This is a genomic window from Chryseobacterium sp. SORGH_AS_0447, assembly GCF_030818695.1.
Lineage (GTDB): Bacteria > Bacteroidota > Bacteroidia > Flavobacteriales > Weeksellaceae > Chryseobacterium.
In genome coordinates, this window is sequence record NZ_JAUTAR010000001.1 from 230,686 (window position 1) to 288,356 (window position 57,671).

The 57,671-nt window shown below is 40.1% G+C and carries 59 protein-coding genes and 2 tRNA genes (1 of these 61 running past the window's edge); 27 read left to right on the forward strand and 34 right to left on the reverse strand.

Annotated features, from left to right (window positions below):
* Window positions 1-5 precede the first annotated feature (5 nt).
* The 7 genes from QE422_RS01035 to QE422_RS01065 form a co-directional block, all read right to left on the reverse strand.
* Window positions 6-914 (reverse strand): DUF4835 family protein, encoded by a 909-nt coding sequence (locus QE422_RS01035; protein WP_307454457.1) that lies wholly within the window; start codon window positions 912-914, stop codon window positions 6-8.
* 36 nt (window positions 915-950) lie between these two features.
* Complete coding sequence (coaBC, locus tag QE422_RS01040) at window positions 951-2,153, reverse strand: bifunctional phosphopantothenoylcysteine decarboxylase/phosphopantothenate--cysteine ligase CoaBC (RefSeq protein WP_307454458.1); 1,203 nt, start codon at window positions 2,151-2,153, stop codon at window positions 951-953.
* 104 nt (window positions 2,154-2,257) lie between these two features.
* Window positions 2,258-3,217: a hypothetical protein gene (locus QE422_RS01045; protein ID WP_307454459.1), complete on the reverse strand. Its 960-nt coding sequence runs from the start codon at window positions 3,215-3,217 to the stop codon at window positions 2,258-2,260.
* 1 nt (window position 3,218) lies between these two features.
* Window positions 3,219-4,652, reverse strand: a complete 1,434-nt coding sequence (locus QE422_RS01050) for an MBOAT family protein (protein WP_307454461.1) — start codon at window positions 4,650-4,652, stop codon at window positions 3,219-3,221.
* 155 nt (window positions 4,653-4,807) lie between these two features.
* A complete protein-coding gene (locus tag QE422_RS01055) occupies window positions 4,808-5,131 on the reverse strand; it encodes a DNA-directed RNA polymerase subunit omega (protein WP_029298198.1) in 324 nt (107 codons plus the stop codon).
* A gap of 43 nt (window positions 5,132-5,174) precedes the next feature.
* Window positions 5,175-6,170 carry an outer membrane protein assembly factor BamD gene (locus tag QE422_RS01060; RefSeq protein WP_307454464.1) on the reverse strand — a complete coding sequence of 332 codons (996 nt, stop codon included), beginning with the start codon at window positions 6,168-6,170 and terminating at the stop codon, window positions 5,175-5,177.
* A gap of 103 nt (window positions 6,171-6,273) precedes the next feature.
* Window positions 6,274-6,903, reverse strand: coding sequence for a TetR family transcriptional regulator (locus tag QE422_RS01065; RefSeq protein ID WP_307454466.1), 630 nt, complete (start codon window positions 6,901-6,903; stop codon window positions 6,274-6,276).
* Between the two features lie 96 nt (window positions 6,904-6,999).
* Between QE422_RS01065 and QE422_RS01070 the strand changes: the two genes are divergently transcribed.
* The 4 genes from QE422_RS01070 to QE422_RS01085 all read left to right on the forward strand — a co-directional run bounded on the left by QE422_RS01070 (window position 7,000) and on the right by QE422_RS01085 (window position 9,588).
* On the forward strand, window positions 7,000-7,626 hold the full coding sequence (locus tag QE422_RS01070; protein ID WP_307454468.1) for a TatD family hydrolase: 627 nt from the start codon (window positions 7,000-7,002) through the stop codon (window positions 7,624-7,626).
* Window positions 7,619-8,344, forward strand: coding sequence for a tRNA threonylcarbamoyladenosine dehydratase (locus QE422_RS01075; protein ID WP_307454470.1), 726 nt, complete (start codon window positions 7,619-7,621; stop codon window positions 8,342-8,344). The genes QE422_RS01070 and QE422_RS01075 overlap by 8 nt, the downstream gene beginning before the upstream one ends.
* A gap of 138 nt (window positions 8,345-8,482) precedes the next feature.
* Complete coding sequence (gene rnpA / locus QE422_RS01080; protein WP_307454471.1) at window positions 8,483-8,857, forward strand: ribonuclease P protein component; 375 nt, start codon at window positions 8,483-8,485, stop codon at window positions 8,855-8,857.
* Window positions 8,858-8,979: 122 nt separating this feature from the next.
* A complete protein-coding gene (locus QE422_RS01085; RefSeq protein WP_307454473.1) occupies window positions 8,980-9,588 on the forward strand; it encodes a DUF4126 domain-containing protein in 609 nt (202 codons plus the stop codon).
* A 31-nt stretch (window positions 9,589-9,619) separates the two neighbouring features.
* Here QE422_RS01085 and QE422_RS01090 read toward each other — a convergent pair whose 3' ends face one another.
* The 15 genes from QE422_RS01090 to QE422_RS01160 all read right to left on the reverse strand — a co-directional run bounded on the left by QE422_RS01090 (window position 9,620) and on the right by QE422_RS01160 (window position 25,956).
* Entirely contained in the window at window positions 9,620-9,808 is a 189-nt protein-coding gene (locus QE422_RS01090) for a hypothetical protein (protein ID WP_307454474.1), read from the reverse strand.
* A 5-nt stretch (window positions 9,809-9,813) separates the two neighbouring features.
* A complete protein-coding gene (locus tag QE422_RS01095) occupies window positions 9,814-12,138 on the reverse strand; it encodes a hypothetical protein (RefSeq protein WP_307454476.1) in 2,325 nt (774 codons plus the stop codon).
* 1 nt (window position 12,139) lies between these two features.
* The gene (locus QE422_RS01100) at window positions 12,140-12,691 is read right to left on the reverse strand and encodes an LptE family protein (protein WP_307454478.1); all 552 of its coding nucleotides are present in this window, start codon (window positions 12,689-12,691) and stop codon (window positions 12,140-12,142) included.
* Window positions 12,681-13,370, reverse strand: a complete 690-nt coding sequence (locus QE422_RS01105; RefSeq protein WP_307454480.1) for a hypothetical protein — start codon at window positions 13,368-13,370, stop codon at window positions 12,681-12,683. Before QE422_RS01105 ends, QE422_RS01100 begins: the two co-directional genes overlap by 11 nt.
* A gap of 13 nt (window positions 13,371-13,383) precedes the next feature.
* Entirely contained in the window at window positions 13,384-14,679 is a 1,296-nt protein-coding gene (locus QE422_RS01110) for a sigma-54-dependent Fis family transcriptional regulator (RefSeq protein WP_307454481.1), read from the reverse strand.
* A 74-nt stretch (window positions 14,680-14,753) separates the two neighbouring features.
* Complete coding sequence (locus QE422_RS01115) at window positions 14,754-15,185, reverse strand: hypothetical protein (protein ID WP_307454482.1); 432 nt, start codon at window positions 15,183-15,185, stop codon at window positions 14,754-14,756.
* Complete coding sequence (locus tag QE422_RS01120; protein WP_373463430.1) at window positions 15,169-16,263, reverse strand: YhcG family protein; 1,095 nt, start codon at window positions 16,261-16,263, stop codon at window positions 15,169-15,171. The genes QE422_RS01115 and QE422_RS01120 overlap by 17 nt, the downstream gene beginning before the upstream one ends.
* Before the next feature lie 2 nt (window positions 16,264-16,265).
* Complete coding sequence (miaB, locus tag QE422_RS01125) at window positions 16,266-17,705, reverse strand: tRNA (N6-isopentenyl adenosine(37)-C2)-methylthiotransferase MiaB (protein ID WP_307462261.1); 1,440 nt, start codon at window positions 17,703-17,705, stop codon at window positions 16,266-16,268.
* Between the two features lie 117 nt (window positions 17,706-17,822).
* On the reverse strand, window positions 17,823-18,563 hold the full coding sequence (locus QE422_RS01130) for an energy transducer TonB (protein ID WP_307454485.1): 741 nt from the start codon (window positions 18,561-18,563) through the stop codon (window positions 17,823-17,825).
* Entirely contained in the window at window positions 18,556-18,972 is a 417-nt protein-coding gene (locus QE422_RS01135; RefSeq protein ID WP_307454487.1) for an energy transducer TonB, read from the reverse strand. Before QE422_RS01135 ends, QE422_RS01130 begins: the two co-directional genes overlap by 8 nt.
* 27 nt (window positions 18,973-18,999) lie before the next feature.
* A complete protein-coding gene (locus QE422_RS01140) occupies window positions 19,000-19,500 on the reverse strand; it encodes a hypothetical protein (protein WP_307454488.1) in 501 nt (166 codons plus the stop codon).
* A 69-nt stretch (window positions 19,501-19,569) separates the two neighbouring features.
* Window positions 19,570-21,303, reverse strand: coding sequence for a thiamine pyrophosphate-dependent enzyme (locus QE422_RS01145; RefSeq protein WP_307454489.1), 1,734 nt, complete (start codon window positions 21,301-21,303; stop codon window positions 19,570-19,572).
* A gap of 203 nt (window positions 21,304-21,506) precedes the next feature.
* The gene (lysA, locus tag QE422_RS01150) at window positions 21,507-22,706 is read right to left on the reverse strand and encodes a diaminopimelate decarboxylase (RefSeq protein WP_307454491.1); all 1,200 of its coding nucleotides are present in this window, start codon (window positions 22,704-22,706) and stop codon (window positions 21,507-21,509) included.
* A gap of 362 nt (window positions 22,707-23,068) precedes the next feature.
* Window positions 23,069-24,292: a PolC-type DNA polymerase III gene (locus QE422_RS01155; RefSeq protein ID WP_307454492.1), complete on the reverse strand. Its 1,224-nt coding sequence runs from the start codon at window positions 24,290-24,292 to the stop codon at window positions 23,069-23,071.
* A 131-nt stretch (window positions 24,293-24,423) separates the two neighbouring features.
* The gene (locus QE422_RS01160) at window positions 24,424-25,956 is read right to left on the reverse strand and encodes a helicase HerA-like domain-containing protein (RefSeq protein WP_307454494.1); all 1,533 of its coding nucleotides are present in this window, start codon (window positions 25,954-25,956) and stop codon (window positions 24,424-24,426) included.
* Between the two features lie 420 nt (window positions 25,957-26,376).
* Between QE422_RS01160 and QE422_RS01165 the strand changes: the two genes are divergently transcribed.
* The 6 genes from QE422_RS01165 to QE422_RS01190 all read left to right on the forward strand — a co-directional run bounded on the left by QE422_RS01165 (window position 26,377) and on the right by QE422_RS01190 (window position 31,533).
* A complete protein-coding gene (locus tag QE422_RS01165) occupies window positions 26,377-26,985 on the forward strand; it encodes a hypothetical protein (RefSeq protein WP_307454496.1) in 609 nt (202 codons plus the stop codon).
* An 11-nt stretch (window positions 26,986-26,996) separates the two neighbouring features.
* Window positions 26,997-27,638, forward strand: coding sequence for a hypothetical protein (locus tag QE422_RS01170; RefSeq protein WP_307454498.1), 642 nt, complete (start codon window positions 26,997-26,999; stop codon window positions 27,636-27,638).
* Window positions 27,639-27,650: 12 nt separating this feature from the next.
* Window positions 27,651-28,298, forward strand: a complete 648-nt coding sequence (locus QE422_RS01175) for a hypothetical protein (RefSeq protein ID WP_307454499.1) — start codon at window positions 27,651-27,653, stop codon at window positions 28,296-28,298.
* A gap of 203 nt (window positions 28,299-28,501) precedes the next feature.
* Window positions 28,502-29,554, forward strand: a complete 1,053-nt coding sequence (locus QE422_RS01180; RefSeq protein WP_307454501.1) for a hypothetical protein — start codon at window positions 28,502-28,504, stop codon at window positions 29,552-29,554.
* A 115-nt stretch (window positions 29,555-29,669) separates the two neighbouring features.
* A complete protein-coding gene (locus QE422_RS01185) occupies window positions 29,670-31,079 on the forward strand; it encodes a rhodanese-like domain-containing protein (RefSeq protein WP_307454502.1) in 1,410 nt (469 codons plus the stop codon).
* A 154-nt stretch (window positions 31,080-31,233) separates the two neighbouring features.
* On the forward strand, window positions 31,234-31,533 hold the full coding sequence (locus tag QE422_RS01190; protein ID WP_307454503.1) for a co-chaperone YbbN: 300 nt from the start codon (window positions 31,234-31,236) through the stop codon (window positions 31,531-31,533).
* Window positions 31,534-31,584: 51 nt separating this feature from the next.
* On the opposite strand, the gene QE422_RS01195 is transcribed toward QE422_RS01190, so the two are convergent.
* Complete coding sequence (locus QE422_RS01195) at window positions 31,585-32,337, reverse strand: amidohydrolase (protein ID WP_307454505.1); 753 nt, start codon at window positions 32,335-32,337, stop codon at window positions 31,585-31,587.
* A gap of 129 nt (window positions 32,338-32,466) precedes the next feature.
* Here QE422_RS01195 and QE422_RS01200 point away from each other — a divergent pair, with 129 nt between their 5' ends.
* The 5 genes from QE422_RS01200 (at window position 32,467) to QE422_RS01220 (ending at window position 35,517) form a co-directional block, all read left to right on the forward strand.
* Window positions 32,467-32,907: a DUF6646 family protein gene (locus QE422_RS01200; RefSeq protein ID WP_307454506.1), complete on the forward strand. Its 441-nt coding sequence runs from the start codon at window positions 32,467-32,469 to the stop codon at window positions 32,905-32,907.
* A 104-nt stretch (window positions 32,908-33,011) separates the two neighbouring features.
* Window positions 33,012-34,361: an RIP metalloprotease RseP gene (gene rseP, locus QE422_RS01205; protein ID WP_307454507.1), complete on the forward strand. Its 1,350-nt coding sequence runs from the start codon at window positions 33,012-33,014 to the stop codon at window positions 34,359-34,361.
* A gap of 78 nt (window positions 34,362-34,439) precedes the next feature.
* Window positions 34,440-34,516: transfer RNA gene (locus QE422_RS01210), tRNA-Asn, on the forward strand.
* Between the two features lie 193 nt (window positions 34,517-34,709).
* Window positions 34,710-34,786: transfer RNA gene (locus QE422_RS01215), tRNA-Asn, on the forward strand.
* 101 nt (window positions 34,787-34,887) lie between these two features.
* Window positions 34,888-35,517: an SOS response-associated peptidase family protein gene (locus QE422_RS01220; protein WP_307454509.1), complete on the forward strand. Its 630-nt coding sequence runs from the start codon at window positions 34,888-34,890 to the stop codon at window positions 35,515-35,517.
* 32 nt (window positions 35,518-35,549) lie between these two features.
* On the opposite strand, the gene QE422_RS01225 is transcribed toward QE422_RS01220, so the two are convergent.
* Window positions 35,550-35,789 carry a hypothetical protein gene (locus QE422_RS01225; RefSeq protein ID WP_307454511.1) on the reverse strand — a complete coding sequence of 80 codons (240 nt, stop codon included), beginning with the start codon at window positions 35,787-35,789 and terminating at the stop codon, window positions 35,550-35,552.
* Window positions 35,790-36,038: 249 nt separating this feature from the next.
* Between QE422_RS01225 and QE422_RS01230 the strand changes: the two genes are divergently transcribed.
* Entirely contained in the window at window positions 36,039-38,564 is a 2,526-nt protein-coding gene (locus tag QE422_RS01230; RefSeq protein WP_307454513.1) for a DUF5686 family protein, read from the forward strand.
* Window positions 38,565-38,672: 108 nt separating this feature from the next.
* Here QE422_RS01230 and QE422_RS01235 read toward each other — a convergent pair whose 3' ends face one another.
* From QE422_RS01235 to rplU, 3 genes are all read right to left on the reverse strand, one after another.
* A complete protein-coding gene (locus tag QE422_RS01235; RefSeq protein WP_307454515.1) occupies window positions 38,673-38,840 on the reverse strand; it encodes a bacteriocin in 168 nt (55 codons plus the stop codon).
* A 192-nt stretch (window positions 38,841-39,032) separates the two neighbouring features.
* Window positions 39,033-39,290, reverse strand: a complete 258-nt coding sequence (gene rpmA / locus QE422_RS01240; protein ID WP_100076262.1) for a 50S ribosomal protein L27 — start codon at window positions 39,288-39,290, stop codon at window positions 39,033-39,035.
* Between the two features lie 28 nt (window positions 39,291-39,318).
* Window positions 39,319-39,708, reverse strand: a complete 390-nt coding sequence (gene rplU, locus QE422_RS01245; RefSeq protein ID WP_307454517.1) for a 50S ribosomal protein L21 — start codon at window positions 39,706-39,708, stop codon at window positions 39,319-39,321.
* Window positions 39,709-39,887: 179 nt separating this feature from the next.
* Here rplU and QE422_RS01250 point away from each other — a divergent pair, with 179 nt between their 5' ends.
* On the forward strand, window positions 39,888-40,775 hold the full coding sequence (locus QE422_RS01250; RefSeq protein WP_307454520.1) for a metalloprotease: 888 nt from the start codon (window positions 39,888-39,890) through the stop codon (window positions 40,773-40,775).
* Window positions 40,776-40,888: 113 nt separating this feature from the next.
* Window positions 40,889-41,980 carry an acyltransferase family protein gene (locus tag QE422_RS01255; RefSeq protein ID WP_307454522.1) on the forward strand — a complete coding sequence of 364 codons (1,092 nt, stop codon included), beginning with the start codon at window positions 40,889-40,891 and terminating at the stop codon, window positions 41,978-41,980.
* Here the strand turns inward: QE422_RS01255 and QE422_RS01260 are convergent.
* The gene (locus QE422_RS01260; RefSeq protein WP_307454523.1) at window positions 41,977-42,219 is read right to left on the reverse strand and encodes a hypothetical protein; all 243 of its coding nucleotides are present in this window, start codon (window positions 42,217-42,219) and stop codon (window positions 41,977-41,979) included. The genes QE422_RS01255 and QE422_RS01260 overlap by 4 nt on opposite strands.
* A gap of 157 nt (window positions 42,220-42,376) precedes the next feature.
* Here QE422_RS01260 and QE422_RS01265 point away from each other — a divergent pair, with 157 nt between their 5' ends.
* From QE422_RS01265 to QE422_RS01280, 4 genes are all read left to right on the forward strand, one after another.
* Window positions 42,377-42,958, forward strand: coding sequence for a tRNA-(ms[2]io[6]A)-hydroxylase (locus tag QE422_RS01265; RefSeq protein WP_307454525.1), 582 nt, complete (start codon window positions 42,377-42,379; stop codon window positions 42,956-42,958).
* A 10-nt stretch (window positions 42,959-42,968) separates the two neighbouring features.
* Window positions 42,969-43,586: a DUF502 domain-containing protein gene (locus tag QE422_RS01270; protein WP_307454526.1), complete on the forward strand. Its 618-nt coding sequence runs from the start codon at window positions 42,969-42,971 to the stop codon at window positions 43,584-43,586.
* Between the two features lie 173 nt (window positions 43,587-43,759).
* Window positions 43,760-44,845: an NAD(P)/FAD-dependent oxidoreductase gene (locus QE422_RS01275; protein ID WP_307454528.1), complete on the forward strand. Its 1,086-nt coding sequence runs from the start codon at window positions 43,760-43,762 to the stop codon at window positions 44,843-44,845.
* A 1-nt stretch (window position 44,846) separates the two neighbouring features.
* On the forward strand, window positions 44,847-46,004 hold the full coding sequence (locus QE422_RS01280) for a pyridoxal phosphate-dependent aminotransferase (RefSeq protein WP_307454529.1): 1,158 nt from the start codon (window positions 44,847-44,849) through the stop codon (window positions 46,002-46,004).
* 175 nt (window positions 46,005-46,179) lie between these two features.
* On the opposite strand, the gene QE422_RS01285 is transcribed toward QE422_RS01280, so the two are convergent.
* Window positions 46,180-47,400 carry a PQQ-dependent sugar dehydrogenase gene (locus QE422_RS01285; RefSeq protein WP_307454531.1) on the reverse strand — a complete coding sequence of 407 codons (1,221 nt, stop codon included), beginning with the start codon at window positions 47,398-47,400 and terminating at the stop codon, window positions 46,180-46,182.
* A gap of 109 nt (window positions 47,401-47,509) precedes the next feature.
* Between QE422_RS01285 and QE422_RS01290 the strand changes: the two genes are divergently transcribed.
* The 3 genes from QE422_RS01290 to uvrB all read left to right on the forward strand — a co-directional run bounded on the left by QE422_RS01290 (window position 47,510) and on the right by uvrB (window position 51,418).
* Window positions 47,510-47,884, forward strand: a complete 375-nt coding sequence (locus tag QE422_RS01290; protein WP_307454534.1) for a BlaI/MecI/CopY family transcriptional regulator — start codon at window positions 47,510-47,512, stop codon at window positions 47,882-47,884.
* Entirely contained in the window at window positions 47,881-49,281 is a 1,401-nt protein-coding gene (locus tag QE422_RS01295; protein WP_307454536.1) for a M56 family metallopeptidase, read from the forward strand. The genes QE422_RS01290 and QE422_RS01295 overlap by 4 nt, the downstream gene beginning before the upstream one ends.
* 145 nt (window positions 49,282-49,426) lie before the next feature.
* Window positions 49,427-51,418 carry an excinuclease ABC subunit UvrB gene (gene uvrB, locus QE422_RS01300; RefSeq protein WP_307454538.1) on the forward strand — a complete coding sequence of 664 codons (1,992 nt, stop codon included), beginning with the start codon at window positions 49,427-49,429 and terminating at the stop codon, window positions 51,416-51,418.
* 147 nt (window positions 51,419-51,565) lie between these two features.
* On the opposite strand, the gene QE422_RS01305 is transcribed toward uvrB, so the two are convergent.
* From QE422_RS01305 to QE422_RS01320, 4 genes are all read right to left on the reverse strand, one after another.
* Complete coding sequence (locus tag QE422_RS01305; RefSeq protein WP_294199340.1) at window positions 51,566-51,793, reverse strand: DUF3820 family protein; 228 nt, start codon at window positions 51,791-51,793, stop codon at window positions 51,566-51,568.
* Window positions 51,794-51,814: 21 nt separating this feature from the next.
* Complete coding sequence (locus QE422_RS01310; RefSeq protein ID WP_307454539.1) at window positions 51,815-52,903, reverse strand: AI-2E family transporter; 1,089 nt, start codon at window positions 52,901-52,903, stop codon at window positions 51,815-51,817.
* Window positions 52,900-53,634, reverse strand: coding sequence for a beta-carotene 15,15'-monooxygenase (locus tag QE422_RS01315; protein WP_307454540.1), 735 nt, complete (start codon window positions 53,632-53,634; stop codon window positions 52,900-52,902). The genes QE422_RS01310 and QE422_RS01315 overlap by 4 nt, the downstream gene beginning before the upstream one ends.
* Before the next feature lie 76 nt (window positions 53,635-53,710).
* Window positions 53,711-54,433: a hypothetical protein gene (locus QE422_RS01320; protein WP_307454542.1), complete on the reverse strand. Its 723-nt coding sequence runs from the start codon at window positions 54,431-54,433 to the stop codon at window positions 53,711-53,713.
* A gap of 47 nt (window positions 54,434-54,480) precedes the next feature.
* Here QE422_RS01320 and QE422_RS01325 point away from each other — a divergent pair, with 47 nt between their 5' ends.
* Window positions 54,481-55,458, forward strand: a complete 978-nt coding sequence (locus QE422_RS01325; RefSeq protein WP_307454544.1) for an aminodeoxychorismate synthase component I — start codon at window positions 54,481-54,483, stop codon at window positions 55,456-55,458.
* On the forward strand, window positions 55,442-56,068 hold the full coding sequence (locus tag QE422_RS01330; RefSeq protein WP_307454545.1) for an aminotransferase class IV: 627 nt from the start codon (window positions 55,442-55,444) through the stop codon (window positions 56,066-56,068). Before QE422_RS01325 ends, QE422_RS01330 begins: the two co-directional genes overlap by 17 nt.
* Here the strand turns inward: QE422_RS01330 and menD are convergent.
* Window positions 56,065-57,671, reverse strand: the 3' portion of a protein-coding gene (gene menD, locus QE422_RS01335) for a 2-succinyl-5-enolpyruvyl-6-hydroxy-3-cyclohexene-1-carboxylic-acid synthase (protein ID WP_307454547.1). 70 nt of this gene lie beyond the right edge of the window; the window shows 1,607 of its 1,677 coding nt (coding positions 71-1,677); its start codon lies beyond the right edge, outside the window; its stop codon occupies window positions 56,065-56,067. The two genes, QE422_RS01330 and menD, sit on opposite strands and share 4 nt — an antisense overlap.

Genomic DNA, 57,671 nt, shown 5'->3' on the forward strand with positions numbered 1-57,671 from the left:
TTAACTTACTGTTTCCATTTATTCCATCTGGCCTCGGTATTTTTCGGCGAAAGAATGATCATTTCATTTTTGAGATCACCGAGTACAAGCCCTCCGTTGTTCCCGGAATTGAAAATGTTGAAAATCTCATCCGCTTTCGTATCCATAAAAAGATTAAAGAAATAAGCCTGCTGGAAAGAGTTTTCATATTGCTTCAGCTGCATCAGTGCATCAAAGATGACTTTTTTCCCCTGCGTCTGGTCCTGGTTAAACAAAGTATCCAATCCTGCCCGGTGGTAGGAATAAATAGTTGCCCGCAGCTGGCTCCAGTTCGGGCTCATGATTTCTTTGATCAAAATTGAACGGCTTCTCGGCTCATTGATCTGCTTCCAGCCGTCATAGGTATTCTGCGATTCCCCGTTCTGGGCAATCTGCTGGGCTTTCTGGTACCATTGGGTTCCGGCCATCGACTGGAAACTGTCTGCATCCAATCCCAAAATTACATACACATAAAAGCTGATGACATCGATGAGGTTCTTGCCCGAAAACTGTCTTTCGTTGAAGATAAGGTTTTCGTTTTCCACATAATCAAAAGAAAATCTTGTGTCCTGAAGGTTGATCAACGGGGATTCGTAAGTGGTATTAAATACCGGACGCACCGCCTGCACAACAATGCTTCCCCGGAAACGGTTTCCTTCCCTTTCACTGATGACGATCGCAAAATTCGATTTTATTTTTTCAAAATTCTGCAGTCTTTTCCCTGTCCAGCTTGTATTATTGATGAAGTCCCTGAGACTTTTCTCCAGCGCCTTGTAAGCCGACTGGTTACTTCCTCCCAACTGCTGGGAGTTTACCTGCACCGTGGCCAGCAGTTCCTGGGAAAAACCCAGATTGAATATAAAGAGCAGTAAAAATATGCTTAAAAATTTTTTCATTATCTATTAAAAATTGAGAACGGAAATTTATTAAATTTATTTTAAAAGTTGAGCCTCAACGAAATCCAGAATATCTTTGGCAACATGCTCCTTGGATTTCAGATCGAATTCTTTCTTTTCCGTGCGGGTAAATATTTTTATTTTGTTGGTATCGTTTTTAAAACCGGCACCTTCATCCCGAAGCGAGTTCAGCACGATCATATCCAGGTTTTTCTTTTCCAGCTTGGCTTTGGCATTTTCTTCTTCGTTCTGGGTCTCCAATGCAAAACCCACTAAGAACTGGCGGGTTTTCTTTTCGCCCATTGTTTTAAGGATGTCCGGGTTTTTAACCAGTTCGATCGTCAGGTGGTCATCATTTTTCTTGATCTTTTCTTTAGCGACTTCTTTCGGGGCATAATCCGCAACAGCCGCACTGGCGATTCCGATGTCCGCTTTATCATAAAATTCAAAAACTTTGTCCAGCATTTCTTTTGCGGAAGTCACGTGATAAAGCTGAATATTTTTATCATGCGTAGCCTGGGCGCTCGGCCCTGAGATCAGAATAACTTCAGCTCCTCTTTTTGACGCTTCTTCTGCCAGGGAAAAGCCCATCTTTCCTGAAGAATGATTCCCGATAAATCGTACGGGATCGATGGCTTCATATGTAGGTCCGGCTGTAATCAATACCGTCTTTCCTTTCAGCGTTTCTTTAGTTTCTGCCTCAAAAAAATTTTCAATGGTTTTTGCAATCGTTTCCGGTTCTGCCATTCTCCCCTGCCCGACTAACCCGCTGGCCAGCTCTCCGCTTTCCGCCGGAATAACAGTGTGTCCATAACTTTCTGCCAATTCCAGGTTTTTCTTTGTTGATGGGTGTGCATACATATCGAGGTCCATCGCCGGAGCAATAAAAACCGGACATTTGGCTGACATGTAGGTAGCAATCAATAGATTATTACAGATCCCGTGGACCATTTTGGCTAAAGTAGACGCTGTACAGGGTGCAACCACCATTACATCTGCCCACAAGGCCATATCCACATGGCTGTTCCAGGTCCCATTATCGCCGTAAAAATCTGAATACACCGGATTTTTAGACAGGGTGGAAATACTCAGTTTGGTAACGAATTTTTCAGCGTCAGGTGTCATAATCACCTGAACTTCCGCTCCTTTTTTTACGAAATTCCTAATCAGAAAATGAATTTTATATGCTGCAATTCCTCCGGAAATCGCGATGAGAATTTTTTTACCGGAAAGGCCCATTCCAATTTTAATTTTAAGAATACTAAATTACTTATTTTTCATGTAATACATCTAAAAACTATCATGAAACTGCCTTCTGCTATTTACTTTACTTCATGCGAGGGCTACCTGATCAAATGATTCAGGCTGTCTGCCAGTTTTTGGGTAAATAAAACAGCTCCGTGCCTGTTAAGATGGCCATTATCATAAGCATTCCTATTGGTGTAAAATTCGCTGAATGTTTTTCGGGAAGAAAAATCAATGATTCTCGTATTAGGAATTGCCCTGACTTCTGATAAATCAGTTGGTGTAGAAAATGGAGGAAGGACGAGAAATAATTTAATACCTTTTTTCTGACAATCTTTCGCCAAAATTCTGAGTTCAGAAACCAGAGCCGGATTCAGTTTTTTTTTCGGACTTTTTTCGGCATCGATACGGTTTTTATAGATCTTCGTAGTATCTTTCAGATACGTTGACCTTGCCTTCCTGACACTTACCATGTTTTTATAATCTTTCTCCAAAGGAAAATAGCCGTTGTTATAATCGGTAAATTCATTAATGGTTTTATCCCGCTGTCCTAATTTTTTAAAGTAAAAAATATTAGCGAACCAATGTGAAACCGACAAAAATAAAGAATTCCAATCGCTGTTGTTTGCAAAATATTTCAGCTCAAAGTTTACGGTAGGAAAATCATGGCAATATAAAAACTTTTCCGTGTAGGCATTAATATCAAAAGGCTGTACATCCTGGATTTCGAAAAACAGATATTTTACATTTTTATGAATATTTGTATGCCGGTATTCGTACATGCTTTCGGAAAAGAAAGTTCCTCCGCTCGCCATATTGTAGGCTTTTACCTTATGGGAAGTTGCGGAATCCAGCAATCCTGTATTCACCTGGCGGTACATCCTGCTGCTGCCGAAAACAAGCGCATTATATCCGGCGCCATGCTGATCGTAATAGTGTACTTTCTGCCTGATGAAATATTCTCCGTACAGCTTGTATTTTTTAATGGAAGCCAGGCCATAACCAATCAGGAAAAGGAAAAGGAGCCAACATGCTATTTTAATAATAAACTTCTTCATATTAAAACTGAAAATAAATAAATTCATTACTCCCGAAATTGGCATAACGCAGGATGATAAAGATGATAGTCAAGTACAATGCTCTTCTCAGCCAAGGATGATATTCTCGGATTTCCAGTCCGTGGAACTTTTTCCTGTTAAGCCATTCAATAATGATCATAACGGCAATAAAAGCCAGTACTTTATAAGGCATCGGATTCGGTAATGATAATAGGGTTTTACCGAATAATCTCTTGATGTAAAGAATGGCCTGTAAAACACTTTCCGAACGGAAAAAAATCCATGCAAGGCAAACGAGCGAAAAGGTAATCAGGATCTGGAAAATTTCGCGGAAGGAAGGAACCAGCCTGTTCATTGCAACCACCTCAAGATTCTCCCGGTTTTTCCCAAACACCAGCAAGGGCAAAAAATACACGGCATTCAAACCTCCCCAGATTACAAATGTCCAGTTGGCTCCGTGCCAGAACCCGCTGACGAGAAAGATGATAAAGGTATTCCTTATTTTCATCCACATTCCGCCTTTGCTTCCTCCTAACGGAATGTAAAGATAATCCCGGAACCAGGTGGAAAGGGAAATATGCCATCTTCTCCAGAATTCGGCAATGTCCCGTGAAAAATAAGGGAAAGCAAAATTTTTGAGAAGCTCAATTCCAAAAAGGCGTGATACTCCCAGTGCAATGTCCGAATACCCTGAGAAATCGCCGTAAATCTGGAAGGCGAAGAGCACGGCACCGATGGCCAGATTGCTGCTGCTCTCCGTTTGATAATGGGTGAAGATCTCATTCACGATCGGGGCACAGTTATCCGCAATTACAATTTTCTTGAAAAATCCCCAAAGGATCTGCCGCATGCCGTCTACCGCCTGTTCGTAATTGAAGACTCTTTCTTTCTGGATCTGCGGAAGAAGGTGGGTTGCCCTTTCGATGGGACCTGCCACCAACAATGGAAAATAGCTTACGAAAACGGCGTAATCCACAGGATTTCTTTCTGCCGGAATTCTTTTTTTATAAATATCGATAATGTAGGAAAGCCCGTGAAAAGTATAGAAGGAGATCCCGATCGGCAGCACGATATGCAGCAGCATCACGTTTACTTTGAAGCCGAATCCCTGAAGTAGTTCCGAAAAGCTTTCCGCAAAAAAATTGTAATATTTAAAGAAGCCGAGGAAACCAAGATTAATCCCGATGCTTAAGATGAGCCAGAATTTGGCAGCGTGCCGGGTTTTGCTTTTTTCGATCTGTATCCCGGAGAAGAAATCCAGTGCAATTGAAAACATCAGCAACAGCAGAAACCTCCAATCCCAGCATGCATAAAAGTAGAGGCTGGCAATAAGTAAAAGAATGTTCTGGTATTTGTATTTTTTATTGAAAAAAAACCAATACAGGACAAAGACTACCGGTAAAAACAGTAAAAAGCTTATAGAGTTGAACAGCACGATATTTCCTTAAAATATTACGCCGTAAAAGTAATAAAAATAAACCCCTGTTTTTTATATTAAAAAAAACATTCTGTAAAACCTATATTTTACAGAATGTTTTTCTAAGAATCATTATGCAATAATAAAATTATGCACAATAATAAAAGATGTAATTATTTTCTTTCTTCAGTTTTTCTGAAGTAAACATCACCATTCAACCACTCTTCAATCGCAATAGAAGTCGGCTTAGGAAGTTTTTCGTAATGCTTGGAGATTTCAATCTGCTCTCTGTTTTCAAAAACTTCTTCCAATGTGGAATTGTGCACAGCAAATTCGTCAAGCTTATTGTGAAGTTCCGTACGGATTTCAGCGTTGATCTGCTCTGCTCTTTTTCCCATGATAACAATCGCTTCGTAGATTGAGCCTACTTTGTCTTCAATCTTATCTTTGTCGTACGTAATCGTATTTACTTCTGCTTTTGTATCTTTTACACTCATTTTGAGAATATTATTTTTTTATTTAAGTTCGCAAATTTACGAATTATCTTTGAATTTTGAAAGTGGCTGCCGGAGGAGGTGTATTTATGGCTGCACTGTCCCTCTGGATCTGCATGGCTTTCTTTTCAGCGTCGATCTGATCTTTTGCCTGCTGCTCGGTTTTTGCTTTTACTGCGTTCTGCGCTTCCAGTCTTTTCTGCTTCTCGGTTAAAGCAGCAATTCTTGCTTCCGTCTGTTTTTTAACCACTACGAAATCTTTCTTTTCCTTTTCAAGCTTTTCCCTAAGGTCCAGAGCCGTTTTAGCCACTTCGGTATTCGGCATTTCCTTTTCAATCTGTCTGGTGAATGCCAAAGCACTTTCGATACGTTCGTCTTTCAGATCGTAAACCGATTTGCTAGCCAGCTCATAGCGCGACTTTACGATATAATCATAAATCTGCGGACGAAGCTTGGTACTTGGGAAATCTTCCAGCACATTTTCAAAAGCCACGTTGGCTGCTTTGTATTCAGCCATTTTATAATATTGTCTTGCATTTTCATAAGCTTTGAATTCCAGCTTATAAGACAATTCATCAATAAGGGTGTTGATATTTTTGGATCTTTCCGATGTAGGATAGTTGTTCAGGAAGTCCTGAAGCTCATTGATCGCCGTCTGGGTGGTAGACTGATCCAGGTTGTAATCCATCGATCCTTCATAATAGCATAAGGCCGACATATAAGCCGCTTCTTCCTTTCGGCTATCCTGAGGGAAGCTGATCGCGAAATTTTTGAACTGGTTTCCTGCTAATCTGTAATTTTTATCGTAGTAATTTGCATAAGCTGAATTGAAAACCACATTCGGGGCATCATCCGTTCCTGCAACCAGGTTCGGAAGCCTGTCGTAAAGAGCCAAAGCATTTTTCCACTTTTTCTTAGCAAAGTTTTCGTTGGCCGTCTTCAGGATAAGAGTCTTATCCGCACTTCTCATTGCCCTCTCCTGCTTACTTACGCAAGATGCCACTACCGCTACAGCAAAAATACCTAAAATATATTTTTTCATATAAAAAATTCAACAGTTTTCGGATTACACAGCCGATTTACTAATTTGCAAAAATATAACTTTTTTGCCAATAGATTTTTTTTTATGATTATTTAACGTAAATTTAGTCTGCTGCGTATCCTAAAATCGCAAAAACACTCATTAAAAGATTCATCCTTACTTTTTTCTCCGCTTCCTTGGCATAGGTTTCATCGTTTTTATTGGGAACGTACAACTCGTAGAAATTCCGGTTGCGGATGACAAATAAGGTAGAGCCGATAATGGTGGTGAGCACGTCTTCAGGTTTTGGAGTAAATGTGAATACGCCGGATGCCACGCCTTTTTTAATTACTTCATCGAGCTTTTTTACGAACAGCTGGTAGAAATCCATCAGCTCGTCCTTCACGCTGTCTGTATGGCGGAGCTCCTGGGTAACGAAGCCATGGAAATAATTGTATTTGAACAATTGGCCGACGATGTATTTGATCATTTCCTTCATCTGCATTTCCGGCTTTCCGTCTTTGATGGTGTCGGCAAAACCGGAAAAATTTTCCCTGGTCTTGAGCACCCGGTACTGGTAAAGATACGACATCATCTTCTCTTTAGACCCGAAGTAATAGGAGATCATAGCGACGTTAATATTCGCCTTGGAACAGATATCCCTTACCGATGTGCCTTCATAGCCTTTTTTTGCAATCAGCTCTTCGGCAATGTCTAAAATATGGATTTGTTTTTCTGTAAATTTTTTCTTCATGAATGCACTTTGAGTAAAGTTAAGAAATTTTTAACAGATTTATAAACGTTCGTTTAAGGAATTTACATTAAATCTAAATTAATAGTATTTTTGAATATGGAATTTTTTGATTTTCATCACCATAAAATAAATAAGACTTACGGAATCTATAATCTCGACTGGAAAGGCATCCCGCCGGATTTTCCATATTCTATTGGTATCCATCCCAAAGATATAGAAGCTGAAAATATCCACAGCCAGTTCGAATGGCTCCGCTCCCATATTACGGAAAACTGTCTGGCAATCGGAGAATGCGGACTGGACTCTTTTGTAGAAACAGATCAGAAAATTCAAGAGGAGGTTTTCCTGAAGCAGATTGAATTCGCCAATGAAATTAAAAAGCCGCTCATCATCCATTGTGTACGAAAATTTTATGAAGTGATTTCCTTTAAAAAATACGCCAGACAACCCATGGTCATCCACGGTTTTAATAAAAAAGAAAGCATTGCAGCCGATCTGCTGAAAAATAATTTTTACCTGAGTTTTGGAAAAGCGGTTTTGTATAATTTATCTTTGCAAAATACTTTGAAAATTACTCCTTTAAACAAAATTTTTCTGGAAACCGATGATGAGGATTTTGATATTGAAGAATTGTACGGAAAAGTTGCCGAACTGAAGAGGATTTCGCTGGAAGAGTTAAATAAACAAATTGTAGAAAATTTAGAGACGATAAAAAATGGATAAATACTGGTTGGAAAGAACGGAGCTTCTCATTAAGGAAGAAGGTTTGGAAAAGTTGAACAAAGCAACCGTCCTGGTGGTAGGTTTAGGAGGCGTAGGTTCTTTTGCAGCAGAATTTCTTGCCAGAGCCGGCGTGGGAAACATGACCATCGTTGATGGCGATACCGTAGACATTACCAATATCAACAGGCAGCTGCCGGCCCTGCATTCAACCGTAGGAAAACATAAAGTGGAAGTCGTAGCGGAAAGGCTTTTAGACATCAATCCTCAGCTTAATCTCACAAAAATCAACGAGTTCCTGAATCCTGAAAGAATGGATGAAGTATTGGACTCCGCAAAATTCGATTATGTCCTGGACTGCATCGACAGTGTAACCCCGAAGCTCTGTCTTATTATCGCCGCAAAAAAGAGACGGATAAAAGTCGTAAGCTCAATGGGAGCAGGCGGAAAAATAGAGCCGAGCAAGGTAATGGTGCGTGATATCAGCAAGACTGCACACTGCCATCTGGCGAGACAGGTCCGAAAGAGACTGAAAAAAGAAAAAATTGATAAAGGCGTGCGCTGTGTATTTTCCACTGAAATCCAAAATGAAGAGAGCCTTAAAATGACGGACGGGACAAATTACAAACGTTCTTTCTACGGGACCATCAGCTACATGCCAGCCATTTTCGGATTGTATGTTGCCGCAGAAGTGATTAATTATCTGATGAAAAAGGATTAATCTGACGGTTAAAATATTTCGACAGGTTCCGGCATGACATCCTTACTGTTGATGCAATCATCAGCATTAAAGAGGTTGTGTTGCGACTACGAAGTATTTCTTTTAAATAAAAATTATCCCTTATCTTTACCGCTGTACATGACAGACTTCAAATATCCCAGAGCCGAAAAACTCAAAAAAAATACTGAGATTTCTTTACTTTTCGAAAAAGGTAAGTGGAGAACGAACGGTAATTTGAGAATCATTATCCTGAAAAATAAACTGACGGCTCCTGTTGAAAGTACAAAGTTTGCCGTTTCGGTTTCCAAAAAATATTTCAAAAAAGCGGTTCACAGAAATCGTATCAAAAGGCTGCTTCGCGAATGCTACCGCCTGAATAAAGATCTTTTTAAAGAGGCTTTCGGAGAGAAAACAATGGCCATGATTTTTTGGGCTTCCCCGGAAATACCTCCGAAATTTCAGGATGTGGAGGCACAATTTATCAAGCTTTGCCAGGCTCAGAAGAAATCTTAGCCTTTTTATTTGATAATTTGCCGCGATCGCTTTGTAATTAAATTTTCCAGATTCTTATAATTTCGGTTCTGCTTTAAATACTTTTTGGTATATTTAGGGAAACAATAAATCTGAAAACTAAGATGTTAGATCATGTTCCCTATTTCTCTTATCTTCTGAGTGCATTTATCGGCATCGGGCTGGCTGCGGCCACCGGCTTCAGGGTTTTTCTCCCGATGTTTGCCGTAAGTCTCGCTTCTTACCTGCACTGGATTCCCATGAATGAAAGCTTTGCCTGGCTTGCAGGTCTTCCGGCTCTGATAACCACTGGTATCGCTACCATCGTTGAAATTTTAGCATATTATATTCCTTTTGTCGATCATCTGCTGGACACGGTTTCTGTACCGATGGCTACCATTGCAGGATCAGTTTTATTTGCCAGTCAGTTTGCAGAGCTGGGGACGTTCCCGCAGTGGGCGCTGGGCCTGATTGCTGGTGGTGGAACTGCAGCTACGATAAGTTCGGGATTTGCCGGGCTCAGAGCCGCTTCTACGGCCACAACCGGCGGACTTGGAAATTCGGTCGTGGGAACCACCGAAACAGCCGGAGCAGGTATTATGGCTTTCCTGGCAATGGCAGCACCTGTACTTGCAGCCATTTTTGCCATTCTACTTATTGTAGGCGTTGTTTTTTTCGGGAGAAAGTTATGGCGAAAATTCAGGAAGAATAAAAATATAGCCCGACAGACATAAAAAACGGCGGAAAAATTCCGCCGTTTCTATTTTATTTTTTAGTATAATTTCCTATTATAATTCCCAAAGAACCGACAACCGGAAAAAGCAGGACTGCCAGATAAGGCAGAAGACCCGATTTGTTTTTGTACAAAATCGTTATTGCAGAGACATACAGTAAAATTACGCCTAAGCCTGCAAAAATAATGTGATAAGCCGTAATCGACAGGATATTCATCATAACGATCAATTTCCTTTTGCTCTGAAATCTTTGATCTGCTGAATTTTCCCTTCGTAGTATTTTTTCTTTTCAGGGGTTTTTCTAATCAGGATTTCAAATGCTTTGATTGCTTTTGTATAGAGTTTCTGTTCAAAATAAAGGTTAGCCAATGTTTCCGTCATCAGATGCGAAATATCATCTCCTTTTTCCCTGACCACAAAACTGCTTTCTTCTTTCAGCTGGCTTATTCTTGGGTTATTTTCAATAAAGGTTTCGATCACTTTATTTTTAAGCTCCGTCTTTTCCTTTTCAACTTCCGGCGTACGGTCGATTTTAAGCCAGCTTTGCCAGGTATTGATAAATCCGGGAACATTGCTGTCGAAAGGATTTATTTTAGGGTTTTCCGCAGCTTTTTCTACAGAATCTTCAGTCGGTTTTTCTTCTTCAGTGTCAGAAGTTTCTTTCTGAACTTCTGTTTTTTCAGGTTGAGGAATCTTCCAGTCGGATCCGAAGAATGAAACATTTATTACACGCTCTTCTCCAGCCTTTTCCGGAGATGCTGTTTCACTTTCGTCAGGAGTTTGCTCAGCTGTTTCCTGACGGCTTTCAATGATGGTATCGCCTGAACCTGAATTTTCTTCCGCTCCGAAAACTATTTCATCATCGACAGGCTTTTCATTTTGTATATCTTCTTTTACAGCCTCTTCCTTTGATACGTCCGGAACCGATTGAGAAGTTTCAGCAGGTTTATTCAGCAAAGAATCAGGAATATTTGAGTCTAAAGACATCGGTTTCCATACTCTTGTTTCCGGCTGCTCTTCTGAAGGGGTTTCTAAAGGCTGTTCAAAGGTTTGAACTTTAGCTCCTTCTTCCGATCCGGCAGTTTGTTCATCCGCAGGTTCCGATTCAGACTCCTCGGTCTCTTTAGTTTCCGGGGTTTCCGGCTCAGCAGGTTTTACCTCAAAATGCTGGGTTTCTGCAAAACTGATTTCATGTCCGGTATCTTCAGGCTCTTCTTTTTTATTTTCTTCGGAAGCTGCTTTTTCTTTCATTTTTTTCTCAACTTCCTCGATGAGACGACGCATTTCATCTTCATGCTTGCTGAGGTTCTGCTCAGGGATTTTATTTATAGTCTCCTGCTCATTGGCCTGAATTTTCACTTCCGGAAGGAAAGATTCTGTTCCATGAAAGCTCAGTTCAGATTCATCCTGCACTGCTTGTTCTATTTTTTCCGATGAAATTTCATCTTCGTTGATCACTTTTTCAGGCGTAAACCCGGCAACTTCCTGGGTTTTATTAAGATCTGAATTTATGGATTCATCTGCCGGTGTTTCAGAATCATTTACTTCTTCCGCTACATTAATGGCCAACTTTACTTCAGGCATAAAAGCTTCGGTTTCGTGGAAACTTACTTCAGACTTATCTAAAACTTTTTCTTTCTCGGTTTCAGTATTTATATTTTCCTCCTGAATAATGGTTTCCGGTGTAAATTCCTGTGTTTTTTCCGGCTGGTTTTCTTCTGAGCTTTCAGATTCCGGGGTATCTGTTCGTTCAGAATGATCTTCCAGCTCGTCAAGAATATTCTTTATTTCATGGAAATCTGCTTCGGATCCGGCTTCACTTTCCTGTACAGTATTCCCTGATTCAGCGGCAATCTGTTCAGCTTCTTCAACAGCTGGTTCTTCAGCGGTTTGGGGAGACGTATTTTCTTCCTGGCGGCTTTCTTCCGAAACCATAGCCGGTTCTTCTTTTTTCTCAATTTTCTGGGTAACGATCGAGCCGGATTCCAATGTAGATTCAAGATCAATGGTTTCTACCGTATCATCATTCAGGAAATTCTCTTCTCCTTCAAAAAGGATTCTATTGCGCTCCCCATTTACATAGATCTGCTTGATTTCTTCTCTCGGCGGAGGAAGAATACGCGGTTCTTCGTAAGGCTGCTTCGCGGCGTTTTCTGTTTTCGGTTCCTCCGTTGTTTCAGGTTCAGACACAGGTGCTTCTTCCCTTTTAATCGGGAAACTGCCTGCTTTGTTCTGATAGAGGATCTTTAAAGGATTTTCCGAAGGAACGGGTTTTTCCTTTGCTATTTCCTGTTTTATTTCAGACTTCTGCGGCTGCTGGATTTTACCGTTAATCAGCTGATAAAGAATCTTCTTATCTGTGGTGTAAGCTGCGGTAGTAGAAAGGACCCCCTGATAGTTTTCCTTATCGTATAAATGTACCCCATATAAATATAACGCTCTGATATTCTGAACATAGGGAAAAGAATTAATCTCTTCTTTCAGAAGGGTTAGATCTTCTGACTGAATATTTTTCGGGGCCTTTAATAATTCTAAAACTCTATGATTCATCTTACCAATTCGCTACAATATCGTTAAATATCTTGTTTATAATTCTGTCCGTCGCAATTTTTACCTGAGACGATTCGATCTCAGACTGCGAAAGGTTACTGTTGAAAACAGCCTCGTCACTGTATGTCCTGTCAAAGCTGAAATCCGGGTGAAGCTTATTTTCATAATGAACTTTCACCGTGATCGTCAGTTTATTCTGGGATTCCTGCACTACCCCGCCGGTATTTTGGTTGGTCACGGTATTTGACCCAATGGTTGTGGGAGTAATGGAATAATCCGTGATCTCACCTTCCACCAAAATATCAGGGTTCTCTTTGGTTCCCTTCAACGTCGTTCTTTGGAGAAACCGGTTTTGGATATCCGTAGAGAACTGCTGCGACAACGTTGGGTTTACCAACGGCGCATTATTCGGAAACTCGTTAATCTGGATAGTCTTTTCATCGGTAAGGGATGATCCGGTAAAGCTGTAACACGAATTCAGTACTCCGAGACACAGCAATAAAAGCCAGAATTTTGGCTGTCTGATTCTGATATTTTTAATTTTAAAATTCATTTTTAATTCCGATTTCTTGAATTTCGTCATAGGTCACCTGCTTCATCGCATCTTCATAAGCAAAGTAATGACAGACGTACATTAATGGCAATGTAAAAATAAGGCCAATAAAACAGGCTATGATTCCCAATTGTGCCAAAATACTTACCACCAATGAATATAAAAAGATAGTCAGCAGATTACCTTTGGTCATAGTAAGAGACATTTTCCAGGCAGTTTTAATATCCGTAATTCCTCCCAAAGAAATCAAGGCAGGCATGTAAAATCCTTTCAGACATACAATGATGATCGCAATGTAGATTGCAAGTACATACATTATAAAAAATACAGGAAGTCCTGCTGAAGGATCTCTATCTGCCATTAACGGCATCATTGCAATCATCGGGATGTAAATAAGCATTACCCCTCCAATTAAGATTAACTGCAAGATAAAATACGGCATAAAATTGTCGAAGTTGAAAATATCGCCTGCGCTTACCTGCTTCCCGGCTCTGAGATCCCTGCAATATCTGTAAAAATTACCTATTCCCAAAAATCCGCAGAAAGGAATGATCCCCATAATCATACAAAGCAGAAATGCAACAAAAACATCTCCGAAATTATTTTTTAAAAAATCGAATCCGTTGCTGATATAATCCCCCAGCTTAAAGTTGACCGGTTTTGCGTTAATTTTCACCATAATTTAATTTGGTTTATTCTTCTAAGTTATATTGTTTTATTTTTCTGTATAAGGTTCTCTGTGAAATCCCCAGTTCGTCTGCTGCTTTATTCCTTCTTCCTTTATGCTTTTCCAGCGCTTTGATAATCAGATCTTTTTCATTATTCTGAAGCGACAAGGATTCCGGCCTGTTTTCTTCGATTTCAATATCTTCGATGTCTTCATAGCTGTTGTCCGGCTCCGACATAATCGTCGGATTCTGAATAACAGGATTGCTGTTGCCGTTATTTTCAAAATACAGCAAAGAATTCGGTGCTGCATTCTGCTGCTGGGTTTCGGGCGTATAAATCCTGTTGATTAAATTTTTCTCATGGTTGCTCAGATCCGAAGTTCCGCGATTTTTTATCAGTTCCGAAGTTAAGGATTTTAAATCATTAATATCGTTCCTCATGTCAAACAGAATTTTATACATAATCTCCCGCTCACTTCCGAAGTCGTTCTGCTTTTGGCTGTTTGGCGTACTCACCACCATTGGCAGGTGGGATTCCATCGGGATATACTCGGACAGCTTCTCTACGGTGACATGCCTGTTTCTTTCCACAACGGTCATTTGCTCCACCAGGTTTCTCAGCTGTCGGACGTTGCCCGGGAAGGTATAATTTTCCACATAGTGCACTGCGCTTGGCTCCAGCTCCAGCTCCGGCATTCTGTATTTCTCAGCAAAATCGATGGCAAATTTTCTGAACAGCAAATGAATATCGCCCTTTCTTTCGCGCAAAGGCGGCATATCAATCTGTACGGTGTTCAGACGGTAGTAAAGATCCTCACGGAACCTTCCGTCCTGAATGGCCTTCATCATGTTTACGTTGGTGGCTGCAACGATCCGGACATTTGTTTTCTGAACCTGCGAAGAACCTACTTTCATAAATTCACCGCTTTCCAGCACTCTCAGAAGGCGAACCTGTGTCTGAAGCGGCAGTTCCCCAACCTCATCGAGGAAAATCGTTCCGCCGTCCGCTACTTCAAAATATCCTTTCCGCGTTGCCGTTGCTCCGGTAAACGCCCCTTTTTCGTGTCCGAACAATTCGGAATCGATAGTTCCTTCCGGGATTGCTCCACAGTTGACAACGATGTAAGGCTGATGTTTTCTTTTGGATTCCGAATGGATGATTTTCGGGATAAATTCTTTTCCGACACCACTTTCCCCGATCACGAGGACCGAAATGTCCGTAGGTGCGACCTGGATGGCTTTCTCCAAAGCGCGGTTTAAGGCCGGAAAGTTTCCGATGATTCCGAAACGGTTTTTTATATTTTGTAAGTCGTTGCTCATAAGTAAAGTTTTAGATTATTTTCCGCAGTTTCCTGCTTATTGATTAATTTTTTAAATGATTTCCTCCTTAATAATTAACCTTTTGCACTTAAATAATCTTTGTTTCTGACTTTTGAAACTTTTGTTTTAAAATATAAAATTTGGGCAAAGCAGATTTCTTTACCCTGCTTTTCGAAGTTTTTGAGAAGCAGGCTGTATTTTCCTTCCTGGAAAACGCCCGGTTCCGATTTATTTTTATTAAAATTTCTATACTCTTTCCCTTGGAAAATATTCCTGAGAAGATCGGCAGCATTTTGCTTTTGGCCAATCCTTACATTTTGAGCAGTGCTTTCATTTACAGAAATCTTAGACGGGTCTTCACCATGGTGGCCCAATATCTGATGATAGAGCTCGTACAGCTGCTTACAGTCTTCACTCTCAGCAGTTCCATTGGTAATTTGAGCTGAAATATTGCTGTAGATTATTACCAACAATACACTTAGGCAATATTTATGAAATTTTTCCATTGTCTGAGTTTAGAAGGTTAATAAAATCTTGTTTACTTGGCAATACTGTAAAATATTTACTTGCAAAAATCTGTTCGTTATTCTCCGGTAAGGTATATTGAACAAGAGCTTCGCTCTTATCCTGACAAAGAATAATCCCTATGGTTTTATTTTCGTCTTCAAAACGTTTTTCACGATCATAATAATTGACGTACATCTGCATTTGGCCAATATCCTGATGTTTCAATTCACCGATTTTCAAATCAATTAATACAAAACACTTCAAAATCCGGTTATAAAATACCAGATCAATATAAAAATGCTTTTCTTCAAAAGTAATCCTTTGCTGTCTTCCGACGAATGTAAAACCATTCCCTAATTCTAGGAGAAAATGTTCTAATTTATCAATTAATTCAGATTCCAGATCGTTTTCGGAATAATCCGGTTTTTCAGGTAAGCCTAAAAATTCCAGGATATACGGATCTTTAATCAGGTCTTTCGGCTTTTCTATAATCTGCCCTTTTTCGGCAAGCTGAAGAATTTCTTCCTTATTTTTACTTAGCGACAATCGCGTGTATAAAGCAGAGTCATACTGTCTTTGCAATTCTCTTAGACTCCAGTTGTTTTTATAGCTTTCTATTTCGTAAAAACTTCTTTCGTTCGGATCTTTGATTCGCATTAATTTCAGATAATGTGACCAGGAGAGATTGAAATTATAAGGAAGTATCTGATTTCCAAATTTATCTTCTTTGTTTTGAGGTTTAAGAGATCGCATTTCGGAATTTGATATTTCAGATTCGTCAGACAGTGTCTGACAAATTGAATAAGACAAGAAAAATTGCCTCATCTGTTTAAGGTTTGTTTCCGAGAAACCTTTACCAAATTTTTCCGTTAAATTTTTAGAAAGAAACTTAAGTTGTTCTTTTCCATATTCCGCCCGGCTTTCACCCTTCTGCTCATCCTCCACGATCATTCTTCCGATTTCAAAGTAGGTAAGCACAATGGTCTGATTAACGGCAACGACAACTTTATTCCGTGCATTTTCAAGCAATGCGGAAATATTTTTTAAAAGCTGTTCATTGGTTAATCCTTCAGGCATCATTATTTTGAAACAGTTTCCCCTAAAAGCGTGCCCTGTGTATTATCAAAAACGAAAACGTCCACAATGTCACCAATTTTCTGACCTTCCAGCTTATCGAAGACACAAACGGCATTCTGGGAGTTTCTTCCCTTCCATTGGTTTTCATTCTTTTTGGAAGTTCCTTCGATGAGGATCTGATGAACTCTTCCTACATAGGATTTCATTCTGTTTCTGGACAGTTCTCCCTGCAAAGCAATTACTTCTGCCAGACGCCGTTGTTTCACATCCGCCGGAATATTGTCTTCCATTTTCTTGTGAGCCGGAGTTCCCGGTCTTTCCGAATAAGCAAACATATATCCATAGTCGTATTCAACCTCACGCATCAGGCTCAACGTATCCTGGTGGTCTTCTTCGGTCTCGCTGCAAAAGCCGACGATCATATCCTGGGAAAAAGCGACTTCCGGAACAATTTCCTTGGCTTTTCTAATTAACTCAAGGTATTCTTCACGGGTATGCTGCCTGTTCATTGCCAGAAGCATATTGTTGCTACCGCTCTGAACCGGTAAATGAACATATTTACAAATATTGTGATGTTTCGCCATCATCCTGAACACATCCAGGCTCATATCCTGAGGATTGGACGTAGAAAAACGGATTCTCATTTCCGGAACCGCTTTCGCTACCAAATCAAGCAGTTGGGCAAAATTAACAGCTGTGGCTTTCTGCATTTCAGATGCTTTAGCAAAGTCTTTTTTAGGACCTCCGCCGTACCAAAGATAAGAGTCTACATTCTGGCCCAGTAAAGTGATTTCTTTATAACCGCTGTTCCAAAGATCTTTACATTCCTCCAAAATAGAGTGTGGATCACGACTTCTCTCGCGGCCCCGTGTAAAAGGAACTACACAGAATGTACACATATTGTCGCAACCTCTGGTAATGGTAACATAAGCGGTAACTCCGTTTCCGCCTAAACGAACAGGGTTGATGTCCGCATACGTTTCTTCTTTTGAAAGAATAACGTTGATGGCATCCCTGCCGTCTTCCGTTTCTTTTAAAAGATTCGGTAAATCCCTGTAGGCATCAGGGCCCACGACAAGATCAACCAGTTGTTCTTCTTCCAGAAATTTGGTTTTCAGCCTTTCCGCCATACAGCCGAGAACGCCCACCGTCATATTCGGTTTTTCTTTCTTCAGGTTTTTGAATTGGGAAAGACGCATCCGCACGGTCTGCTCTGCCTTTTCACGAATGGAACATGTGTTTAAAAGGATAAGATCAGCCTCCTCAACTTTCAGTGTTGTGTTATAACCCTGTTCATTAAGGATGGACGCAACAATTTCAGAGTCAGAGAAATTCATCTGACAACCGTAGCTCTCTAAAAACAATTTCTTTGAGTTTCCGTCTTTTTCCGCAATGGCAAAAGCTTCACCCTGTTTGGTTTCGTCTATATATTTTTCCTGCACGATGATCGGTTTAAAATTCAAAGTTTAAAAATTCAAGGTGATTGGATTCCTGAATTTTTGTTTTGAACATATTGAATTTGCAAAGATACAAAATATTGTGACAGAATGGCAGGATGATTACATAGGTCCAAAATTTAAAGGTAATCTAAATCTATAATCTACCGGAGTGCCATCAATTTTTGCAGGAGCCCATTTCTTTTTAATGCTTTTTATACCATTAATAATCCTGTTATCAAATTCAGGAACACCGGAACTCTGTTCTAATTTCACTTCTCCGATTTTGCCTTCACGAGTGACTACAAAAACAACAACTATTTTAAAGGGTTTTTGCCATACAAAACCATCAACATCTATTCTTTTTGCAACTTCTTCACGAAATTTATTAATTCCTCCCGGCAGATCACCTTCCATTGCAGCAATTTTTTCATCCGGGACATAATCTTCTTTATAGTTTTCAAATAAAGTATTCGGTTTGATGAAGAAAGTTTTTACTGCAGTTTTTTTCTTTCCGTCAATAATTAAAGGCTTCCATCTATTCATGTTTTTCAAAACCTGAATACTTAACTCATAAGCACATTTATTATTTTTAGCAATTTGCGAATTGAAATCATCGTTGATAAGAGCTATTTCATCATTTTCATCTATTCTGACCTTTAACTGATAATATTCCTCTTTATTTTCACAAGGTGTAAGATTCTTTTCCATCAAAATCTGATGAAAGTCTTTATAAAACTGAACGTCTCCTCCTTCATATGCTTCATAAGCACGAGGATATCTAAAAACTTCTTCTTTAACTGTCTGACCGGAGACAGAAAGGAAACAACCTGTTATTGATAAAAATAAAAATTTTCTAATCATGGTCATATGTATTATGGCTGAAGTTCACGCTCATTACAAATTTGGAATCTACCGGAATTCCGTTTTGAAGGGCAGGCTTCCATTTACCTTTCACTTTTTTGGCAGCGTATTTCATATCGTCGATAAACATTTCATTGTTTTTAAACTTCGGAAGTACATCGATGTTGCTGATTTTGCCTTTGGGATCAATGTTAAAGATAAAAGTTACTTTTCCCTGAACCGCATACAATGCCGTATCGATGTAGGCATGGACCATATTCATAAACTCTTTCTGAAAAGTTTCATCTCCACCCGGAAATTCCGCTTTCTGATAATTTGCGGTTGCAGCCTGTGGCTGAGCGTCAGCCAACTGCGAAAAACCTTTACCGCTGAGAAGCAATAAAGGCAGGATTAAAAGGTATTTTTTCATGGTTAAAATAGTAGTATCATGTATTTCTTAGATATCGGTTGCGATTGAAGACAGGTTCATTTTAATTTTAATCTGTGAAGTTACCGGCTGTCCGTTGCAGGTTGCCGGAATCCAGTTTGTTTTAATTCTTCTTACGACATATTTCATATCATCAAAAAAAACTTGGCTGTTGGCAACTTTCGGAGTTCCCTCGATATTGGTCACTTTTCCTTTCTGATCAACCGTAAGGGTAAATGTAAAATCACCGTTCAGAACATAAAAATCCGTATTCAGGTAATCGTACATATATTTTCTCAGCATTTCTTTATAAGCAGGAATTCCACCTTCGAAGCTTGCTGCTTTAAAATCTTTACAGTTCTTCACCGCGACCTGAAGCAGCGGTTCTTTTATATCTATTTTAAGGATGTTTTTATTATTTTCAGTCATAAAATTATCATCCCGTTCTTCAACATCGTTAAATTGTGCAAAAGCAGAGCCTGACACCAAAAGCGTCAGCAACACGATAAGCGTTTCTAAAGAATTTTTCATACATCATAAATTTACTTGGACAAAGATAATATTTAAAAGTTCTGATAAAATGATCAGACTAATTTCTGACTACAAAAGATCTTTAATATGTTTGTAATTGCTCTTTACAGTATCGAGTACTTCTTCCATTTTTCCACCAAGCATCAGCTGTGCCATAGATTTGGTCATTCCCAACACCTGATTGGCTTCAATTTTCGGAGGCAGCGCCAATGCATTAGGATTGGTAAAGATATTCAGAAGATAAGGCCCATTATAATCAAGACACTCCTTTATGGCATCTTCCACCTCTTCCGGCTGATGAATGTTTTTTCCGGGATATCCCATGGCATGGGCAATCATCGCAAAATCCGGGTTTACCATATCCGTTTCGTTATCCGGCATTCCCCCGACTTCCATTTCCAGCTTCACCATTCCCAGGGATCGGTTATTGAAAACAATAATTTTTACCGGCAGTTTATACTGGAAGATCGTCGCCATATCCCCTAAAAGCATCGATAATCCGCCATCACCGCACATGGCAATGACCTGTCGGCCCGGATAGGCTAATGAAGCCCCGATCGCCATCGGCATCGCATTGGCCATTGATCCGTGATTAAAAGACCCGAGCATTTTCCTTTCACCTGTTCCGGTAATATATCTTGCGCCCCAAACGCAACACATTCCTGTATCCACGGTAAAAACGGCATCTTTAGTCGCTAGTTTATCCAGCGTATACGTAACAAATTCAGGCTGAATCCCATTTTCGGTACCCTGATCTTTTACGTAAGTTAATTGGTTTTCTTTTACTTTATCATAAAATTCCAGCTGCTGCTTTAGGAAATCCGTGTCGGTTTTTTCATTTAATAAAGGAAGCAATGCTTTTATGGTTTCTTTTACATCGCCCGTAAGACCAAGTTCCAGCTTGGCTCTTCTCCCCAATCTTTCCGGGCTTTCATCAACCTGGACAATTTTGTTTTTTACCGGCATGAATTTATCATAAGGAAAATCAGTGCCTAAAAGGATCAGAAGATCGGCTTCATGCATGGCGTGATGCGCTGAGGGAAGTCCCAAAAGCCCTGTTAAACCCACTTCATTCGGATTATTGGGCTGGATTGACATTTTACCCCGGAAAGAATATCCCACCGGAGCTTTTAAGTATTTGGATAGTTCTACTACTTCTGCATTAGCTTTTTCCGCACCGATTCCGCAGTAGATGGTTACTTTTTCGCTTTCGTTGATTAAACCTGCCAATTGGCTTAACTCTTCATCCGAAGGACGGATAATCGGGTTTGTTCTAAATATTTTATTGGAAGTTGTTGCCTCCTCCGCTTCGAGTTCCGAAACATCGCCCGGAAGTCCGATAACCGCAACACCTTTTTTTGAAATAGCATGTTGAATGGCTGTCTGAACCGTTCGCTGCACCTGTTCCGGCCTTGTAATCATCTGATTGTAATAACTGCAGTCATCGAACAGTTTGATGGTATTGGTTTCCTGAAAATAATCCATTCCCATTTCTTCGCTTGGTATGGTGGAAGCAATAACGAGCATCGGCACATGAGAGCGGTGCGCTTCATAAACCCCATTGATCAAATGAACGTGTCCCGGTCCGCAGCTTCCCGCACATACGGCAAAACCATCCAGTTCAGCTTCTGCCGCTGCCGCATAGGCTCCAGCTTCTTCATGCCTTACGTGAATCCATTCGATGCTGCTTTTCTTTACAGCAATGTTTAGATGGTTAAGGCTATCGCCCGTTACGGCATAAATTCTTTTCACATTGGCATTTTCCAGCATCTCTACAATTTGCTCTGCAATATTTTTGGCCATTGGTAGTATTTTTTGGTGTTATTAAAAGAAAATTGATCAGAAATAGATCGATATATAAGCTGTAAAGATTATGCCATTTGAAATAATTTACCACAAAAAAAGCCTTGTCGAATTCAACAAGGCTTTTTATTATATTTTGATTAAAGATTTATTTTGAACAGCGTAGATTTATTTGATAATCCTTTTTAAATTTTGCTGTTAATTTACAGTACTTCAATCTGATTTTTAAGGAGATCTTCAAATTCATCTCTTTTTCTGATCAAGTGTGCTTTTCCATCGAGGAACAATACCTCAGCAGGCTTCAGACGAGAATTGAAGTTGGAGCTCATTTCAAAACCATAGGCTCCTGCGTTGTGGAATGCCAGAATATCGCCCTCCCGTACTTCATTAAGCTTACGGTCCCAGGCAAATGTATCGGTCTCACAAATATTTCCGACTACGGTATAAATTCTCTCTGCACCTTTTGGATTGGATAAGTTTTCAATAACGTGGTAAGAATCATAGAACATCGGACGGATCAGGTGGTTAAACCCTGAATTTACTCCCACAAAAACCGTTGCCGTAGTCTGCTTGATCACATTGGCTTTTACCAACAGATACCCGCTTTTTCCTACCAGGAATTTTCCCGGTTCAAACCAAAGCTCAAACTTTTTCCCTGTAGATTTAGAAAACTCGGAGATTACTTTCTCCACTTTTTTACCCAATGTCTTCACATCCGTTTCTTCTTCGGTATCCTGATAAGGAATTTTGAAACCACTTCCCATATCCAGATATTTTAGGTTCGGGAAATGTTCGGACAGCTCAAGCATGATATCCAGTGCCTGTAGGAATACGTCCGGATCTTTGATCTCGCTTCCGGTATGCATATGAAGGCCTTCCACATTAAGGTTGGTAGATTTCATCACTCTTTCGATATGACGTACCTGGTGGATGGAAATTCCGAATTTGCTGTCGATATGACCTGTAGAAATTTTATAGTTTCCTCCTGCAAAAATATGCGGGTTGATTCTCACCAGGATCGGGTAAGTGTTTCCGTATTTGTTCCCGAACTGCTCCAGGATCGAAATATTGTCGATATTGATATGAACCCCGAAGGTCATTGCCTCTTCAATCTCGGCAAGATCTACACAATTGGGGGTGAACAATATTTTTTCTTTCGTGAAACCGGCTTTCAGGCCGAGCTTTACTTCATTAATCGAAACACAATCCAAAGAAGCACCCAGGTTCTTTACGTACTTAAGGATATTGATATTAGTCAACGCCTTCGCAGCATAGAAGAACTTTGTGTGTTTTAAAAAAGAAGAGGTCAGTTTTTCGTATTGGGTTTTGATGGATTCAGCATCATACACATACACCGGTGTGCCAAACTCATTGGCAATCTTCAGCAATTCTTTTGAATTCATAATTAATAAGTAAAAACTTCTTTTTTTGTTATTACAGTAAATGCAAAGGTAGTGAGAAATTGTTAATAATTTAAAACCAACAACATAGAAGATTATACTTATATTTTTATTTTAACAGAATAAAATACTTTTAAAACCCTATTTTGAAGAATATTATTTTATCTTTTTAGAAAATTACCAATTATAAAAATAAGGGCCAGAAGCATTGAAAACGTAATGACAGAGCATGGATTCGCAAAGTTGACTGTCCATCCGAAATCCTGTTTTTTAGGCGGAAAGAGCCTTTTATCTTCTTTGTTATAATAAAAGAGCTCAAACTTCCAGAAGGATGAATTCTTATCAGGATAATTCATGACAACTGATTATTTTGGCAATGGTAAGGTTTCAAAATCCCCTCGAAGCAAAGCCAGCTGCAGTTCATTAACCAAATCCGACGACTGATAAAGCAGATCGATCTTCAGTTTTGTAAGTTTGCTTAAAGTCTGAATCTGGGTGAAAAGCTCATAAAAACCATACGATACTACTTTTCCGTTTTCGATAATCAGGAATAGTTTTTCGCCCAGCTTTCTACCGGTTCCCAGCCAAAGCTCGTTTCGTTTTTTAAAATCAATTTTCTGCCTGAAGGTATTGATATCATCATATTCTTCAAACTTCCCGATGAACTGTACCGCCTTCGAACCTTGGGTAAAAGACCTGAATTTCAGGATCGGCTTTTCCAGTTTATTCAGCTTGTTTTTTTCCACCAAATATTTTCCGTTTCTGTGATAAAGCCCGAAAGGAAAGATTTCCCTCTTTTTAATTCCTTTTGAATTTAAGATCAGTTTGGCAATAATGTCTGTTCCGGTAAGCTCATAATTGATCTGTTCGACCTCCTGCTGGATCAACTCCCATCTTTTGGATTTGGAATTGAAAACTTTTTTCGAAAATTTATTAATGTCCTGAACATAATCCGAAAAGATAATTTTTCCCGCTTCGTTCTGGAAATAAACAAAACCTTTCTCATTCGGAAGATCCTGGGTGAGCATTTTAATCTTGTTGATATAGGTTTTTGCATTGGTCTCTTCGTGCTGCTTCTGGATGATTTCGTTCTCCGTGTCTTTTGAAATGAGCAGTTTAAATAACTCCAGGGTCGCACGGGCGTCACCATCTGCACGGTGATGGTTTGTTAAAGGAATTCCCAAGGATTTAACCAGCTTTCCCAAAGAATAACTTACCTCATCAGGAATCAGTTTTTTCGCCAGCGGAATCGTATCCAAAGTATTGATTTTAAAATCATATCCCAGCCTTTGAAAAGACTGGCGCAGCATGCGGTAATCGAAATCGATATTATGTCCTACCAGCGTAGTATTGGCTGTAATCTCAACGATCCGGCGGGCAATTTCGTGAAATTTCGGCGCCGTTTTTACCATTTTAGGCGTGATGTTCGTTAATTTCTGTACGAAAGGCGTGATGTCGCTTTCAGGATTTACTAATGAGATAAACTGGTCGACAATCTTCTGCCCGTCATAGCGGTACACCGCGATATCGATAATGCATTCTTTTCTGTAACCTGCACCATTACTTTCTATGTCAATTATGGAATACATTTAAAATTTATACAATATTCTTTAGATTAATAACAAGCCTGCTTTTTCTTTAAAAGTATGCCGATATGGTTGCACAACTTATGCCAACAATTCATAAAAACAGGCCAATCCTGCTAAAATAGTAAAAATATTTATCTTCTCCTTCCTCCCAGGCCCAGCATTCCCAAAATCGCTTTCGCCCCTTCCCGCATCAGCGTGCTTGTAAATGTTCTGCCAGCTTTACTTTGCAGAATTTGCTCAAACATGCCCGGTTCTTCTTTTACCGGCTTGGTTTTCTGATTGCGGGTGGCTTCCGCTTCCTGTGAAGCCTGCTCCATTCTCTTGACCAGCATTTCGTAAGCCGATTCGTTATCGACAACTTTCTCATATTTAGCGACTAAAGCCGACCTATTGGTTAATTGGGTAATTTCCGCATCATTCAGGACATCCATTCTTGATTCCGGGGAAATCAGGTAAGTATGCACCAACGGGGTCGGAATTCCTTTTTCATCCAGTGCCGTTACAAATGCTTCCCCGATTCCAAGGTTCTGGATTAAGGTAGAGGCATCGTAAAAATCCGTCGTCGGGTAATTTTCCACCGCTTTCGAAATTTCCTTTTTGTCTTTTGCCGTAAACCCTCTCAGCGCATGCTGGATTTTCAACCCCAGCTGGGAAAGAACGGACTCCGGAACATCTCCCGGAATCTGGGTAATGAAATAGATCCCTACTCCTTTTGAACGGATCAGCTTTACCATCGTTTCAATCTGGGAAACCAATGCTTTGGAAGATTCGTCGAATATAAGATGGGCTTCGTCTATAAATAAAACCAGCTTCGGTTTCCCGCTGTCACCTTCTTCCGGAAACGTCATATAAATTTCTGCAAAAAGAGACAGCATAAAGGTGGAAAACAATTGAGGCTTGCTCTGAATATCTGCCACACGCAGAATATTCACTACCCCTTTTCCGTCCCTTGCCTGCAGCAGATCGTGAACATCAAAGCTCAGCTCTCCGAAGAAACCTGAAGCCCCCTGCTGCTCCAACGCCACAATAGATCGCAAGATCGCTCCGAGTGAAGCCGATGCAATAGAACCATAGTTGGAAGATAACTCTGCTTTTCCCTGAGGATTCTCTGTAACGTATTGAAGGACTTTTTTCAGGTCATTCAGATCAATTAAAGGAAGACCTTTATCATCACAGTATTTAAATACAATCGACATGATGCTCTGCTGCGTTTCATTCAATTGTAAAATTTTACTTAAAAGGACAGGGCCGAATTCCGTAACCGTAGCCCTGAGCTTTACTCCTCTTTCACCGGAAATCGTCATCAATTCTACCGGAAAAGCCTGTGGCTGATAAGGAAGCTGTGTTTTCGTATATCTTTCCTGAATAGCCGTATTCTCCGTTCCTGCTTCTGCAATTCCGGAAAAGTCACCCTTAATATCCAGCACCAGAGACGGGATTCCCTGATGAGATAACTGCTCTGCAAAAACCTGCAACGTTTTGGTTTTACCCGTTCCCGTAGCGCCTGCAATAAGGCCGTGACGGTTTATGGTTTTCAGAGGAATGGTAACATTTACTTCTGGCACCACTTCCCCATCCAGCATTCCCTTTCCTAATATAATATGATCTCCTTTTGGAGTGTATTTCGCATTCAGTTCTTCGATAAATTGTGTTTTGTCTGTCATTTGATCTTTTTGTATGATAAATATAAAAGTTTTTATAAAAATATTAAGTAGTGAAAACAGTATTATTGCCAGGGATGGCAGCTAAAGTATCTAAAACATGTAAAAAGCATTTATAAAATACAGCTGAAACGATGGGTCTACGGCAAGAAAGCACATGACTTTTATCAGAAAAAAAATAAAAAAACCTTTTTTTTGCTATGAGATTTTTATGCGAAAAAATGGCTTATTATAAAAAAAATAAGCATTTAGGGATTATAAGCATTAATAGAAATGGACTTTACAGCAAAAAAACGAAAAAAAGTTAGAGTTAATATCAAAAACGGGTGATATAACAACCCTAATACATTCATATTTAACCATTTGGAATTTTACAAAAAAGAAGTATCTTTGTGCCCATAAAAATTAATTATCCAAACTTAGATGAAAAAAACACTATTTCTTGCGATTTTATCCATCTGTAGCTTTTCGTTTGCTCAAGTAGGGAATGTAGGGATCAATACAAAGACTCCGCGAGTGAAGCTTGACGTTGCCGGAACTTATAAGTCCAGTAAGATTATGACCGGCAGTAATTCGATACCGGCTATTACTTCAGTAGAAAAGGACCGTTATCTGCTGCTTAGCCACAGCGTTTCCGACAATACCGTGAAAAAAATCAATCCGGGCCAGGCAAATGCTCCTGGAATTGCCAGTATCGTTACGTATTCCTTTACTAATGTGCAAGGTGACTGGGTGGAAAATTTCAATACCAAGATCAATTCTAATGATTACTCCCTTATGGTACTGTCTGCCTATTTTGACCGTGATCTTTATGGAGGAAACATTGCGATCCCTTCTTACGGAGTGAAAAGCGTAAACAACGAATGGCAGATCTATGCAGATTATTCGCAGGTGGCTCCTCAATCAAACGGGGTGTGGACCATTGTATGTGCGGTTTATCCTAAAACGTATGTAAAAATCTTCTCCGAACACGGACCTTTTAACCTTAATGGCACAACAACAGGATCAGACAGTGTACCGATTCTTCCATAAAAATAAATACTATGAAAAAGAATTTCTTATTTATCATCTCCTTATTATTTTCAGGTTTAAGCTTCGCTCAGGTCGGCATCGGAACACAGACTCCTACTGAAAAACTTCAGGTAGCCGGAAGTATGGCTATTGGACAATCCGTAACCATCGACCCGACGGCTTATGTTAATAACCCATCAGGTTTTACTATTTTAGGAACCGATCCTTTATCCAATACCGTAGGTGGAGAAGTACTTTCTGTAGAAACCCTCTACACTCCGCTTATTGTACAACCCTACTCAGTAAGCAATATTTATAGGGACGACCTTAATGATGTAAATCTTAATATTCCTACGGATAAATACTTTATTACCATCGCGAATTTTGAAGCCATTCCGTCAGCAGGAAACAACGGAATCTATTCGCCTATCGCCAACCCGGAATCCAATACCAACAGAGGACATTTTATTATTAGGGTTTTTGAATCCGGACAGAACTGGCATGTGAACATCGGCTATCCTACGCTTGATACCCAGAACACGACCGATCGATATACCTATAATTTCGATATTATTATCTATTCAAAAAGATTTTATAAAAATCTGGGAACCATTAACGTTGACTTCAACGGATCTAATAATGCATCCGCTACTGCAGCACCAAGTGGAATCTAAAACCATATCGTCATGAAAAATATTTTATCTATACTAGCCTTTATATGCAACTCCCTGATACTCACTGCCCAGATAAACGGAGTGGGAATCGGAACCAACACCCCAACACACACCCTGGAAGTTAACGGAAATACCAAACTCAGCGGAAATCTTTATTTCGAAGATCCGGGTACCTATACCGGCAATTCCGCAGGTTCCTATTTCCTGGTGAGGGATAACAGCGACAACGTAATTAAAAGATACGTACCCGCCACTTCAGAATTCAGCGCCATCAACAGTACGGTTTATTTTCTTACTAACGTTAGCACGAGCGGTGTAACCAATTTTGATACCGGGATCCCGGCAAGCAAATATTATGTAGTGATCGGAGGATTTATTGTAAGAGGGCCGAATAACAATTCCAATATCGTCATTACACGTCCCAATAATTCGGGGAATTATGTTCCTCAATATTCTACAAGGTCATTTATAGAAAACGGGACCTGGAGAATCAAATTTACGCCAAACAATTCGCGTGTTTTTGACGTTGCTCCTGAGATCCGTCTCAGCATCAGCGCTTACCGTAGAGATATGTTGACAACAATCAATAATCAGATCAGTTATGACATGAATGCCGTAACCAATGGTGTAGCCTCTATACCGGCTCCGGTATTGCCTTAACTCATTACGCAAATATTTAAAAATACAGCATCGGGATCCTCGGATTTCCGATGCTTTTTTTTAGCTTTTCTGAAAGGAGAATAATTTATCATATTTACATGTGGAAAAATAATACGCTCTTAAATATAATTTTGCCCAATTTATTTATTTGGTTTGTCTTTTTATAAATACTTTTGCTGAAGTAACTATTTTTTACACCAACCATGAAAAATTACCTATCCCTGATTATTTGCCTTATTTCTGCTTTTGCTTTGTGCCAGAAAAAAAGCCAGCCCACTGAGCTAAAAATAAAAGGAGATTATACCCACCCCGCTACAAAAACGGTTCTTCCCGAACTGTGGTCAGGTTTTCAGAGACAGGCTGTCGTTTCTTATAATGCAGCCGGTACCAACGTGGGAATTAGTTATATCCAGCAATCTTCGAAGAAAAACAAAACCGTTCTTACCCTTTATATTTATCCTAAAAAATACATCGACAATCAGATGCTGAGGGATGAATTTTATTCTTACGGTTATGCCCTGAACCAGAACTCCAATACCAATGTAAAGATCAAACCGTCTTTCGGAACGCTTTCCGGTGACAGTCTGAAGGTAAGCTATATTTATTCGGTTTTCAAAAATGCACTGGGGCAGCAGGATTTTTTCAACGGGGTGAAATATGTTAATAAGAATTCGCTCCTTTCCATTTACGAATGTGGTGGTTGGACTTTCAAGATAAGAGCCTCCAGCGACGATATGACTCCTGAACAATTAAAAGAACTGAAGGATAAAGCCGAAAATTACTTTGGGGTCTTACAGATTGCTTCCGTGAAGACGCTCCCTATTACTAAAGTTCCGGACATCGTATTGTCGGCTTCTGTAAAAAGAGATTCGATGATGGTACATGCCATTTCCGAAGCAGCAAAAGCCAAAATTGTTTATCTTTCTAAAAATCTGGATAAAAAAGAAGTACTCACCGGTTTTCATGATACGAAAATAGATTCCGAAGTGTATGCGCTTGAAAAAATGCTTGAATATTATCAGGTCCATGAAAAAGACTGGCAGCTGCACCCCGATACCAAAAAATATTTTGATGAAATGATGAGAATCGCCCGGAACGGCAGATTGAAAGACCACATTTACGAAATGTATCACGGTCTTGTAGATTATCCGACTGATGAAAAGGGAACGGCAGACTATATTCAGTTTAAAATAGACAAGAATATTTCCGAAGATACCAATGAAATTTTCTACAAAATTTTCTACAACCTCGAATAGCAGAGCTTTATAGATTTATTCTATCAATATCCATTTTTTATTTTTGATGGTATTAAAAAAATAAATCCGATTTTTGTATTTCAAATAAGAAACATTAAACGGATACAATCACAGAATGAAAGTCGAACAAATATACACAGGATGCCTGGCTCAGGGTGCGTACTATATCGTATCCGAAAATGAGGCAGCGATTATCGATCCGCTCCGGGAAGTAAAACCTTACCTGGACCGGCTGGAAAAAGACAATGTAACTCTAAAATATATCTTTGAAACCCATTTCCATGCAGATTTTGTCTCAGGACACCTGGATCTGAGTAAAAAAACGGGAGCGCCAATTATCTACGGACCAACGGCACAGCCTGAATTTGAAGCCATTATTGCAGAAGACCACCAGATTTTTGAAATCGGAAAAGTAAAGATAAAAGTTCTTCATACTCCCGGCCATACCATGGAAAGCACAACGTATCTGCTTATCGACGAAAACGGTACCGAAACGGCTATTTTTACGGGAGATACTTTATTTTTAGGAGATGTTGGAAGGCCTGATCTTGCCCAGAAGGCAGGAACGCTTACACAGGAAGATCTTGCAGGGATTTTATACGACAGCCTGCAGACGAAAATCATGCCTTTGGACGACAGCATTACAGTATATCCGGCGCACGGTGCAGGATCAGCCTGCGGGAAAAATATGCAGAAAGAGACTGTCGACCTTCTGGGTAACCAAAAAAGAACGAATTATGCATTAAACCAACCGGATAAAGAATCTTTCGTACGTGAAGTGCTGGATGGCTTAACAGCTCCTCCAAAATATTTCGGAATGAATGTGGCTCTGAACAAAGGTGGTTACGAAAGCCTCGATACCGTAATGGACAAAGGGCTTACCCCAATACCGGCAGAAGATTTCGAAGCTTATGCCGAAGAAACGGGAGCATTGATTTTAGATACCAGAAATCCCGGAGAATTCTATAAAGGTTTTATTCCAAACTCGATCAACATCGGCCTGAAGGGTGATTTCGCACCTTGGGTAGGGACTTTAGTTGTTGATGTAAAGCACCCGCTGTTACTGATCGTTGACGAAGGAACCGAAGAAGAAGCCATTACAAGGCTAAGCCGTGTCGGTTTCGATCATGTACTGGGCTACCTGAAAGGTGGTTTCGAAGCCTGGAAAAACAGCGGCCATGAAACGGATGAGGTAAACAGAATCTCTCCGGAAGAATTTGCAGAACAGTTTACGGAACACTCGAAAGTAATCGATGTGCGCAAAATTTCGGAATACGCTGCGGAACATATCGATAATGCTTACAACAAGCCGTTGGATACCATCAGCGATTGGGTAAAAACCATTGATGATGCCGAACATTTCTTCCTTCACTGTGCAGGAGGCTACCGGAGCATGATTGCCGCAAGTATCCTCAATTCACACGGGATCAGGAATTTCACGGAAATAGAAGGCGGTTTCGGTGCCATAAAAAAAACAGAAAACTTTCCGACCTCAGATTTTATCTGCCAGTCGAAAGTGATCTGAAAAATGGAATTATTTTTGTAATGATTGCCATGCATAACAAATTTATCGCACTTTAGTTTATAAAGAAAATATTTAAAACATGATATCCTTTCTCAGGATTATTTTAAGTGATTTAAATCTTATAAACTAAAGTGTTTTTTTATAAAACTATAGTATGTCACAAAAATTTCAGGAAATTATCGATTCCGAAAGGCCGGTCCTGATTGATTTCTTTGCTACCTGGTGCCAGCCGTGCAAAGTACAGTCTTCCGTCCTGAATACGGTAAAGGAAAACGTAGGCGAAGATGCCAGAATCATTAAAGTAGATGTGGATCAGTATCCTGCACTGGCCAATCAGTACGGTGTACGAGGCGTTCCAACGCTGGCCATCTTCAAAAAGGGAGAAATACTGTGGAAAGAAAGCGGTGTTCATGACGTAAATACTCTGACGCAGCTTTTAAAACAGTATGCTTAAATAAGATTGAGGTTAAGGTTGAGATATTTTAGCCTTAACCTCAATCTATATCTATAATTCGATTGAAAAAGAATCCCGGTCATTTAGAAACCGGAAATGGCTTCTGAATTCTTTAAGCTCTTCCAGATTTAATTCTGCCGTAACGAGATTGCCATTCTTTTGGGCGATTTCCGTTCCGTCTGCAAAAAAACAATGGGAACTTTCCCGATACAAAAGGTCATTTCCATCTGTCCCGATCCGGTTTAACCCAAATACAAAAGACAGATTCTCGATCGCTCTGGCTTTCAGCAGATGTTCCCAGGCGCCTACTCTTTTCTCGGGCCAGTTGGCTACATACAAAACCGCATCGTAATCGTCATTATTTCTTGCGAAAACCGGAAAACGGAGATCGTAACAAACCTGCAACAATATTCTGAATCCTTTATAATTCACGATCACCCTTTCTTTTCCGGGGCTGTATACTTTATCCTCTCCTGAAAAGGAAAACAAATGTCTTTTATCGTAAAAATCAACATGCAAATCCGGATGGACAAAATACATTCTGTTGTAGAAGCCCCCATTATCTTCTACTGAAGCGCTTCCACAAAAAGCCGCATTTTTCTCTTTCGCCATCCTTTTCAGAAATTCCAGCGATTCCAGATTACGGTCGGAAACTTCCGAAGCATCCATGCAGAAGCCCGTTGAAAACATCTCCGGAAGCAGGAACAGGTCGGCCTCCTGATGCTCCAGTTCTTTCTCAATATGCTGAAAGTTTTCCGCTTTATTTTTCCAGACAATATCCAGATTCAATCCTGTAATCTTCATAAACTTTGTTAAAAACTTCCATAAAAATACGATTTTTCAATGATTTCGGTTTTATTTTTGTTGCGGATGTTTTGCTGTAAATCGGCATCTCGTCTTTTAACCGAATAATAACAATTAAAAAATAAATTTATGAAGAAACTGTTTTTTATGCTGATGCTGATTTTTGCCGGTGCTGTGGCAAATGCGCAGGCCTGGACGGGAAAAGGGGATCAGAAAATCAATGCCGGACTCAGTGCCTGGGGATATGGAACAGGACTTGCCGGAACATATGATTATGGATTGAACGGGCTGATTTCCGTAGGTGCCGGGCTGAACGTTTATTTCGACAATTACAAGGACAATGATGATGAGAACAGGGTTTTTGCATTCGGAAGGGTAAACTTCCACCTGAAAGACGCCTTGCAGCTGCCTGAAAAGCTGGATATCTATCCGGGCGTCGATGTGGGAGTGGTAGGAAGAAATTTCGGTCTTGGAGCACATATCGGCGCCAGATACTTCTTCACCGAAAGAATCGGCGTTTTCGCCGAAGTCGGTAACAATGGCAGTCTCGGTGTTTCCATTAATCTATAATCAATCATGACTTTATATGACAAAGCTTCCCATTTCGGGAGGCTTTTTTATTTGGCATAGTTTTGAGAATTGTTACCTTTGCAAATTAAACATACAAAGCATTAATGGAAATAGCAATTAAACTGTTTCAATTTATATTGAGCATTTCTATCCTGGTCATCCTTCACGAACTTGGGCATTTCATACCCGCAAAATGGTTCAAGACCAAAGTTGAAAAATTCTATCTTTTCTTCGATCCCTGGTTTTCTCTGGTAAAGAAAAAAGTAGGTGAAACCGAGTACGGAATCGGCTGGCTTCCTTTCGGAGGATATGTAAAGATCGCCGGGATGGTGGATGAGAGCATGGATACCGAACAATTGAAACAGCCTGCACAGCCTTGGGAATTCAGGGCAAAACCGGCATGGCAGAGACTGATCATTATGCTGGGAGGGGTTACGGTAAACTTTTTCCTGGCCTGGATCATCTACAGCTGCCTTTCTTTTTTTAATGGAGAAGTATATGCCGACCTTACGAAATTCAACGATGGGATCGGAGTTACGGAAGCAGGACGAAAAATGGGATTCCAGAATGGTGACAAAATCGTTAGTATCGACGGGAAACCTGCCGAAAGACTGGATAATGCATCCATTAACATCCTTTTAGGCGATCAAGTAACGGTACTCAGAAACGGAAAAGAAATTACCTTCCCGATAGACAAAGACGGCGTTGCCGATGTTCTGAAACAAAAAGAAGCTAAATTATACATCACTTCGAGATTCCCAATGATCATCGATTCCCTGGCAAGTCCGGCATCCAAAGCTTCAGGACTGGCCAAAGGTGATAAGGTGATTGCAGTAAATGGAAAACCGACCCCTTTCTTTGACGAAGTAAGCACGGCATTGTCTGAGAATAAAGGAAAGACTATTGCTATCGAAGTTTTGCGAAACGGGAAGCAGGAAACCATCAACGCAGCTGTTGATAAAGACGGTAAACTGGGAGTAGCGATAAACCAGAAAGCAATGGCCAATGTAATTACCGACAAAAAATATTCTTTCGGCGAAGCGATTCCGAGAGGTTTCGAAAGAACTATCGAAGCTTTAACCATGCAGGTAAAGCAGTTTAAAATCATGTTCAACTCGAAAATCCAGGGATACAAAAATGTTGGCGGACCGATTGCTATCGTTAAAAACATGCCTGTTGACAGAGCTGCAGACGGTGGTATTTCGATCAACTGGGCGGCATTCTGGAGCTTTACGGCAATGTTCTCTGTATGGCTAGCATTCCTAAATCTTATTCCGATTCCGGGGCTTGACGGCGGCCATGTCCTTTTCACTTTATATGAGATAATTGTTGGAAAGCCTGTTCCTCAGAAGGTGCTGGAAAATGCACAGATGATCGGTGTTATCTTCCTGTTGGGTCTGATGCTGCTTATTTTCGGAAGCGATATTTTCAAGATTTTCGCAGGGAAATTATAATATTTAAATTTTTTAATAAAATATTTGCAGGGTATAAATATTCGTCCTATATTTGCACCACTTAAAAACAAAGGACATTCCTCCTTAGCTCAGTTGGTTAGAGCATCTGACTGTTAATCAGAGGGTCGCTGGTTCGAGCCCAGCAGGAGGAGCCAAAAAAGACTTACAGCAATGTAGGTCTTTTTTTATGGTTAAAATTAAATATTTTTCAGAAATTTAATTAACTGATAGAGAATAAAATAAGCTATAACTCCCGATGAATACAGGAAAAATATCAATATTTTAAAATAAAAATTTGTGTAATCGTAATATTCATATTATATTTGCACCACTCCAATGAAGGAACATTCCTCCTTAGCTCAGTTGGTTAGAGCATCTGACTGTTAATCAGAGGGTCGCTGGTTCGAGCCCAGCAGGAGGAGCCAAGAAAGACTTACAGCAATGTAGGTCTTTTTTCTTTAGGTACCCCACTGTCGGTATTAGGTCTTGGTTTGCATGTATTTTGCACCACTTTGTAAAATTTTATATGTGCTATAACTTCAACAATAAAAAAGTCAGTCTCAAGAAGGCAGTAGAGGATCTTGAGGCCGAAGGATATGAAGAGGAGAATTTTGTACTGAACGGCAGCATCAACGCATTTACCCGGCAAACTGCTCCCACGATTCCCGCCATCGTCAATTACAACGGAATTGTACTGATGAATACCTTCTGGGGCGTTAAAGAAAACCCCGATGCTCCTACTAAAGGTAAAAACCTGCAATCCGAAAATACCCATACCTATTATCGTAAAATTGAGAAGAACAGATGCCTGATCCCGGCTTCCTCCTATTTCGAGCATAAAAGCATTTATCTTCCGGGCAGGAAAACCCCGGTAAAAGCAAAGCATGAGATGTTCTGGAAGGACAAAGCCCAGTTTTACATCGCCGGTTATTTCGATATTTATGCAGACGGCAATTTAGGATTTGGGCTGGTGACGACACTTCCGAATCCGGTACAGGCAGAAATTCACGACCGGATGATCATTACCCTTGATGCGAAAACAGGAAGGGAATTCCTGGAACAGGAGCCGATTGAAAAATTCCAGTTCCCGAATTATTCGCCGGATCTCGAATACATCAACCTGGAACCCGAAAAAATCCCGAACACTTTGTTTTAAAAATTAAAAGCCCTCTTGAAAGGGCTTTATCATTATAACAGGAATGGTGAGGAAGAAGATGAATCTGAGGCTGTATGAACCGTAATGAGGCTGTTCTTCAGCAATAACGCAGGAAACATGGTGCCGGAACCTTCTTTTTCGTAGTAAACTCCTTTTATATTAAGGTCATCCGTTATCGCTTCGATAATTTCCGCATGTATTTTTTTGAAATACTCTTCGTTGTCAAATTCCAAAGTTGTTTTTTCAATCGGGGTCTTGATTTCTATTTTCATAATATTTAAAGTTTGTAATTTCAGTGGTGACGGCACTCCTTTCTGCCCTGTTGCCGAACTGAATGATGCAAAATATAAGCCTTCTTTTTCAATTTATATAAACAGCCATAAACAGGCTATCGAATAATGCCCTTATTTCCTTACATTTGCAGTTTTGTATTTACATCATATTAAATGCAAATTATTATTAATTCGGTATAATAAAATCTGCATACTTTTTGTTTATGCCATAGCTTGAAGAAACAATAAATGTTAATTAACACCTCCAGATATTACCCTCTCTTTTTTTTACTGTTTTTTACCGGATGGGTTTATGCACAAAACACAGCCAGCGGAAGAATTGTTGACGGAAAAACCAACAAACAGATCAGCAGCGTGGATATCTTTATCAACGAAAGCGACAAGCCTTCCTTAACGACCACTTCGGGAAATTTTACAGTACAGTCCGACACAGTTATTTACAAATTAAAATTTTTACGGAAAAACTATTCTTTAGAAACGGTAGAGGTTACTCCTGACAACGCAGCAGATATTCTTGTGAAGCTTGGACAGGAAAAAGTAAGCAGCATCCAGGAAGTCGTTATCCATAACGAAAAGCCGAAATACAAAAACAAAAAGGAAAATCCTGCGTATGCCATTATGCAGAAAGTCTGGGAAAGAAAAAGAAACAACGGGCTGGATAAATTTGATACTTATACGTACAAAGAATACGAGAAAATTCAGTTCGATGCCAATAATCTCGACAGCGCATTCATGAAGCGGAAGATTTTCAACAAGCTTGAATTTATTTTCGATTATAAAGATTCTACGGCAAGCGGGAAATTGGCACTACCGGTATTTCTTAACGAGGCGGTCTATGAAAATTACGGAGAGAACAGGCCTGCAAAAAGAACCAAAAAGCTTTTGGTTGCCCAGAAAACTTCCGGGTTCCAGGATAACCAAATCATTACTTTAACGGCTAAAAATCTTTACCGGGATATCAATATTTACGACAATACGCTGAATTACTTTGACATCGGGTTTCCAAGCCCGGTTGGGGAAACAGGCTTCAGTACTTATGATTACAATCTGATCGATACCATTTCGATCCGTGGGGAAGAAGCGTATAAAATCAGGTACCAGCCCAAAAGAACGGAAGTTCTCGCGTTTCAGGGCTACCTTTATATTGACACCGACAGCTATGCAGTTTTGGGGGCAACCTTAAAATCTACTCAAAAGATTAACGTCAATTTCATCAACGGTATTTCGACAGAATTGGAATATGACAATCCTGATGAAAACACGTTTTTACCCCGGAAAGTTATTACGGAAATCGAAATGACTCCTTTTTCCAAAAAGAAAACTGCTAAAAGTATTGTTGCCAAACGTACCGTCGATTATTCAGAATACCAGTTCAACAAACCTCTGGAAGATAAAATTTTTAAAAGGCAAGAAGAGGAATATAATGACAGTTTTGTGGATAAAGACGAGGCCTATTGGGTAAAGGCCAGGCCGGATTCTTTATCGAAAAGCGAACAGGGCGTGTACGAAATGCTTGATAAGCTTCAGCAGACCCCGAAATTCAACAGGATTGTCAAGCTCTATGAGACACTGGCTTCAGGATATTATCATGTGGGGAAAAGCATCGATTTAGGCCCTATTTTTTCTGTTTACGGAAAGAATGAAGTGGAAGGCGACCGGATCAGGATCGGAGCAAGAACCTACTTTACCCGAAATGACCCTTGGAGACTTCAGTTTTACACCGCGTACGGCTTTAAAGACCAGCAGGTAAAATACGGTGCCGAAGCACGGTATATGTTCAACAGGGTGAACCGTTTTACCATCGGTGCAGGGACGAGAAGAGACATCCTTCAGCTTGGGGTTCAGCTAACGAACGACGACGGAATTATGGCCAGGACTTTTGCCTCTTCCACCATTTTTGCGAGAGGTGAAAACGCTTCTTTAAGCTCCGTGAATCAAACCAACCTATTTACTTCCATCGAGCCTTGGAAAAACTTCCAGATCAGGCTGGATGGCACCATGCAAAGCATTAAATCTGCCAACCCATCCGGTTTTAATCTGATGTATTATAAAAATGGAGACCTGAGAAAAACGACCAATGATTCTCATTTTACCTTAAGCCTTATTGCAAGACCGGGCGCTAAATTCTCACAAACCGGATTAGACCGGACTGAACACGGCACTCTGGCACCAACCATCGTATTAAAATATACCAAAGGAGTCGAAGGACTATTTGGATCGGATTTCAATTATAACAAACTGCAGTTTTTATTCTATAAACCGATCCTGATCGGAAGCTGGGGTAAATTATTACTGAATTTCGAAGCCGGGAAAAATTTCGATACTGTTCCGCTGGCCCTGCAAAACGTAATACCAGGGAACCAATCCTACAGTTTGGCTCAGAATACTTTTGCACAGCTGAACTATTATGAATTCGTAGCAGATACGTATACTACGCTTCATCTGGAACATCATTTCAATGGAAAGATCCTTTCGTTCATTCCTTTGATCAAAAAACTTAAATTACGAGAAATTGCCTTTATCAGAGGAGCTTACGGAACATTGAGTGATGCTTCAAAGGCCATTAATGTAGAAGGATTCAAATATTCTGCACCCAGCGAACATATCTATTACGAATACGGATTCGGGATTGAAAACATCGGATTCGGAAATCTCCGGATTTTCAGGGTAGACTTTAACTGGCGGGGAAATTATCTGGACAGGCCGGATATATCAACCTTCGGCGTAAAAGCAGGGTTCCAGGTTAATTTTTAAAATATAAACTCCTTCGCTTTGAAGGAGTTTTTTATTCTGATATACTATTTTCATTTTATAAGAGGCCTCAATGATAAGGCTGAGATATATAATGAATAGTGAAATATTTTAGCAGTTACAAGGCATCTCATCAAGAACCGCATTAAGGCAATGTTGCTTTTGCCATGCAGACCACGTACACCATTCTGTACACCAAGAAGCTGGTGTAGGACATTTTTCAGATCCACCAGCAATTGTTTTCAATTCTTTCTTTGTTAATTTTTTCAGATTTTTCATAATATTTGTTTTAATTTGCTGCCTACTCTATGTACTTTTCGGCTTCCGCAGTTTATTAGCTATTTGATAATTCCAAATATAAATATATTTCCCTATAAAATGATTAATTATAAAAACTTTAACTTTCAGGAATTTTGAGCACAAAAAAACCTCAGCAATTGCTGAGGTTTTGATTTTTATAAAACGCTGAAATTATGCGTTTGCTTCTACAGATACAAAAGATCTGTTGTTTGCTTTCTTTCTGAAAACTACTTTACCGTCTACCAAAGCGAACAAAGTGTGGTCTTTACCGATACCCACGTTTGCACCTGGGTGGTGTTGTGTACCTCTTTGTCTAACGATGATGTTTCCGGCAATAGCCTCCTGACCACCGAAAATCTTTACTCCTAATCTTTTGGAGTGAGATTCTCTACCGTTCTTGGAACTACCAACTCCTTTCTTATGTGCCATTTTATTTTAAGGTTTTTTGGTTCTACAATTATTCTGCGCTTTCAGCTGCTTCAGCGTCAGCTTTTTTAGTTGTCTTTTTAGCAGGCTTTTCTGCTTTCTGAGCTCCTTCAAATCCTGTAATACCAGTAATCTGAATCTGAGTTAAAGATTGTCTGTGACCGTTTTTCACTTTGTAACCTTTTCTTCTTTTCTTTTTGAAAACGATTACTTTATCAGCTTTTACGTGGTCTAGGATCTCTGCTTCTACAGTGATTCCGCTTACAGCTGGGGCGCCTACCGTGATTGCTCCGTTTACAGTAAGAAGTACTTTATCGAAAGATACTTTACCTCCTTTGTCTCCTGCTAAACGGTTTACAAACAGCTTTTGGTCTTGCTCAACTTTGTATTGAAGCCCTGCTATTTCTACAATTGCAAACATTGTTTATAAGATTTTTAGTTATTTCGAGGTGCAAATATAAGAAATATTTTCTAATCCACTCAAATTCAACCCAATCTTTTTTAAAATAAAAATTTAACTATGTTTTGAATAATTTATCACAATAAAGTGATATGTTGTTGCGTTTAAATTAATAACTTCGTCAAACAAAATATTTATATATGAAAAGAAACTTCTCTTTCCCGATTCTATTGGGAGTTATCGCTGCACTCTCCTTATCAGCATGTAACGACGACACTATGGACACTCCCGTACAGCCAGAACAGCAGACGGAGAACCTGAAAATCGACCAGCCCAACGCCTTGGAAAAAGTCTGTTATTACGTAGACCAGTACTGGAGCTCCTCTTCTGTGTTACTGACTTCACTGCAAAATTCCACGGATACGAACTTTATGAATTCCCAGATGACGAAAATTGCAAGCATGTGGGGCAGAAGCAACCCATCGCTGAGATTCGTGAACGATCCGTCAAATTATAATTCGACCTATAATGCGATTTCGTATTCTACCGGAAAAATCTATTATGGCTACGCGATCTATTATGATGCAAAATCAAAAGGCGGAGATATTGTAAATGCCATGATTCTTGCCCATGAATACGGGCATCAGCTGCAATATATCTTCGGACTTCCTTCCGTAACTGAATCTACGGCAAGACCGAATGAGCTGGAAGCTGACGGATTTGCAGGATATTACCTGAGAAGACCGAACGGCTATAACCAAACCAGTTTCACACAGATTGCTGCAGCCTACGAATTTGCCCAGAGCATCGGCGACTATCAGACCAACAGCGCCGGGCACCACGGTACACCGCCACAAAGAAGATCGGCTGTCCGTTTAGGATTCTTATTAGGCCAATATGATCTTACGGCATCCGCATTCGACTATAACTTCTTCTATTATTATCAAGGCGTTCTTAACGGAACCTATAAAATGGCGAAAAATTCAAAGTACCCTGAACTTGATGCCTATATGAAACCGTATCTGGATGAAATTAAAAAACTTCAGACCGGCGAAATTTCTGCTGAAGAATTTAAAAACCTAAAGTAATCATCATTTTTGAAATATCTTTTCTTGAGAGGCAGGGCATTGTTCCTGTCTCTTTTTCTTTATCCTGAAAATTCGTAAAGTTTATTTACTTTTGAGACATCATATTTGCATCCATGAACAGAGATCTCTACATCGACTTCGCCAAAGGACTGGCAACTCTTTCCATCATCTTTATCCATACGGCATTCTGGTCGGGACAGTTTTATATTCTTCCTGAAGTAAGGGTATTTTCTCTGGTTTTTGATGTTGCCTTATTTTATGCGCTAAGTGGAATTACTTCAGGAGCAAATATTGAAAAGACGTTATACCGGTTACTCAAACTGCAGATCACTTATATGATTTTTGTGACGTTGCTCTTCTTTATGGATTACTTCTTTAAAGTTTTCGGGCTTACATTTTTTTCGCTAGAATGGTTGCAGAATTTCTACTCGACTTTTGGGTCCAAATATGCGACCACAAGCATTTCTGCAGTTCCGCAATGGGAAAACCTGGGCAACTGGTATCTCCACCAGTACACCAATGCAGATACGTTTCCAGTAGTAATGGGCAGTTTCTGGTACCTGAAGGTTTATTATATCCTAACTGTTTTCGGGGTTTTAATCCTAAGATTTTTTCCGAAGCATATTTATTGGTTTATAGGGCTGTGTGCTGCGTTAACTTTATTATTTAATATTTTCCCGGAAATCTATCCTTCGGGACAGGTGGGATATGTAACTTTTTATATGATGGTTTTTTTGATAGGAAACAGAATGAAAGGAAAAAAAATCCCCGCCCGCGTTATTCCTGTTTTATACGGAATTGTTGCGGCCGCTTTGGTCGGGATGTTTTCATATTACGGAAACGATGTCTTTTTTAAGATCAACAAAAATAAATTTCCGCCCCAGACGCCTTACATCATCTGGACTTTATTTTCTCTTGTAACACTTTTTGTATTTTATAACAGATTAAAGGTCACAAAAGAAAATTTTGTGACCTATATCGGCAGAAATGCCATATTTTTTTATTTTGCGCAAGGCATCAGTTCATCCCTGGTTTACTTTCTTGTAGTTCCGCTGAAAGAATATATGCTCTGGTGGGTGCTGATGATTTTAATTTATGTAATCAACGTCATCTTGGCATTTATCATTGCAGCCGGATTAAAAAAAGTGGATGAAGTGGGCTGGAAGGCTCTGGAATTTCTCAGGAGAAAAACAGCTGCTGATTAAGCTCTGGTTCTTCCGCTTCTCGCGATTAATGCAATAATAATGATTAAAAGAATAGCTCCACCGATAATATACATCGGATCTGTGTACCACTCTGTAGTTGTAGTTGTTTTTTGTTCTGTTGTTACCGTTCCGCCTCCTGTAGAAGTAGTTTCCTGAGCAAAAGCTAAAACGGAGGTACCCATGGTGAAGATCATTAATAATAATGCATTCATTTTTGATCTGAAGTTGATTGTGTTCATAACTGGTATTTTTTAGTGATTTTTTAAGTACTAACAAAAAAAATACCATCTCAATAAAATATTATGATTACAAATCAATTTTTATTGAAAAATTTTAAGCTTAAATAAAACTTTAATCGTATTGCAAATTATTTTAATTTTACACAAAATTTAAAACATGTTTAAGTTGAAACTTCCTACCGACCCGAGGTGGGCAAATATTGCGGAAGGAAACATTGAAGAAATTTTAACAGATCACGCATGGTGCGAGCAGAAAGCCGCTACCAACGCGATCGGGCTGATCACCATGCTGCCGGAATATCCGGAAATCGTAACGGAACTTCTTGCCATTGCACAGGAGGAGCTGGAACATTTCGGACAGGTGCACGAGATCATTAAAAAAAGAGGATACACTTTCGGACGTACCCGAAAGGACGATTATGTAAACGAGCTGGTAAACTTTATCCAGAAAGGAGGCAACAGGGACGACCTGATTGTCGATAAAATGCTTTTTGCAGCGATGATTGAAGCCAGAAGCTGCGAACGATTCAAAGTGCTGACTGAAAACATCAAAGACGAGGAGCTTAAAGTATTCTACAGGGAATTGATGATCTCGGAAGCCAACCATTATACGACTTTTATCGGTTTTGCCCGACAGCTCGGCGATGAGCAGAAAGTGAATGCCCGATGGGAAGAATGGCTGGAATACGAGGCAAAAGTCATCCAGTCTTACGGGAAAGGCGAAACCATCCACGGATAACATTATTACATTGAAAAAGCTGACGTTTGAAAATATTGCCAATTTTTTCCTGAAAAACTTCTTTCAGGGATTAGTGATCATCGGTCCGATCGGACTGACGATCTTTGTGATATGGTATATCGTAACGTCTATAGACAACATTATCCCTTCCGTAGCAAGGGAAATTCCAGGACTGGTTTTCATCTCTACCATCTTAATTACAGCGCTGCTGGGATTTTTAGGCAATAAATTCGTGGTCGGAAAATTCTTTTTCGATTCCATGGACCGCCTGCTGGAGAAAACACCTGGGGTAAAGCATATTTACACACCTACCAAAGACGTTATGTCTTCCTTTGTGGGCGACAAAAAGAAATTTAACGATCCGGTCTGGGTAAAAACCAACGAAAACCCTGAGATCTGGAGAATCGGCTTTTTAACCCAAAAAGAAATGGCCGACGTAGAAAAGCACAATTATGTAGCGGTTTATCTTCCGCATTCTTACGCGATTTCCGGCTGGGTAATCGTTACCGAAGAAAAAAACATCAAACCCGTAGTCGGAATGACGGCAGCTTCTGCCATGAAATTTGCCGTGAGCGGCGGTGTGGCAGGCTTCCACTCCGATGACAATATTTTCAAGGCACCGGAATAGGTGCTTGTACAGATAATATCGTCCTGATATTATCCTTTTTCGTTTTTACTTATTTTGGCTAAAAGCCATTCCTTTTTCATTAAAATCAATGTAACAGGTCTTATTTTTCGCAGTTAAAACATTTTTAATGAAAAATTACCTGCCTCAACAAACAAAAACAACAACCAATAAAGATGGGCAAAGCTGCAATCATTGGCGCCGGCGTATCCGGACTGAGCATGGCAAATTATTTGGAAAAAAATAATATCGACTATCACCTCTACGAAAGAAGAACTCCAAACGATCTGAAAGGACACGGATTTATCCTTCCTAAAGAAGGCATTGAATTTCTTTCCGAAATCATCAATATCGACGACTTGTATGCAAAAGGAAGTTTCCTGAAAAAATACATCCACTACAACCAATCCGGAGACATCATCTCCGAAAAAGAGCTGGATAATGTATTTGTTGTTTCCAGAAGTGCACTGATTGAAATTCTCGCCAAAGGCGTTCCGGCAGATAAAATATCGTACAATTCCACTGTTGCACTGAATGGCTTTAACAATGGGAAGGCTGAAATCACCCTCGACGGCAACCAAGCGCTGGATGCAGATATCGTTATTGCCTCAGACGGATCAAGAAGCCGTTTAAGAAGAACGATTTTTCAGGACGAAACCATGAAAGCCGTTCTCGAAAACGAGGTGGTAAACATCATTGAAAACGAAGCGCTGGCCAGTGAAATCGAAAGCAACTTCCTGAAATTCCACCATGAAGACGGAGGCCTTACTTTTGGGGTTCTAAAGCTTTCTTCTTCAAAAATCCTTTGGTATTGCCAGTTCGACATTACGAAATATTTTATTAACGAGGATTATACACCGGACTGCATCAGGCAGTTTATGCTGGATACATTCGGGGACTGGAATCCGCTGATCTCCTCTATTATTGAAGGTTCAAGCTATGACAATGCCCATATATGGCGTGTTTATGAACTGGAAAAGCTGAATCCTTTCCATCATCAGAATATCGTGTTCATCGGCGATGCTGCTCACCCTCTGATTCCTTTCACCAGCCAGGGCGTTACTTCTGCATTAAAAGATTCTTTTACTTTAACGAACTTATTGACTAAGCAAAACGATCTTGAGGAAACGTTCAGACAGTACGAAGAAGAGAGAAGACCTGAAATCGACATTCACATCGCCAACGGAAGAGCTTTGCTGGAACAGTTCCTTTTACCGCTTCACGAACAACCGAAAAACACATTACCAATCTCATACAAATAAGATGTTTACAAATAAAGATATCAATTTCGAAGCCTTGAAAAGAAAAGCCTATAACGGAAGATGGGCTACCCTTGAGGACGGCATCATCCCTTTGACAGCCGCAGATCCCGATTTCAGAATGTCGGAAGAAATAGAAAACGGAATTATTGAATACATTAAAGACGGCTACCTGAGCTATGGCCCGTTCTCCGGCATCCCTGAATTCAAAAAGAGTGTCGCAGAACATTTTAACGTTGAAAAAAAGGGAAGCTTTACCCCAGCCAATGTTTTAGCCGTAAACAGCGCCGCCCAGGGAATGTTCCTGATTGCCAAATACGTCCTGAATCCCGGAGATGAAGCCATTATATTCGATCCCGTGGATTTCCTCTTCAAAAAAACCGTCGAAGCCGTTGGCGGAAACATCAGGTTATGTGCCGTAGATTCCCGAACAGGCGATATCGATTTTGATATGCTGATTTCGCTGATCTCACCGAAAACAAAAATGATCAGCATCTGCAATCCGCATAATCCGGTGGGAAGAGTATATTCTAAAGAAATTCTAAAGAAGATTTCCGAAATTGCCGCTGCCCACGACCTTTGGGTGATGAGCGATGAGATCTGGAGCGATATTGTGTATGACAAAAGGGAATTCAATACTTATTCTTCAGTTTCTAAGGAAGCCAGAAAGAAAAGCTTTACGGTATTCGGGTTTTCAAAATCTTTTGGTATTGCAGGCCTTAGAATCGGTGCCGTTCTGTGCAACGATCAGGAATTGTTGGATGACTTTACTGAGAAATCACAATTTAACTCTACCATTGAAGGGGTGTCTACCCTATCACAAATTGCGGCAAGTGTTGCGATTGACCGGGCTAAACCGTGGTTCAACGATTTTCTTACCCATTTGCAGCACAACAGGGATCTGGCGCACAGCATGCTGAGCAATTCAGGGATCTTAACGCCTAATCTTCCGGAAGCAACCTTCGTGATTTTCCCGAAAATTGAAAACGGGATGTCGAGTGACGAACTTACCCAGCACGTTTTAAAAGAAGGAAAAGTAGCCATTGTTCCTGGCTCGGAAAGATGGTTTGGAAAAGGTGCGGAAGGACATATCCGGATCTGCTTCTCCACTTCCCAGGAAATCCTGACGGAAGGTTTAAATAGATTGATTAATAGCTTTTAAATCAAAATCTGATAAAATAATTCCGGGCAAAATTTTTGTTTTGTCCGGAATTATTATTTACTGATTGCATTATTCTTCTTAATAGTTGGCAAAAAATTTCATGATATTTAAGACCGCCAGTTCTGTTATTAACCGGAGAAACTTCCAGCCCCCAGCTTCCATCTTCCAGCCTTACCTATTTTTTCGAAATTTTATACAGCTTTCCGCTGTCAGTCACAGCGTACAAACTGCCGTCGCTGCCATTCAGAACATCGCGGAATCTTTCATTTTCATCTTCTAAAAGACGTTCTTCGCCAACCACTTTATTGTCTTTCATTACAATCCGGTTGATGTGTTCCCCACTCAAACAGCCGATCATCAGGTTGCCTTTCCATTCCTCTATATTTCCGGTATAGAAAGTAACACCACTGGGAGAAATCACAGGATCCCAATAGTAAACAGGCTGCTCCGTTCCCGGTTTTTTTGTGGTTCCATTATTTATTTTCTCACCGGAATATTCAATACCATAGGTTACATCGCCCCAACCATAATTTTTTCCCGGCTTGATCAGGTTGATCTCATCACCGCCTTTGGGTCCCATTTCCACATCCCAGAGCGTTCCGTTCGGATCGATGGCCATTCCCTGCGGATTCCGGATGCCGTATGCATAAATTTCAGGTTTAAATCCTGCTTTCCCGATGAAAGGATTTCCCGGTGCAGGTTTACCGTCTTTGGTTATCTTTAAAATCTTTCCTAAATAGTTATCTGTTCTCTGGGCATAGATCCTCGTCTGTTTATCGGATCTTTCACCTGTACTTACAAACAGGTTTCCGTCTTTATCAAACGCCAGCCGGCTGCCGTAATGCTTGTCGCCGTCATATGTTGGAGTAGCCCGGAAAATAACCTGAACTCCTGAAATAGTCTTTAGATCAGGAGAAAGTGTTCCTTTGCCTACGGCGGTATGGTTTCCTTTTTCGTAAGGCTCCGAAAAGCTGAAGTAGATCATATTATTGGTTCTGAAATCAGGATCTAAAGCAACATCAAGCATGCCGCCCTGCCCTTTTGTATCGACTTTCGGGAAACCTTCGATTTTCGAAATCTGTTTTCCGTCGACGGAAACCACATTGATGTATCCTCTTTTATCCGTAATCAAAAACCGTCCGTCAGGCAGATTGATGATTCCCCAGGGCTTTCCAAGCTCTTTACTCAGGATCTCTACTTGATACGGCGTTGAGGTTTTCACCGCTTTTATACGGGTCTGTCCGGCAAAGGCCGGTTTATATTCCGGGGAATTCGGCTCTTTCGTTTCTACGCTGCCGTCTTTTCCCAGCTTTTGAGCATTTAGTTTGTTGTCTTTACAGGAAGATAAAATCAGGACTAAACTGAATGCAGAAATGTAAAATTTATGGAAATTCATACAATTAGATTTGATGGTTCCCGTAATGGATGGAAAAATAATGCCATAAAAATTTGGCAGTTCAGAATTTTATTCTACATTTGTAGAACAAAATATTAACATGTAGAATATGAAAGAAATAAAACTTACCGATTCCGAAAAAGACCTCATGGATATTCTTTGGGAAAAAGAAAAAGCATTCATGAAAGATATTCTGGAATCTTATCCCGAGCCGAAACCGGCGACCACCACCATTGCCACGCTGCTGAAAAGAATGCAGAACAAAGATTTTGTCGGCTATAAATTATATGGAAATTCCCGCGAATACTTTCCGAAAATCGAGAAAGGGGAATATTTCAAAGAAGAAATGTCTTCCATGATTGACCGTTTTTTCAACAGTTCCGTCACCCAGTTTGCTTCATTTTTTACCTCGAATGCAAAGTTTTCCCAGAAACAGCTGAAAGAACTCCGTGAAATTATCGACCGTCAAATTGATGAAAAATGATAATCCTTTTTAAAATTATACTGTGCTCTACCCTGCTGATTGCGTTTTACTATTATTTTTTGCAGAAGGAAAAAATGTATAGGTTCAACAGGATCTATCTGTTATTTTCGCTGTTGTTTTCCTGTACGGTTCCTTTTATTTCGATCAGTACGGAATCGCCGAAACCGACAAATCGTCTACAGACCGCCTTCGAGAGCACCCAGCAGATTCTGGATCTTACGCCCGTGCAGAATGATTTCAACCTTGTTAATTTGATCTGGATAATCTATGGAATCATAACCTTTATATTTTTAAGCAGAATAATTGCTTCGTTTCTGAAAATCAATAATTTGAAAGGCGAAAAGATTATTTATCAAAATCGGGAACTTCTGGTAACGGAGAAAAATATTCCGCCTTTCAGTTTTTGGAATACAATCTATCTGGGGAGAAGTTATTTCACTGATCAGCAAATGGACGACAGGATTTTTCTGCACGAAAAAAGCCACCTGGAACAAAAACACAGCATTGATCTTATGATGGTTGAAATCGTAAAAGCTTTCACCTGGTTCAATCCCGCAGTTTATTTTTATAAAAAAGCCATTCGGATCAATCACGAATTCCTGGCCGATGAATCGGTCTTAAAGAATCATTTTAACGTAAAAGACTATCAGAATTTAATACTGGATGAAATCATTTCCAGTCAAGATTATAACCTTACGCATACATTCAATTTTAACAACACCAAAAAACGATTTATTATGATGAACACCAAAAAGTCCAAATGGGCCCCAGTGAAAAAAGCCATCAGTATTCCTGCTTTGCTGATTGCTTTCGGATTATTTGCTGAAAAAACCTATGCCCACCCGATTGAAAAGATGATTCAGGAAGCCCGGGAAAAAATTTCAGGCAATGATCTCAGTCCGGCAGTACGAACTCAGGAAAACAACAGTCCAGAAGCCACAAAATACGATATTCCTGAAGCACCTGAAATTCCTAAAGAATTAATCGGAAATATCACCGAAGAAAAAAAGATTCAGGATACCATCCGGCCTCAGGAAGGTAAAAACACAAATCTAAATCAGGAAACGGTGTCCAATTCAACAAATGATCCTACACAGCTTCCGCAATTTCCGGGCGGAATGAATGAACTGAGAAACAAAGTTGCAAAATTATTCGAGGGCTCCAGACTGGAAGCTAAAAAACCGAAAGGATTATCAAGAGCCGATATTATGTTTACCGTAAACGAAGTTGGAAATGTAGTGGATGTAAAAGTCGCAGGAAATAATGAGTCTTTTAATAATGAAGCATTGATCTCATTTAAAAAAGCCAATGAAAATGTCACTTGGAAGCCTGCTGAAAAAGATGGAAGACCTGTAAATTACGCCATGCGACTGCCATTAACCATGTCATTTGAATAAACAGACAAGCATCCCAAACCGGGATGCTTTTTTATTTAACAGATGATAAATAAAATGAATCATCAAAATATAAATTAAGATCCATCGTATGGTTGAATGCCAAATAATTCTTTCGTATTTTTGTTAGGATAACATCACAAATTTTATGAATTTTAAACTTCAATCAGAATATAAACCTACCGGAGACCAGCCGCAAGCTATTGAAAAGCTTACCGAAGGCATACAGATCGGTGAAAAATACCAGACGCTGCTGGGGGTAACCGGATCCGGTAAAACCTTCACCGTGGCTAATGTTATACAGAATGTGCAGAAACCTACCTTGGTGTTGGCTCATAATAAAACACTGGCCGCTCAGCTGTTTATGGAGTTCAAAGAATTCTTCCCGGAAAATGCCGTAGAATACTTTGTAAGTTACTACGATTACTACCAGCCGGAAGCCTATATTGCGACTTCCGGAACCTATATCGAGAAAGACCTGAGCATCAACGAAGAAGTGGAGAAGCTGAGGCTTTCGGCCACGGCGAGCCTCCTTTCAGGCCGAAGGGATGTCCTTATCGTTGCTTCCGTTTCCTGCATTTACGGTATCGGAAACCCAACGGAATTTCACAAATCCCTGATCTCTATCGCTATCGGAGAAAAGGTAACCCGGACTGCCCTGTTGCATGCTTTGGTGAATGCCTTGTATTCGAGGACACTTAATGAGTTTCAGCGGGGTACATTCCGTGTGAAAGGAGATGTGATCGATGTATTTCCGGCGTATGCAGACAATGCCATCAGAATCCAGTTTTTTGGAGACGAAATCGAAAAGATCCAGAGTTTTGACCCGGTTTCAGGAAACGTAACGGGCAATTTTGAACAGATCCAGATTTATCCGGCCAATCTTTTCGTAACATCAAAAGAAACCCTGAACGGAGCCATCCGGAATATTCAGGACGATTTGGTAAAACAGGTGGATTTTTTCAGTTCCATTGAAAAACCGCTGGAAGCCAAAAGATTACAGGAAAGAACCGAGCTTGACCTTGAGATGATTAAAGAATTAGGTTACTGTTCCGGTATTGAGAACTATTCCAGGTATCTCGACGGCCGGCTTCCGGGAACGAGGCCTTTCTGCCTGCTGGATTATTTTCCGAAAGATTACCTGATGGTGATCGATGAAAGCCACGTGACGGTACCGCAGGTTCACGCGATGTACGGAGGCGACCGAAGCCGGAAGGAAGCCTTAGTGGAATACGGTTTCAGACTTCCGGCCGCCATGGACAACCGACCATTGAAATTCGAGGAATTCGAGGCCATCCAGAATCAGGTGATTTACGTTTCAGCGACCCCGGCAGACTATGAACTGGAGAAAACGGGAGGTGCTTATATCGAACAGATCATCCGGCCAACCGGACTTTTAGATCCGATTATCGAAATCCGGCCAACCATCAACCAGATTGATGATCTGATGGAAGAAATCCAAAAAAGAGCAGATCTTGACGAAAGAGTTCTGGTAACGACGCTGACAAAAAAGATGGCGGAAGAACTGACGAAATACTTCACCAAATTCGGGATCAGAACAAGATACATTCACTCGGATGTCGAAACCCTGGAACGGATCCAGATCATGCAGGACCTGCGGGTAGGGCTTTTCGATGTGCTGATCGGGGTAAACCTGTTGAGGGAAGGTCTGGATTTACCGGAAGTTTCCCTGGTTGCTATCCTGGATGCCGATAAGGAAGGGATGCTGAGAAGCCGCCGGTCAATGATCCAAACGGTAGGTCGTGCTGCCCGTAACCTTAACGGAAGGGCCATTATGTATGCCGATAAGATTACCAAATCGATGCAGGCCACCCTGGATGAGACCGACTACCGCCGGGCCAAGCAGATGCAGTACAACGAGGAGCATGGAATGGTTCCGGTAGCATTAAATAAAAAGATTTCGGAAAGCCTGGTCGGAAGAAGCAAGGACTTCCCGGATGAAAAATACACCCAGAAGGAAATTCTTCAAAAGGTGGCTGAAGCCAAGGCCAGTTACACTTCTGAAGACATGGAAAAAGTCATTTCCCAGAAACAGAAAGAAATGGAAATGGCTGCCAAAAACCTCGATTTCATTAAAGCGGCTAAATTGAGGGATGAAATTGCAGCACTGAAAGAATAGATAAAAAGAGACTGGTTTTCAGTCTCTTTTTTGTTTACTATTTAGATTATTGATTTTATTGTTATTGTAAAATCAAAAGCAAATAAAAATAACCCGACATTCTTTAAAATGTTGGGTTATTTAAATATTTTTAAACTTAAATTAAACTTATCGCTGATTCCTTACTGCTGAGCGGATAGGAATCAATAATTCCGTTAAGCCGTTTAACTTGATTTCATAAACCGTTGCCAGCTGCATTCCCAGTTTGCCTTTGGGCATTCCGGTCCGTTGAAACCATTCTAAGTAACTTATCGGCAGATCGGCAAGCACAGTTCCCTGATATTTTCCGAAGGGCATTTTTACGATACAGATTTCTTTCAATATTTCCGGGTTAATTCCGTCCTGCATATTCTGTTTTTATACTATTAAATCAATTTTCGTTTCCAACTCTTTATTTTTATCCGGCAGCTCCAGTTCAGGCGTATCGTCGTCGGAAAATTCATTCCGGTACACCTGGATCAGAAGCAAGGTAAGTGAAACCATGATCGGCCCGAAAACCAGTCCCATGAAACCGAATAAATTCATCCCCATAATGATTCCGAAAACCGTATTCAAAGGATGGATATCTTCCAGTTTTTTTAATAAGGTAAAACGCAATACATTATCCGTTAAACCAACTACGACCATACAGTAAGCAGCTAATCCGAGTCCGGTTCCCATATCACCTTCCGCAATCATAAAAATGCAGACCGGGCCGTATACAATAGCGGCACCGACTACCGGAATCATAGAAGTTGCTGCAGTAAGCGCAAATAATAGTACCGGGCTTGGAGCATCAAATATGAAATACCCTACCAAGGCGACAATACCCTGACCGAGAGCCACTACAGGAATTCCGATAGCATTGGCCAGAATCAGTTTTCTCATTTTTTCGCCAATCAGAGATACATTGGATCTTTTAAGAGGCGCTGCTGATGAAAGAATTCTTTCAAAAAAACGGGGTTTTTCCAGCATGAAATAAAGAATGAAATACATGGAAGCTACAATAGTAAGCGTATTTACCGTCCCGCTGAGTGCTTTTGTTGAATACTGTCCAACACTGCTCTTCAGCTTGTTCATATTTTCTTTGCTTAAAATATCAAATTTGAATTTTGAGTAGATGTAGGTATGGATCTTTTCAAGAAAAACATTAAACTTTTCCATGTAAGCCTGGGCATTTCCAAGCTTCTCGATAAGAAGATCCCCGATAAAATAAATAGGAAGAATAAGTACGATCAGACTGGCACCCATCAGCGTCAAAGAAGCAGCCCATGGCTTCCATTTTTTCTCTTCCTGTAAATAAAAATTATACTTCCGACATAAGACATAGATGGTAATAGCTCCTAAAACGGAAGGGATAAAAAGGGCGAGGTTGAAGCAGATTAAGCCTGCCAAAACTAAAATTATGGCAAGCAGAAAAACCTGCTTGATTTTAACGCTGCTGATTTGCTGATCTTTATTCATCATTTATTCAAAATTATTTGTCTGGGTTTTCCTAAATAGGCACAATAGAGGGAATACATCACGGCAAAGATGAACGGTGCTGTAAGGATAATCCCGATGAAGCACAGCACGATTCCGGCCATTGACAGCAGAAACCCTACAAATGTTGCGCCAAGAAAAACCCCGTAATTTTCTTTGGCAATATTAAATGACTTTCCTAAAGCCTCTGTAGCAGAAGCATTTTCAAACAGCAAAATCGGATATCCCAGCATCAGCAGGGGATATACAAAAATAATTGGCAATACACAAAGGAAAAGCGCAATGGATGAAATAATCCCTGATAACAAAGCATAGATTAAAATATTTACAAAATTCTGGCGGTATCCGATAAACAGATCCGAAAATTCAATAGGATTTTTCGTGTTGTATTTGTTGATCATGTAAATCAATCCCACATAGAGGGGAGAAAGCAGAAGTCCCGAAATTCCGGACAAGGTCAAATACAGGGGAAAACCCGGCGCATTGAAAGCAGAAAACCTTGAATAGTCTCCCGAATCACGCATTTCTTCAAGCATAGCCGTGGAATTCATTCCGGTAAGCCACTGAATAACTGTCGCTAAAATACTGTAGATGATCATTGCGACAACGGCATATAGAAATACGCCTTTATACATTTCGAATGCATGAGAGATAATAGCTCCCATATTCCTTTCAGGAGCAGAGCCCTGTTGGTCAAATTCATTAAATTCTGACATGGTGTTTAAATTTTTAATGTGATTGTACCAAATTTAACTTTTTTTGAGCATTAACAACATTAAAAACCCATGAAATTTATACCTTCTCTGAAAATATAGTTTTGTATAATGAATAAATAACGGCATTCCAGAAAGGAAAGGTAAACAGTCCGCCAACCAGAAACAAACCAAAGCCGATATATTTGAAAATCGTGGCAACCATGACGCAGACAAGGATCTCCAGGAAATACATTTTCAGCGCTTTAAAGCTTAGAGAAAGCGATTCGAAGATCGTTTTATTCATAAAGAACATCATCGGCGCTACAAATATGGTGATGCACACCCATGCCACGGCAAGAATAATCGTTGGGAAAGTAAACCGGTAAATAAAATACCAGAAAATATAATAGGAAATATATCTGAAGAAGTTCAGTCCGTTATATCCAGCAAACAGATCACTAAGCGCTGGCTTTTCGCCGGTATCCATTTTCCTGTAGATCTGGAAAAAACCCAGATTCAGAGGATACAGGAAAATTGTGGTCCCCATAATCCAAAGGGAGAAATTCTGATAATTATCGGTAACAACCAGCTTATTGAGCTGCTCCACATAGGCTTTCATCCCGTCCTGCATATATTTCCCAACTTCATTAAATTCTCCCATAATTCCATACTTCATGTCACACATAAAAAATACGGTAAGGAAAATTCCAAAGTACATGATGGAAAACATCAGCTGAAAAACCAACGTTTTGTTCCAGTAGAAAAATGCCTGCTTCAATATAAAATCCAATCCCGGTTTCTGCGGATATTTGTTGTCCATTAAAAATATTTTGTGCAAAAGTAAACATCAATAATTACTTTTGCGGAATGTTTTCAGTGAATCATCAAAAATTTATGGAAATGGACGAACTTTCGGTCCGGAAGGTTCCCTACTTTTTCATTATCGATTTCCTTACGGAAAACGTCAACATCTTTCAGGAACATGAAATAGAAAAATCAGGTTTATTGATTGACTTTCAAAACTTTTCAACAACAAAAACCGATCATCCGCTGCAGAAAAAAGTGGAATGGAAATCTTATCCCGAAACGCTGGAGCATTTTAAAATAGGCTTCGATAAGGTTCAGAAAAATATCCGCTTCGGAAATTCCTATCTCGTCAATTATACCCGGAAAACAAAGATCGAGACCAATTTAACGCTGGAAGAAATTTTTTTTCATTCATCGGCGAAATATAAAGTTTTTTATAAAGATTTTTTCGTATTTTTTTCTCCTGAAACTTTTGTGAAAATCACAGACGGAAAAATTTTTACCTATCCCATGAAAGGCACTATCGATGCGTCTTTGGACAATGCAGCGGAAATCCTTAAAAATGACAGAAAGGAAAAAGCAGAACATTACACGGTGGTAGATTTACTCCGAAACGATCTCAGCATGGTGGCAGACGATGTAAAGGTTGAGAAATTTCAATACATTGATTTCATTAAAACCAAACAAAAAGATCTCTATGCCATGAGTTCCGAAATTTCAGGGGATATAAAACCTGAATTTGAAGGGAAACTGGGAAGCCTAATGAAAAAGCTGCTTCCTGCCGGTTCTATTTTAGGTGCCCCGAAACCGAAAACGCTGGAGATCATTCTTGAAGCGGAAGGTTATGAGAGAGGTTATTACACAGGAGTCTGCGGCTGGTTCGACGGAGAAAATACGGATAGCTGCGTGATGATCCGTTATATAGAAAAAGAAGGCGACGAGCTCTATTTTAAAAGCGGCGGCGGAATTACCCACATGAGCAGGTTAGAAGACGAGTATCAGGAAATGAAAAATAAAATCTATGTCCCAATTCATTGAAAGCATTAAAGTAGAAGACCAGGAAATTTTTTTATTGGAATTTCACCAGAAGCGTGTAGACAACACTTTCGCCCATTTCGGGAAAGAAGGCTCCGTAGACCTGGCAAAGATTTATAAACATCTGGAACATGACGAAGACGGGCTTTTCAAGCTGAGGATCGTCTATGACCTGGATAAAAAGGTTCGCACCCAGATGATTCCTTACGCCATTCCCGAACTGCAGGATTTCCAGCTGGTAGAAAACAACAGCTTCGACTATTCTTTCAAGTCCGAAGACCGGAAAGAGCTGGAAAAAATGAAGATGAAATCCAAAGCGGAAGAAATCATTATCGTAAAAAATAACCATATTACGGATACTTCATACAGCAACCTTCTATTCAAAAAAGGCAAGGATTGGTTTACCCCTTCTACCTATCTTCTGAACGGGGTGCAAAGACAACACCTCCTGAAGAACAAAAAAATCAAGGAAACGGAAATCACCCTTCAAAACCTGAAGGAATTTTCCCATTTCCAGATGATCAATGCATTGAATGATTTTGACGAAAATTTCATTTATCCTATCGGCAGAATTATTAATCTGCCGGGAAATGAAGAATATCAGGATCTTTAATTTTCCTTTAAAAAGTTGAAATATGCTTTCTGAATATCTGCATTATGCATTGCCTGCGTATTTACTTCCAGGATTTTAGGCTGCGTATCCGGTTTGAAGAAATTTTCCAGCACGCGGTCTAGAGTGACTTCTTCATCTACTTTTGTATAAGAAAATCCGAAATGCTTTGCCAGATGTTCGGCATTTTTGTGATGTTTCGTAGCAATGAATTCATCCAATGTATTTGGATTGGCATTTCCCGGCCCCGGAATAATTTTAAAAATATTTCCTTCTCCGTTATTGAAAATGATGATTCTTACAAACGGCGGAATGTACTGATTCCAAAGCCCGTTGATATCATAGAAAAAACTCAGATCCCCCGTGATCAGTAAAGTCGGACCAGCATTTTTAATCGCGAAACCCATTGCCGTTGAGGTGGAGCCGTCGATCCCGCTTGTCCCCCGGTTGCAGTAAATTCTTCTCTTGCCATAATCAAACAGCTGCGCATACCGGATGGCCGAACTGTTGCTGAAATGGATATTATAATTCTCAGGAACCGTCTGGGTAGTTTTATGGAAAAAATAGAAATCGGAGAAATCAACCGAGTTTAAAAACTTTTCATGCTTGGCATCTTTCTTATCCCGCAGGACATCCCAGAGATTGAAATAAGGCCTCGGCTCAAGATTAATGAAATTCAGCAGCTTGGAAAAGAATGCTTCCGGCTTCACCTCTATTTTTTCGGTTAAAGCAAAATACGTGTCCGGCTGCCACACCGGGTCCAGGTGCCAGTGCTGTTTTGGTTTTGCCTTTCGCAGGAACTGCTTTACTTTTTTGGAAACTACATTCTGTCCTACCGTAATCAGTAAATCCGGCGCATACATCTTAAAATCCTCTTCCGTAAAATTAAAGACATACCGGTCGATATGCCTGAAGAACTTTTCGTGATAGAGGTTTGAATTGGCTTCGCTCAACACTACCACAGTATGGTTTTTTACCAGCTGCGTCAGTTGGTTTTCCAGTTCGGGACTGTGGTCTTTGGTTCCTACCAGAATCATGATTCTTTGGGAGGTATTCCACTCAGCTACCAGATGGGAAGGGATTTCGTATTCTTTTTGTCTGATGGTTTTTTCTACTGTCGGAAACGTCGGAAGCTCGGAAATCAATTCGTACAAAGGCTCTTCCAACGGGATATTGATGTGCACCGGCCCCTGCTTTTCGATACACAGCTCAATCGCGGTTTTAATAATACCGAAATTATGGTCTTCCGCGTTTTCTTTTCCGTCTTCCAGCAGCTGGAAATCACCGTACGAATGCTGATGAAAAATATTGTTCTGCCTGATGGTTTGCCCATCGAAAATATCCACATAATCCATCGGCCGGTCTGCAGTAAGTATCAACAACGGAATATTGGAATAAAAAGCTTCCGTAACGGCAGGATAATAATTTGCCGCCGCAGAACCGCTGGTACAGGTAATGGCCACCGGTTTTTTCTCGCTCATTGCCATGCCTACCCCTACAAAAGCAGCACTTCTTTCATCTACAATACTGTAACAGTTGAAACTGTCGATCTCTGAAAAATGAATCGCCAAAGGTGCATTTCTGGATCCGGGAGAAACAATGATAT

Bases quoted from the DNA above. Each gene is read 5' to 3' on its own strand.
- QE422_RS01035 (WP_307454457.1), bottom strand. From the start codon at position 914: ATGAAAAAATTTTTAAGCATATTTTTACTGCTCTTTATATTCAATCTG.
- rpmA (WP_100076262.1), bottom strand. From the start codon at position 39,290: ATGGCACATAAGAAAGGAGTTGGTAGTTCCAAGAACGGTAGAGAATCT.
- QE422_RS01180 (WP_307454501.1), top strand. From the start codon at position 28,502: ATGAAAAATTACCTATCCCTGATTATTTGCCTTATTTCTGCTTTTGCT.
- QE422_RS01110 (WP_307454481.1), bottom strand. From the start codon at position 14,679: ATGAGCAACGACTTACAAAATATAAAAAACCGTTTCGGAATCATCGGA.
- QE422_RS01160 (WP_307454494.1), bottom strand. From the start codon at position 25,956: ATGACAGACAAAACACAATTTATCGAAGAACTGAATGCGAAATACACT.
- QE422_RS01170 (WP_307454498.1), top strand. From the start codon at position 26,997: ATGAAAAAGAATTTCTTATTTATCATCTCCTTATTATTTTCAGGTTTA.
- QE422_RS01255 (WP_307454522.1), top strand. From the start codon at position 40,889: ATGAACAGAGATCTCTACATCGACTTCGCCAAAGGACTGGCAACTCTT.
- rplU (WP_307454517.1), bottom strand. From the start codon at position 39,708: ATGTTTGCAATTGTAGAAATAGCAGGGCTTCAATACAAAGTTGAGCAA.
- QE422_RS01185 (WP_307454502.1), top strand. From the start codon at position 29,670: ATGAAAGTCGAACAAATATACACAGGATGCCTGGCTCAGGGTGCGTAC.
- QE422_RS01190 (WP_307454503.1), top strand. From the start codon at position 31,234: ATGTCACAAAAATTTCAGGAAATTATCGATTCCGAAAGGCCGGTCCTG.
- QE422_RS01120 (WP_373463430.1), bottom strand. From the start codon at position 16,263: ATGCCTGAAGGATTAACCAATGAACAGCTTTTAAAAAATATTTCCGCA.
- QE422_RS01330 (WP_307454545.1), top strand. From the start codon at position 55,442: ATGTCCCAATTCATTGAAAGCATTAAAGTAGAAGACCAGGAAATTTTT.
- QE422_RS01140 (WP_307454488.1), bottom strand. From the start codon at position 19,500: ATGAAAAATTCTTTAGAAACGCTTATCGTGTTGCTGACGCTTTTGGTG.
- rseP (WP_307454507.1), top strand. From the start codon at position 33,012: ATGGAAATAGCAATTAAACTGTTTCAATTTATATTGAGCATTTCTATC.
- QE422_RS01320 (WP_307454542.1), bottom strand. From the start codon at position 54,433: ATGGACAACAAATATCCGCAGAAACCGGGATTGGATTTTATATTGAAG.
- QE422_RS01130 (WP_307454485.1), bottom strand. From the start codon at position 18,563: ATGATTAGAAAATTTTTATTTTTATCAATAACAGGTTGTTTCCTTTCT.
- QE422_RS01090 (WP_307454474.1), bottom strand. From the start codon at position 9,808: ATGATGAATATCCTGTCGATTACGGCTTATCACATTATTTTTGCAGGC.
- QE422_RS01055 (WP_029298198.1), bottom strand. From the start codon at position 5,131: ATGAGTGTAAAAGATACAAAAGCAGAAGTAAATACGATTACGTACGAC.
- QE422_RS01060 (WP_307454464.1), bottom strand. From the start codon at position 6,170: ATGAAAAAATATATTTTAGGTATTTTTGCTGTAGCGGTAGTGGCATCT.
- QE422_RS01310 (WP_307454539.1), bottom strand. From the start codon at position 52,903: ATGATGAATAAAGATCAGCAAATCAGCAGCGTTAAAATCAAGCAGGTT.
- QE422_RS01260 (WP_307454523.1), bottom strand. From the start codon at position 42,219: ATGAACACAATCAACTTCAGATCAAAAATGAATGCATTATTATTAATG.
- QE422_RS01250 (WP_307454520.1), top strand. From the start codon at position 39,888: ATGAAAAGAAACTTCTCTTTCCCGATTCTATTGGGAGTTATCGCTGCA.
- QE422_RS01315 (WP_307454540.1), bottom strand. From the start codon at position 53,634: ATGTCAGAATTTAATGAATTTGACCAACAGGGCTCTGCTCCTGAAAGG.
- QE422_RS01070 (WP_307454468.1), top strand. From the start codon at position 7,000: ATGGAATTTTTTGATTTTCATCACCATAAAATAAATAAGACTTACGGA.
- QE422_RS01100 (WP_307454478.1), bottom strand. From the start codon at position 12,691: ATGAATTTTAAAATTAAAAATATCAGAATCAGACAGCCAAAATTCTGG.
- QE422_RS01085 (WP_307454473.1), top strand. From the start codon at position 8,980: ATGTTAGATCATGTTCCCTATTTCTCTTATCTTCTGAGTGCATTTATC.
- QE422_RS01195 (WP_307454505.1), bottom strand. From the start codon at position 32,337: ATGAAGATTACAGGATTGAATCTGGATATTGTCTGGAAAAATAAAGCG.
- QE422_RS01290 (WP_307454534.1), top strand. From the start codon at position 47,510: ATGAAAGAAATAAAACTTACCGATTCCGAAAAAGACCTCATGGATATT.
- QE422_RS01165 (WP_307454496.1), top strand. From the start codon at position 26,377: ATGAAAAAAACACTATTTCTTGCGATTTTATCCATCTGTAGCTTTTCG.
- QE422_RS01235 (WP_307454515.1), bottom strand. From the start codon at position 38,840: ATGAAAAATCTGAAAAAATTAACAAAGAAAGAATTGAAAACAATTGCT.
- QE422_RS01265 (WP_307454525.1), top strand. From the start codon at position 42,377: ATGTTTAAGTTGAAACTTCCTACCGACCCGAGGTGGGCAAATATTGCG.
- lysA (WP_307454491.1), bottom strand. From the start codon at position 22,706: ATGAATTCAAAAGAATTGCTGAAGATTGCCAATGAGTTTGGCACACCG.
- QE422_RS01135 (WP_307454487.1), bottom strand. From the start codon at position 18,972: ATGAAAAAATACCTTTTAATCCTGCCTTTATTGCTTCTCAGCGGTAAA.
- QE422_RS01325 (WP_307454544.1), top strand. From the start codon at position 54,481: ATGTTTTCAGTGAATCATCAAAAATTTATGGAAATGGACGAACTTTCG.
- QE422_RS01155 (WP_307454492.1), bottom strand. From the start codon at position 24,292: ATGTATTCCATAATTGACATAGAAAGTAATGGTGCAGGTTACAGAAAA.
- coaBC (WP_307454458.1), bottom strand. From the start codon at position 2,153: ATGGGCCTTTCCGGTAAAAAAATTCTCATCGCGATTTCCGGAGGAATT.
- uvrB (WP_307454538.1), top strand. From the start codon at position 49,427: ATGAATTTTAAACTTCAATCAGAATATAAACCTACCGGAGACCAGCCG.
- QE422_RS01275 (WP_307454528.1), top strand. From the start codon at position 43,760: ATGGGCAAAGCTGCAATCATTGGCGCCGGCGTATCCGGACTGAGCATG.
- QE422_RS01225 (WP_307454511.1), bottom strand. From the start codon at position 35,789: ATGAAAATAGAAATCAAGACCCCGATTGAAAAAACAACTTTGGAATTT.
- QE422_RS01220 (WP_307454509.1), top strand. From the start codon at position 34,888: ATGTGCTATAACTTCAACAATAAAAAAGTCAGTCTCAAGAAGGCAGTA.
- QE422_RS01075 (WP_307454470.1), top strand. From the start codon at position 7,619: ATGGATAAATACTGGTTGGAAAGAACGGAGCTTCTCATTAAGGAAGAA.
- rnpA (WP_307454471.1), top strand. From the start codon at position 8,483: ATGACAGACTTCAAATATCCCAGAGCCGAAAAACTCAAAAAAAATACT.
- QE422_RS01065 (WP_307454466.1), bottom strand. From the start codon at position 6,903: ATGAAGAAAAAATTTACAGAAAAACAAATCCATATTTTAGACATTGCC.
- QE422_RS01230 (WP_307454513.1), top strand. From the start codon at position 36,039: ATGTTAATTAACACCTCCAGATATTACCCTCTCTTTTTTTTACTGTTT.
- QE422_RS01095 (WP_307454476.1), bottom strand. From the start codon at position 12,138: ATGAATCATAGAGTTTTAGAATTATTAAAGGCCCCGAAAAATATTCAG.
- QE422_RS01105 (WP_307454480.1), bottom strand. From the start codon at position 13,370: ATGGTGAAAATTAACGCAAAACCGGTCAACTTTAAGCTGGGGGATTAT.
- QE422_RS01200 (WP_307454506.1), top strand. From the start codon at position 32,467: ATGAAGAAACTGTTTTTTATGCTGATGCTGATTTTTGCCGGTGCTGTG.
- QE422_RS01145 (WP_307454489.1), bottom strand. From the start codon at position 21,303: ATGGCCAAAAATATTGCAGAGCAAATTGTAGAGATGCTGGAAAATGCC.
- QE422_RS01045 (WP_307454459.1), bottom strand. From the start codon at position 3,217: ATGAAGAAGTTTATTATTAAAATAGCATGTTGGCTCCTTTTCCTTTTC.
- QE422_RS01295 (WP_307454536.1), top strand. From the start codon at position 47,881: ATGATAATCCTTTTTAAAATTATACTGTGCTCTACCCTGCTGATTGCG.
- QE422_RS01115 (WP_307454482.1), bottom strand. From the start codon at position 15,185: ATGGAAAAATTTCATAAATATTGCCTAAGTGTATTGTTGGTAATAATC.
- QE422_RS01285 (WP_307454531.1), bottom strand. From the start codon at position 47,400: ATGAATTTCCATAAATTTTACATTTCTGCATTCAGTTTAGTCCTGATT.
- QE422_RS01280 (WP_307454529.1), top strand. From the start codon at position 44,847: ATGTTTACAAATAAAGATATCAATTTCGAAGCCTTGAAAAGAAAAGCC.
- QE422_RS01175 (WP_307454499.1), top strand. From the start codon at position 27,651: ATGAAAAATATTTTATCTATACTAGCCTTTATATGCAACTCCCTGATA.